This window comes from Salinibacterium sp. UTAS2018, from assembly GCF_004118935.1.
In the GTDB taxonomy this organism is placed as follows: domain Bacteria; phylum Actinomycetota; class Actinomycetes; order Actinomycetales; family Microbacteriaceae; genus Rhodoglobus.
The window spans coordinates 230,687-288,357 of the sequence record NZ_CP035375.1; the positions used below are offsets into that span (position 1 = coordinate 230,687).

A 57,671-nucleotide genomic window follows, 5' to 3' on the forward strand; every position below is an offset into this window, starting at 1 on the left:
AGGACTTCCAAGACCGCCTCGAGCGTGCTTTCGCCGAAACGCATGCCGCTCAGACCGGTTCGATGCCGATCCTCACCAAGGACGGCAGCGGAGTCTCTGACCTTGAGCGTCCCGGCTCTCAACGTGACGACGCCATCGGCGAGCCCATCACCACGGGAATCGACGAAAGCGTTGTTCAACTCATTGGCGACGCTCATGCCAACCCGCCAGCAAACTTCACCGTGCATAAGAAGCTTCAGGCGCTGCTCAAGAAGCGCACCGATATGAGCCGCAAGGGCGGAATCGACTGGGCCTTCGCCGAGTTGCTCGCGATCGGTTCTGTTCTCCTCGAGGGAACCCCGGTGCGTATGGCGGGTCAGGATGCTCGTCGAGGCACGTTTGTTCAGCGTCACGCCGTACTCCACGACCGCGAAAACGGTCAAGAGTGGCTGCCGCTGCAGAATCTCTCCGAGAACCAGTCACGCTTCTGGATCTACGATTCGCTGCTCAGCGAGTACGCGGCTCTCGGCTTCGAGTACGGCTACTCAGTAGAGCGTGCCGACGCTCTCGTGATGTGGGAAGCCCAGTTCGGTGACTTCGCCAACGGCGCACAAATCGTCGTGGATGAGTTCATCTCGAGCGCTGAGCAGAAGTGGGCACAACGCTCAAGTGTTGTCATGCTGCTGCCGCACGGCTACGAGGGTCAAGGCCCCGACCACTCCTCCGCCCGCATCGAGCGCTACCTTCAGATGTGTGCCGAGAACAACATGATCGTGGCTCGCCCGTCGACTCCGGCATCGTATTTCCACCTGCTGCGTCGTCAGGCTTACTCGCGTCCGCGCCGTCCCCTGATCGTGTTCACTCCCAAGGCGATGCTTCGCCTGCGCGGTGCCACGAGCGACGTTGCTGACTTCACGAGTGGCCGTTTCGAGCCCGTTCTTGACGACGTGCGTCTCGACGACAAGTCGGCCGTCACTCGGGTTATTGTCACATCGGGCAAGACGTACTACGACATCGTCGCCGAGCTCGACAAGCGCGAGATCAAGCACATCGCCGTCGTGCGCATGGAGCAGTTCTACCCGCTCCCCGTTACCGACATGACCACAGTGCTTGACCAGTACCCGAACGCTGACATCGTGTGGACTCAGGATGAGCCTGAGAACCAGGGCGCTTGGCCGTTCATCAGTCTGGAGCTGCAACGCCACATTCAGTCTCGTGACATCAAGCTCGCGTCACGTCCGGCATCCGCCTCACCGGCGACCGGTTCCTCGAAGCGCAGCGCTCTCGAGCAAGCTGAATTGATCGACCACGCGATTACCCAGCCGTAACCGCAACCGCGTTAACGAAAAGCGGGCATCTTCTTCGGAGGATGCCCGCTTTTCTGTGTCGTGATCACTGAACTCAGTGAACACGGTGCGCCGGGAGCACTAGGCGTGCTCGGCGTGCTCGGCGTTAGAGTTCTTACTTCGCGTCTGCCAGCTTCGACAGAATCGCGCTCCGCAAATCATCGGGCGCTGTTTCGCGACAGGCCTGTTTCACCTTGAGCTTCAACGCGAGAGCAACGAGGTGTTCGCTCGAGCACGACTCGCAGTTGTCCAGATGATCAGAGACATCCTGAAAATCCGCTTCGTTCAGTTCGCGGTCGAGGTATTCCTCGAGTTCAGCTTTTGCTTTTTCGCAACCGCAGTCGGTCATTTGGTGCTCCTTGATGCTGCAGGCGTGCCGGGGGTGCGGTCACGCGCATAGTCGGCCAGTAGTTCACGCAACATGCGACGGCCACGGTGCAGTCGACTCATTACGGTGCCTACGGGGGTTTTCATGATGTCGGCGATCTCTTGATACGAGAAGCCTTCGACGTCGGCAAAGTAGACCGCAAGGCGGAAGTCTTCGGGGATCGACTGCAGCGCATCCTTCACCGCACTATCGGGCAAGTGATCGATCGCTTCTGCTTCAGCCGAGCGCGTCGAGACGGATTGGGTGACCGACTCAGCGCCGCCCAATTGCCAATCTTCAAGTTCGTCAATAGTGCCCTGATAAGGGTTGCGCTGGTTCTTGCGATAAATATTGATGAACGTGTTGGTCTGGATGCGATACAGCCAGGCCTTCAGGTTCGTGCCTTGCTGAAATTGACCGAACGCCTGAAACGCTTTGATGAAGGTCTCTTGAACGAGATCTGCAGCGTCGGTGGGGTTGCGGGTCATGCGCATTGCGGCGCCGAAAAGCTGGTCCATAAAGGGCAGCGCCTGCTCTTCGAACTGTCGTCGCTTGTCGTCAGCGGCAGCTTCGGTGGCGCTGGGCTCAACTCTGTCGGTAGTCATTAGCGACAATTCTAGTTCGCTGATAACCACATCCTGCTGAGTACTCAGTACTGCTGTCATACGGGCGCCTCCTCCGTGGGGTCTTAAACGCCGATACTCTTAGTAACTGATGTTCGTATCTAAGTATTCCAACCCAGAGTTCAGCCCGTATGACGACGAGACGGTGCCAGACACCACGGTGCCCGGAAACTGGCCAGCACCGACCGTTACTCACGCCCTCTCGGCATCGCTGAGTTTGCCGGGCAGTAAGAGTCTCACGAACCGCGAATTGGTTCTGGCGGCTCTCTCCGATGGCCCCTCGCGCCTGCACTCTCCGCTGCACTCGCGCGACAGTGCCCTCATGATCCAGGCCTTGCGCGCTCTCGGCGTCGGGATCACAGAGATCCCCACCGGTAACGCCTTCGGTCCCGACCTGCAGGTCACCCCCGGTGAGCTTGAGGGGGGAACATCCATCGACTGCGGCCTTGCCGGCACAGTGATGCGCTTCCTTCCTCCCGTTGCCGCTCTCGCGCTTGGCCCTGTCGCGTTCGATGGCGATGAGGCAGCCCTTCGCCGCCCGATGCGCACCACAATTGACTCGCTGCGCGCTTTGGGCGTCGATGTCTCCGACGATGGCCGCGGAACCCTTCCCTTCAGCCTGTACGGCATGGGCACGGTTGCCGGTGGCGAAGTCAGTATCGATGCTTCGGCATCCAGCCAGTTCGTCTCGGGACTGCTGCTCGCAGCGGCGCGCTTCGATAACGGCTTGACGCTGCGTCACACCGGCGAGAAGCTGCCGAGCATGCCGCACATTGAGATGACGATCGAATGCCTCGCTGCTCGCGGCGTTGTTGTCGAGAGCCCCGAGCCCGGCGTCTGGATTGTGCCCGCAGGGCCGATCCGCGCCATCGATGTGGTTCTGGAACCCGACCTCTCTAACGCTGCACCGTTCTTGGCTGCCGCTGTTGTTGCGGGGGGTTCAGTCACGATCGAGGGATGGCCTGAGACCACCACGCAGGTCGGTGCCGACCTCGAGCAACTGCTCCCGCTGTTTGGCGCGACGGCCATTCGCAAGGATGGCGCGCTCACGATCGATGGCGGTGTTGGCGTCGTCGGCGGTCAGCGCTACCCCGGAGTCGAACTCGACCTCTCGACCGGTGGCGAACTCGCTCCCGCGATCGTCGCCCTCGCTGCTCTGGCATCCTCTGCCAGCACTATTACCGGGATCGGTCATTTGCGCGGTCATGAAACAGACCGCCTTGCTGCTCTGCGCACCGAGATCAACGCGCTCGGCGGATCCGTCACCGAACTCGATGACGGGCTTCACATCGAGCCCGCCGCCCTGCACGGCGGTATCTGGCACAGCTACGAAGATCACCGAATGTCGACCGCCGGCGCCATTATTGGCCTCGCGATCGAGGGCGTGGAGATCGAGGGCATCGAATCGACCGCTAAGACGCTCCCCCAGTTCCCCGAACTGTGGCGCACCCTCGTCGGCGATGCGCCCCTCACCACCAACACTCTCGGGCTGCTCTAACGATGAGCTGGCTCACCGGCGACGACGACGATGACGACCGCGCCTACAGCGAATACGACGAGAGTTCGGTGCGCATGCGCCCGAACCCGAAGGCCAATAAGCCCCGCAGCAAGATTCGCCCGCAGCATTCGGATGCCATCGAGGGTCGCGTGTTCAGCGTGGACCGTGGCCGCTACGGTGTGTGGGTAGCCGAGGGAACCCCTGAGGAGCGCCAAATCATCGCGGCACGCGCTCGCGAGCTCGGCCGCAACCAGCACGGCAAAGTTTCCGTCGTCACCGGCGACTGGGTTGACCTTGTGGGTGACACGAGTGGCACCGAAGGAACGCTGTCCCGCATCGTTCGCATCCGCGAACGCACCACACTGCTGCGCCGAAGCGCCGATGATACGGATGCCGTAGAACGCATCATTGTCGCCAACGCCGATCAGATGCTCATCGTTGTTGCCGCGGCTGACCCCGAGCCACGACCGCGACTCGTCGACCGCTATCTTGTTGCTGCCTACGATGCGGGAATCGATCCGATTCTGTGCATCACCAAAACTGACTTGCAGGATCCGGCTCCGTTCTTGCAGAATTTCGCCGGTCTTAATCTGAAGGTCATCGCAAGCCGCTCTGACGAGGTTCCTCTCGACGAGTTGAGGGCTGCCCTGGAAGGGCACACGACCGTTGCGGTTGGCCACTCGGGCGTTGGCAAGTCCACCCTTGTCAACGCTTTGGTGCCGGACGCTAACCGTGCCGTCGGACGCGTCAATTCGGTGACCGGCCGCGGTCGTCATACCTCATCGTCGACGATGTCGTACCGAGTGGGTTCCGGCTGGGTCGTCGATACTCCGGGCGTGCGCTCGTTTGGACTCGGGCACATCGATCCCAGCAAGATACTGTCGTCGTTCACTGATCTGGCAGAACTTGCTGAGGAGTGCCCCCGCGGCTGCACCCACTTACCGGATGCTCCCGACTGCGCTATTTCCGAGGCTGTTGCTGCTGGCGCTCTCGGCGAGGTCGGCCGGCTGCGTCTGGACTCATTCCAGCGGCTCATTACGACACTCGGTTCCGCTAGCGTGTAGCTGTGACCGAATACACTCTCGCCGACGATCTTTCCCTTGCCCTCGCTCTCGCGGGCGACGCTGACCTCATCTCCCTCGATCGCTTCACTGCGCTCGATCTCGAGGTCACGACGAAGCCTGACCGCACTCCGGTAACGGATGCTGACAAGGCTGTCGAGCGCAGCATTCGTGCGGGCATCGCCGCTGCACGACCGGGCGACTCGATTCTCGGTGAAGAGTACGGCGAGGCCGGTGACTCGAACCGCCAGTGGATCATCGACCCCATCGACGGCACCTCCAATTTTCTGCGCGGCGTCCCGATCTGGGGCACTCTCATTTCGCTCGTCATCGATGGCGTGCCGCAAGTTGGCGTCGTCAGCTCTCCGGCCCTCGGCAAACGCTGGTGGGCCGCGACCGGTCACGGCGCCTTCGCACAGGCCCGCGATGAAGAGCCCGAGCAGATTTTCGTGAGCAAAGTGGCCGCGTTAGACGCCGCATCCATCAGCTACAACAGCTTGTCGGGCTGGGATGGCGCTGGCCGCTTGGATGCCGCTGTCGCACTCACTCGCGCCACGTGGCGTTCGCGTGCGATCGGTGACATGTGGGCGTACATGTTGCTTGCCGAAGGGGCATTGGACCTCGTGGGCGAGTTTGATCTGCAGCCTTATGACATGGCGGCGCTCATCCCGATCGTGCAGGAGGCCGGTGGCCGCTTCACCTCGGTGGACGGTGAAGAGGGTCCATGGCACGGTAGTGCGCTCGCCACAAACGGCATTCTTCATAACGATTCGTTGAACTTTCTGCGATCTCATTAGCAGTTCACCCCATTTCGTTACCTGTGAAAAGGCTGTGTTCGCTAAGATTGTCGGGTACTAAGCGCGACACATTCACACGAAAGAGACCCACTTTTATGACGACTGAGACAATCTGGCGCCGCTCAATCGCGATCGCCGCGGTTGCCGCCGCCGCTGTAGTCCTGAGCGGATGCAGCATCCTCGACCAGGTCACTGACGAGATCAGTGACGCTGTCGATCCGGGCGCCGGCACCACTCAGGACATCTTCACTCTCGTCGTTGGCGACTGTGAAGTGGGCCACCAGGACGGTGGAGAGGTCTCCAGCACGAAAACCATCGACTGCGCCGAGCCTCACGACGCCGAGGTATACGCTGCTTCATACCTCGATGAAGGCGACTTCCCCGGTGACAGCGTCATCGAAGAGCAGGCCACGAATGATTGCTACGCCGGGTTCAGCAGCTTCATGGGCGTCGAGTACGAAGACTCGGTCTACGACTTCTCTTGGTACTACCCCACCGAGGGCAGCTGGTCAGAGGGCGATCGTGAGATCCTCTGCCTCGTCTATGACCCCGCGGGAAATGAGATCACCGGTTCGCTCGCGGACTCGGGTTTGTAACAGCTCTGTGGTGAATTAGTCACCTTGGAACGGTCGGCGGAGGAACTCTCCTCGCCGGCCGTTCTTTCGTTCCGGGAAGAACACCGTCGCCGCCAGCGTTGCATTGTGTGCCTCCATGCGAAACGCTGGAAGCACGACAGAACAGGGCGGTAACGAACCATGAAGATCGAATTCCCCGGCTCCACCGGCACCATGCTCGCCGCCCGCCTTGACCTTCCCGAGGGATCACCTTCGGCCTACGCACTCTTTGCCCACTGCTTCACGTGCTCCAAGGACTCCTTCGCCGCTTCGCGCATTTCACGCGCTCTCGTCGCTTATGGCATCGCCGTGTTGCGCTTCGACTTCACCGGTCTAGGCGGATCAGATGGAGACTTTTCGAACACCAACTTCAGTTCGAACATTGACGATGTCGTGGCCGCCACCGAGTATCTCCGCGACAACTACCGGGCACCCACCATTCTCATCGGACATTCCTTGGGCGGTGCCGCGGTACTCGCCGCCGCTCACCGCGTTCCCTCGACCCGCGCGGTCGCGACTCTCGGCAGCCCGAGCGATCCGGCCCACATCAGCAACCTATTCGCTGACGCGAGCGCCGAGATCGTCGCCGAGGGCGAAGCTAATGTGCAGTTGGGTGGGCGCCCTTTCCGCATCCGTAAACAACTACTCGATGACATCGCCGCCCAGCCCCAAGCGGCACGCCTGCGCAAGTTGAACGCAGCCCTGCTCGTACTGCACTCCCCGATCGACCAAACCGTCGGGGTTGATAACGCGCGCGAAATCTTCGACGCTGCACGGCATCCCAAGTCCTTCGTGGCTCTGGATGGGGCTGATCACCTTCTCAGCGACCGGGATGACGCCACCTTCGCAGCGAGCGTGATTGCCGCCTGGGCGGCGCGCTACGCTTTCGATCGCTCCGATGTTTCAGCTGGTGTTTCGGCCTCAGCCGCACAGCGCACCTCAGTCCCGGCGGAGCCCGCCCCCGCAACCGCAACCGGCGCAGCACCGAGTGTAAACCCCAGCGCAACCGTGACCGTCGATGGCAGCGCTGTCATTGTCACCGAGAGCGGTCCGGCGCGATACGAGCAGCGGGTCTTCGCTTCCGGCCACGAAATTATCGCCGATGAGCCGCAACCGCTCAGCGAGAACCACGGGGCCGCTCCCTACGATTTCATTCTGGCGGGTCTTGGTACCTGCACCTCGATAACTATCCGTATGTACGCGGACCGCAAGAAGATACCGCTCACCGGCGTCAGCGTGCGACTCATGCGGGAACGAATTGCTGCGGCAGACTGCGACCACTGCACGTCAACTGAGGGAATGGTTGAGCACTTCACGCGCGAACTCACCTTCGACGGCGAACTCACCGACGAGCAACGCGACTCGCTCCTCGTGATCGCCGATAAGTGCCCCGTTCACCGCTCTCTCGAGGGTGAAATCTCGATAACCACGACACTCACTGGCACTCAGTAGCCCAGACAGATACAGTAGTTAGGCAACCCTAACTTTTTAGCGAAATGAGCCGGCGCCCAGCGCCAACCGTTTATGACTTTTGAACGCGAAACCGTCAAGCACCCCTTCGCCTTGCGTCACCTCACCGTGAGTGCTGTGAGCCACCCCACGCCCTCAATCGCTCGCATCACCCTCACCGGAGATGAACTCGATGGATTCGTGAGCGGTGGCCCCACAGACCACGTCAAGGTGTTCTTCCCCGACCCCGCGACCGGCATCCTTACCCCGCCCACCGTGACCGCCGATGGCTTTAAGCGAGCCGGCGACAGCAAAGTTATTTACCGCGACTACACCCCGCTCGGCTTTCGCAGCGACGGGGTCCGTCACGAACTCGACCTTGACTTCGTCGCCCACGGTGACGAAGGAGTAGCCTCCGCCTGGGCTGCACACGCGAGCGTGGGCGACCCGATCATGATTGCCGGCCCGCGCGGTTCGCGCTTTCTGCCTCAGGGTGCAACCCACGTGATCCTGATCGCTGACGAAACAGCACTGCCCTCCGCATCGCGTTGGATAGATATGCTTCCGACGTCGGTCCGCATCACCGCGCTGTTCGATGTTGCCGATGAAAGCATGGAGGCTTACTTCAGCGACGAGCTCAAGGCCCGGATGACCGCGCAGTGGTTCTACCGTCGCGAGGGTCTCGGCCAGCTAGACGCAGCACTCCGCTCGTTGGGCGAGATTGGCGAATCGACCTTTGTCTTTATGGCCGGTGAGGCTGCAACCCTCGTTCCGTTGCGCCGCTATTTGCGTCGAGAACTCGGTCTGCCCAAAAAGCAGGTAACCGCTGACGGATACTGGCGCCGCGGAGTGGCGAACGCTGACCACCATGCGCCGCTCGATCCGACCGACCCCGACGAGTAGAGCCTTTCGTGAGCACGTGGGAGCGCGGCTGGTTACCTGCTCCACGTGCTCTACTGAGCACCTAACCCCCTCCATTTTTCCGGTCAGTGAATTGAGCCCGAGTGTATGCTGAGGGCACAAGTGAACAGCCGTCATTCCGCCGCGGGAGAGTCCTTCCGATCGTGGGTTGGCGCCGTAGGAGCAAACCCTCTCCGGGAATCTCTCAGGCCCCAGTACCGCAGTGGATAGGCAACTCTGAAAAGTAGTCGGCCCAGCCCGACTCGCCGACGGGGCAACGCAACGCCACAAGCGTGCGGAAACTCTCAGGCCCGATACAGAGCGGAGAGGACTCGACGACACCCGCACGACGTTGTGTGGTGAAGAAACGGAGTCACCGTGGCCATTCGCAATCTGACCCCCACCACCGAAGTCCCGACCCCCTCTCTCGAAGAAGTGCCCCTCAGCAGCTTCGATCTCTTCACTGTCGGCATCGGCCCTTCCAGCTCGCACACCGTCGGCCCGATGCGCGCAGCGGCATCATTTGCCGCCGATCTTGCTGAGCACGGGATGCTCGACTCCGTCGCCACAGTGAGCGTGCGCCTCTACGGCTCTCTTGCTGCAACCGGCGCCGGCCACGGCACGATGAGTGCCGTGCTCATAGGGCTCGAAGGCAACCTTCCCGACCAGGTCCTGCCTGCTGAGATGGAAAAGATTCTGGCAAGAATCGAAGAGTCGGGAATGCTCAGCTTGGCGGGGAGTCACGAAGTACCGTTGCGCGAGTCCGGGATTGCACTGCACCCGCTGACCGTTCTCGACGGGCATCCGAACGGTATGCGTTTTGCCGCATTCTCGGATGCCGGCGACCCCATTCTCGAGGCGACCTACTTCTCCATCGGTGGGGGTTTCATCTATCGGGAGGGAGACAACCGCGATGGCGCCAACGGCCTTGACCACATCGCGGACCCGCTCCCCTTCCGCACGGCAGCTCAGCTACTCGCGCACTGCCGCTCCGAGGGTCTTCCCTTCAGCGGCGTGATGCTGCGAAACGAGCTTGCGCGCCGCACTGAAGCCGATGTGCGCGCCGGTCTGCTGCACATCCGCGATGTCATGGACGAGTGCAAGAACAACAGCCTCGAGCGCACGGGTAATCTGCCCGGCACGCTCAAGGTTCGTCGCCGCGCTCCCGACTGGCACGCGCGACTGCGAAAGGAAGACCCACACCGCGACCCGGCATTTTGGCAGGAGTGGGTCAATCTCGTGGCTCTCGCTGTCAATGAAGAGAACGCCTCCGGTGGCCGTGTCGTCACAGCGCCTACCAACGGTGCCGCTGGCATTATCCCCGCCGTGCTCTTCTACGCGACGCATTACGCTCCCGGCATGAAAGACGCCGACCAGTCGATGAAGGATGACGCTACCGTGCGCTTCTTGCTTGCCAGCGCGGCCGTGGGCGTGCTCTACAAGCGCATGGCATCGATCTCGGGCGCTGAGGTCGGATGCCAGGGAGAAGTCGGCTCAGCATCGTCGATGGCCGCTGCCGGCCTGGCCGAGATTCTCGGCGGAACGCCCGAGCAGGTAGAAAATGCCGCAGAGATCGCGATGGAACACAACCTAGGGCTCACGTGTGATCCCATCGGCGGACTAGTGCAGATCCCCTGCATCGAACGCAATGCGATTGCGGCCGCCAAGGCCATCAATGCCGCAAAAATGGCACTGTGGGGCGACGGAACGCACCGAGTTTCTCTGGATGAGGTCATCATCACGATGGCCGAGACCGGAAAAGACATGAGCTCGCGCTACAAAGAGACGTCGTTGGGCGGTCTTGCCGTCAACGTAGTCGAGTGCTAGGAGCAAGTCACGCGCGACGAGCCTTAGCTGCCGTCGCGCCGGTCCACGCCCCGAGCGACTCGCGCGACCAGCGCGACCTGCGCGAACGAATCCGCGGCACACGCCGACGCTTCTAGGCGCGCGTGTACCTCAGAAGCAGTGTGCCATCCGCTGCACTGAACGCATGGGCCAGCATCATGTCTTGAGGCGTTGCCTCCGCGGCGTCAACGATCCGGCGCGCTGAGCCGCCTTCGAGTCGCGGGCTAATGGTCAGGCACAATTCGTCGACTACTCCCTGCGCGATCATCGTGGCGAATAAAGTCGGCCCACCCTCACTGTGCAATTGCGGATACCCACGCTCGGCCAGCGCATGCTTGAGCTCGACCGTGTCGACTTGGGAGTCTCCCGCGATAATCACGTCTGCCACTTCCTCGATCCGCTTCCGTTGCTCGGCCGAGGCCTGCTCAGTGGTAATCACGAACGGCCGCGTGGCGTATGACTCAAGGTCTTTCGGTTCCAGACGCAGTGATGCGGTCACGATGGCGAAGGGCGGCTGCGCGCTGAGGCCGTTTGCGGTTCGCCAGGCTACTGACTCCTCGTCGAGAGCGAGATTGCGGTAGCCCTCGTGACGCACGGTGCCAGCACCGACGACTATGACATCCGCAAGCCGGCGCAGCAGCGGAAACACTCGTCCGTCGGCCGGTGTGCCCAAGCCGCCCGAGACACCCTCGTGGGTAGCGGCTCCATCGATGCTCGAGACGAAGTTGGCACGCAGCCATGGCTTCGCACGCTCCGCCGCTGCGTAGCTCGCGAGCAACTGCTCATCGGTCAGAGCGACGCCTGCAGTAAGGGGATGGATGTCGGATGCAGCGGCCACGGTCTACCTTTCGTTGGCGTCGGACATATTGTGCTTGAGTTCCGCCGGCTGCCGGAGCCCAAGAATCGCTTCTGCCATTCGCACGGCATCCACGGTCTCCGTTACCTCATGAGCGCGCACGACGCGCGCGCCGTTGAGCACACAGGCAACGGCAGCGGCCAACGAGCCCGCCAGCCGCTCTCGCTTCGGTTTCTCCAGCACCTCACCGATGAAGTCCTTATTCGACAGCGCGACGAGTGTCGGCAGCCCCAAGTCGGCAATCACGTCGAGTCGGCGCGTGAGCTCAAGGCTATGAAGAGTGTTCTTGTTGAGGTCGTGACCAGGATCGACAAAGAGACGGTCGTCCGGAACTCCAGCGTCCATCGCTCGATCAACGCGGCTCTGGAGAAAGTCGCGCACCTCGATAGCAACATCGTCGTACTGTGGACGAGCAAATTGGGTTCGCGGTTGAGCCCGCGAATGCACCAACACCAGCGACGCTTCGCTATCGGCCACGACGCGAGCTAAATCGGGATCGCTGAGTCCCGTGGTGTCGTTGATCACGGTCGCCCCGGCGGCGATGCTGCGGCGCGCCACCTCCGCGTGGAAGGTATCGACTGAGATCACGACGTTGGATTCCTCTCGCAGTGCTTCCACGACCGGAACAACGCGATCACACTCATCCTCAACGCTCAGCGGATCGCCCGGAGCGAACGGCACTCCCCCGATATCGATCCAATCCGCGCCATCATGGACCGCACGCAGAGACGCCGAAACGGCGTCCTCGAGTGCGTAGTTGACGCCGGCATCATAGAAGGAGTCAGGCGTGCGGTTAACGATTGCCATCACCGCCACGCGCTGCGAAAAGTCGAAGGTTCGATCACCGATGGTGCGGCGCGGGTTTCGCAACGGGGGGAGCATAAAACTCATACTCCCTATACTGGGCGACGATACTGACAACTCCATTCGAATCATAGAATTCACAACGAGAAGCTGGCCACTGTCGCACCACGACAGGCCCACGCTCAGTGAGAAAGGGCTGAGGATGACCGACGTGACCATTGCCCGCATCTACGAGCAGCCGCGGGTCGTCGATGGTTTCCGCGTCCTAGTTGATCGCTTGTGGCCCCGCGGCGTGAGCAAGCTGGCGGCACAAGTCGACGAGTGGAACAAAGATCTCGCCCCCAGCACAGCGCTCCGCAACTGGTGGAACCACGACCCCGACTTGTTCGACGACTTCGCAGTTCGTTATCGAGCGGAGTTAGACAAGTGTCTGGAGGTCGCGGCTGCCATCGATCAACTGCGCACCCACCACACGGTGACTCTGCTCTATGCCGCGCGGGATCCCGAGATTAACCACGCGATCATTCTCCGCGACTATGTCTTACGCGCTCTCGCAGTCGAGTAGGCCTGAGCTAGGCGCCCTTCGCGGTGCGCTACGAGCGGGAGAGCAGCAACACGCCGGCGATAACGGATGCCGCAGCAATAGCGAGAGCGATGCCGAGGAGCACTGCGTGGACGCGGTAGAACGCGGTCGTTCCGCCCGCTGCATCCCGAGCTCGCGAGTCACTACTGACTCTCTTGAAGAAGCGAGGCCAGGCCACCACGTTGAACAGTGCACTAACAAAAAGAACGATTGCCGCAAACAACTCCATGCGCTCAAGCCTACGCCCACGCCCCGATTCCCCCGGGCGCGTTGGCTATGCGCGACAATGGTCGAATGCCTGAATTCACCCTTCGCGGAGGACCTGGAGCCAGCGTCCACGCTGAACTCGAGGTGAAGCGTTCCCGCTTCCTGTGCACAGTCGTGCGGGTCGCGACGGAGGACGACGCCCGCGATGTCATCGAACTCGCGCGCAAGACCCACTGGGACGCTCGCCATCACTGCTCAGCCTTCGTCCTTGGCTCCACAACGGAACCGTCACAGGTGCGGCGCTCCAATGACGACGGCGAGCCCTCTGGCACCGCGGGGAGGCCGATCCTCGACGCTCTCACCGGTCGCAATCTCATCGACTGTGTCGCAGTCGTGTCACGCTACTTCGGCGGAACCTTGCTGGGCACCGGAGGGCTCATTCGCGCCTACTCCGATGCTGCGGCGCGCGCTGTCGACGCCGCCCGTGATGCACACCGTCTTGTGGCGCGCGAACGCCGCGATATCTTTCAGTTGTCGCTTGGGCATTCGGATGCCGGACGCATCGAAGCAGAGCTCCGTCACCAGGGAATCACAGTGCTCGGCACGGACTACGGCGCGCGGGCCGTGCTCACGCTAGCGACGGATGCGGGGAGCACCGCTGACCTCGCTGCCCGCGTCGCGGCTGTCACAGCTGGCGCGTCCCGTCTTGAGCCCGCTGGCTCGGAATGGGTGGATGCTGAGCCCGAGTAAGAACTCGGGTCAATCGTCCTTTCTTCCGGAATGCCAGGCACCTACAACTCGGCGCTGTCACGTCCGGTTACCGTCGCGTCTGAAAAGGATCGTTAACGCAAGAAAGCCACCCGATAGAAGTACTTTTCAGTACCCCTACGGGTGGCTTTCTCACAATTTAGCGACACGCCCGGGATGCGCATCGTGTTGGTGGGGCACTCAGAATGCACGTATTGTTCTTTCTAGTCACCCCAAAGGTGCGGAAAACGAAGTCAGCTTTTGCTGCTGAGTTTCCGGCCTCAAGTGGGGGCGAACATCCTCCAGTTTCTTTATGAAACTGGTCGAGTCAAATGCTGGTTTACCTCTTGCAGGTTGTGGCATCAGATCTTAGGATGAGTACCCGCTTCATGCGTGTGTCGGTTGGTTGTTTTGGGCTGTTTTAGTCCGGGATTGCTGGTTTGACAAACAGTCTGAAGCTGGTAAGTTAGACAGGTTGCCTCCCGCAGTCAAGCGGGGGTTGCCAACACAGGTTTTGAAAGCCCTGGGGTGAAGCCGTTTGCGGTGGAGGTCAGGAGCGTCCGATCCTTGAGAACTCAACAGCGTGCACAATGTCAAATGCCAAAAACCCGACTGTGCTTAATATGATCGTCCCGTTCGGGTCGTGATTGTGGGTGCAGCGGATTCCTTTGGAAATAGATATAAACAAACAAAGCAAGTCAGTATTGATTTGTTCTGTCAGTTTCAAACTTGTCGCCTCGACGTCCTATTCCGGACGCGGGTGACGCAAGATGTGCATCGATTGCTTGTTGGTGCAATCAAACATTTATGGAGAGTTTGATCCTGGCTCAGGATGAACGCTGGCGGCGTGCTTAACACATGCAAGTCGAACGATGAAGCTGGAGCTTGCTCTGGTGGATTAGTGGCGAACGGGTGAGTAACACGTGAGTAACCTGCCCTTGACTCTGGAATAAGCGTTGGAAACGACGTCTAATACCGGATACGAGCTTCCGCCGCATGGTGAGGAGCTGGAAAGAATTTCGGTCAAGGATGGACTCGCGGCCTATCAGGTAGTTGGTGAGGTAATGGCTCACCAAGCCTACGACGGGTAGCCGGCCTGAGAGGGTGACCGGCCACACTGGAACTGAGACACGGTCCAGACTCCTACGGGAGGCAGCAGTGGGGAATATTGCACAATGGGCGCAAGCCTGATGCAGCAACGCCGCGTGAGGGACGACGGCCTTCGGGTTGTAAACCTCTTTTAGTAGGGAAGAAGCGAAAGTGACGGTACCTGCAGAAAAAGCACCGGCTAACTACGTGCCAGCAGCCGCGGTAATACGTAGGGTGCAAGCGTTATCCGGAATTATTGGGCGTAAAGAGCTCGTAGGCGGTTTGTCGCGTCTGCTGTGAAAACTGGGGGCTCAACCCCCAGCCTGCAGTGGGTACGGGCAGACTAGAGTGCGGTAGGGGAGATTGGAATTCCTGGTGTAGCGGTGGAATGCGCAGATATCAGGAGGAACACCAATGGCGAAGGCAGATCTCTGGGCCGTTACTGACGCTGAGGAGCGAAAGCATGGGGAGCGAACAGGATTAGATACCCTGGTAGTCCATGCCGTAAACGTTGGGAACTAGATGTAGGGGCCATTCCACGGTTTCTGTGTCGCAGCTAACGCATTAAGTTCCCCGCCTGGGGAGTACGGCCGCAAGGCTAAAACTCAAAGGAATTGACGGGGGCCCGCACAAGCGGCGGAGCATGCGGATTAATTCGATGCAACGCGAAGAACCTTACCAAGACTTGACATATACGAGAACGGGCTAGAAATAGTTCACTCTTTGGACACTCGTAAACAGGTGGTGCATGGTTGTCGTCAGCTCGTGTCGTGAGATGTTGGGTTAAGTCCCGCAACGAGCGCAACCCTCGTTCTTTGTTGCCAGCACGTAATGGTGGGAACTCAAAGGAGACTGCCGGGGTCAACTCGGAGGAAGGTGGGGATGACGTCAAATCATCATGCCCCTTATGTCTTGGGCTTCACGCATGCTACAATGGCCGATACAAAGGGCTGCAATACCGCGAGGTGGAGCGAATCCCAAAAAGTCGGTCTCAGTTCGGATTGAGGTCTGCAACTCGACCTCATGAAGTCGGAGTCGCTAGTAATCGCAGATCAGCAACGCTGCGGTGAATACGTTCCCGGGCCTTGTACACACCGCCCGTCAAGTCATGAAAGTCGGTAACACCCGAAGCCAGTGGCCTAACCCGCAAGGGGAGGAGCTGTCGAAGGTGGGATTGGTAATTAGGACTAAGTCGTAACAAGGTAGCCGTACCGGAAGGTGCGGCTGGATCACCTCCTTTCTAAGGAGCATGTGCAACTCGGTTTTCGTCTCTGCGGTATACACAGAGTCAAAGATTGCCGAATTTATGTTGCATAAGTCGTACTGCCCTGTTCGGGGTAGACGGCGCTCATGGGTGGAACATTGACATTGTGATCAGAGGAACTGTTGTTTCTTTAGTACGCCAGCTTTTGTTGGTTGGAACGAGGGGTTTCAGGGGTGCTGGTCTTTGCACGTTGTTGGGTCCTGAGGGACCGGCCATGAACCTTTGGGTTCGTGTTCGTACCTTAGGGCCGGAACATCCGTAAGGGTGTTTGGGTCTAACGGATCCTGGTGCCATCTCCGACTTGTTGGGGGTGGTGGAGGATACCGCCCGTATTTTGAGAACTACACAGTGGACGCGAGCATCTTAGATTCGACCGAAAGGTCGAATCACAAGAAATAACAATTGCTGTCATGCCTTTGGGTGTGGCAGTTCATTGGTCAATCTCAACACTTTGGTGTTGCGATCGATTCTTATACTCATGTGATATCAATTTTCTAAGAGCAAACGGTGGATGCCTTGGCATCTGGAGCCGAAGAAGGACGTATAAATCTGCGATAAGCCTCGGGGAGCTGATAATAGAGCTTTGATCCGAGGATTTCCGAATGGGGAAACCCCGCTGGGCGTTGCAAGACGACTCAGTGACTCCCGCCTGAATATATAGGGCGGGTAGAGGGAACGTGGGGAAGTGAAACATCTCAGTACCCACAGGAAGAGAAAACAACCGTGATTCCGTTAGTAGTGGCGAGCGAAACCGGACGAGGCCAAACCGATCATGTGTGATAGCCGGCAGGCGTTGCATGGTCGGGGTAGTGGGACTTTTCAGCTGTTACTGCCGTACAGCAAGGATTACAACGATATATAGACGAATGGGATTGAAAGCCCAGCCATAGACGGTGCCAGCCCGGTAGTCGAAATGTGTCAATGGTCCGAAGAGTATCCCAAGTAGCACGGGGCCCGAGAAATCCCGTGTGAATCTGTCAGGACCACCTGATAAGCCTAAATACTTCCAGATGACCGATAGCGGACAAGTACCGTGAGGGAAAGGTGAAAAGTACCCCGGGAGGGGAGTGAAATAGTACCTGAAACCGTTTGCTTACAAACCGTTGGAGCAGCCTTAGTAGCTGTGACAGCGTGCCTTTTGAAGAATGAGCCTGCGAGTTAGTGATCAGTGGCGAGGTTAACCCGTGTGGGGCAGCCGTAGCGAAAGCGAGTCTTAATAGGGCGTTTTAGTCGCTGGTTCTAGACCCGAAGCGAAGTGATCTATCCATGGCCAGGTTGAAGCGCGTGTAAGAGCGCGTGGAGGACCGAACCCACTTAGGTTGAAAACTGAGGGGATGAGCTGTGGATAGGGGTGAAAGGCCAATCAAACTTCGTGATAGCTGGTTCTCTCCGAAATGCATTTAGGTGCAGCGTTGCGTGTTTCTTGCCGGAGGTAGAGCTACTGGATAGCTGATGGGCCCTAAAAGGTTACTGACGTTAGCCAAACTCCGAATGCCGGTAAGTGAGAGCGCAGCAGTGAGACGGTGGGGGATAAGCTTCATCGTCGAGAGGGTAACAGCCCAGACTACCAACTAAGGTCCCCAAGCGTGTGCTAAGTGGGAAAGGATGTGGAGTTGCATAGACAACCAGGAGGTTGGCTTAGAAGCAGCCACCCTTGAAAGAGTGCGTAATAGCTCACTGGTCAAGTGATTCCGCGCCGACAATGTAACGGGGCTCAAGCACACCACCGAAGTTGTAGATTTCGTATTTTAGGTAAGCCTTCGTGGTTCAGCCGTACGGAGTGGTAGGAGAGCGTCGTGTGGGCAGTGAAGCGGCGGTGTAAACCAGCCGTGGAGCCTACACGAGTGAGAATGCAGGCATGAGTAGCGAAAGACGGGCGAGAAACCCGTCCTCCGAATGATCAAGGGTTCCAGGGCCAGGCTAATCCGCCCTGGGTAAGTCGGGACCTAAGGCGAGGCCGACAGGCGTAGTCGATGGACAACGGGTTGATATTCCCGTACTGACGAAGAACCGCCCAAACTAATCCAGTGATGCTAAGTATCTGAATCCCCTAGATGGATCCCTTCGGGGTGAAGCGTGGGGCCTAGCGTACGACCCTATGCTGGTGCGGTTAGCGTATTAACAGGTGTGACGCAGGAAGGTAGCTGAGCCGGGCGATGGTTGTCCCGGTCTAAGAATGTAGGCCGAGAGATAGGCAAATCCGTCTCTCATTAAGGCTGAGACTCGATGGGTAGTCCTCACGGACGAAATCAGTGATCCTATGCTGCCAAGAAAAGCATCGACGCGAGGTTCAAGTTACCCGTACCCCAAACCGACTCAGGTGATCAGGTAGAGAATACTAAGGAGATCGAGAGAATCGTGGTTAAGGAACTCGGCAAAATGCCCCCGTAACTTCGGGATAAGGGGGGCCTAAGGCGTGAACGGACTTGCTCCGGGAGCGCTGCAGGGCCGCAGAGACCAGTGGGAAGCGACTGTTTACTAAAAACACAGGTCCGTGCTAAGTCGCAAGACGATGTATACGGACTGACGCCTGCCCGGTGCTGGAAGGTTAAGAGGAACGGTTAGCCGTAAGGCGAAGCTGTGAATTTAAGCCCCAGTAAACGGCGGTGGTAACTATAACCATCCTAAGGTAGCGAAATTCCTTGTCGGGTAAGTTCCGACCTGCACGAATGGCGTAACGACTTCCCAGCTGTCTCAACCGCGAACTCGGCGAAATTGCACTACGAGTAAAGATGCTCGTTACGCGCAGAAGGACGGAAAGACCCCGTGACCTTTACTATAGCTTTGTATTGGTGTTCGGTGTGGCCTGTGTAGGATAGGTGGGAGACTGTGAAGCTTGGACGCTAGTTCAGGTGGAGTCATTGTTGAAATACCACTCTGGTCATATTGGATATCTAACTTCGGACCGTAATCCGGTTCAGGGACAGTGCATGGTGGGTAGTTTAACTGGGGCGGTTGCCTCCCAAAAAGTAACGGAGGCGCCCAAAGGTTCCCTCAACCTGGTTGGTAATCAGGTGTCGAGTGTAAGTGCACAAGGGAGCTTGACTGTGAGACTGACAAGTCGAGCAGGGACGAAAGTCGGGACTAGTGATCCGGCAGTGGCTTGTGGAAGCGCTGTCGCTCAACGGATAAAAGGTACCTCGGGGATAACAGGCTGATCTTGCCCAAGAGTCCATATCGACGGCATGGTTTGGCACCTCGATGTCGGCTCGTCGCATCCTGGGGCTGGAGTAGGTCCCAAGGGTTGGGCTGTTCGCCCATTAAAGCGGTACGCGAGCTGGGTTTAGAACGTCGTGAGACAGTTCGGTCCCTATCCTCTGCGCGCGCAGGAAATTTGAGAAGATCTATCCCTAGTACGAGAGGACCGGGATGGACGAACCTCTGGTGTGTCAGTTGTTCCGCCAGGAGCACCGCTGATTAGCTACGTTCGGAATGGATAACCGCTGAAAGCATCTAAGCGGGAAGCCAGCTTCAAGATGAGATTTCCATGGCCTTAGGGCTGAGAGACTCGCAGCTAGACTACTGCGTTGATAGGCTGGATGTGGAAGCAGGGACTAAAGACCTGTGGAGCTGACCAGTACTAATATGTCGACAAATTGATAACACCCCACCTCACTGGGCGACCTTAGGGTTGTCGAATGGTGACTGAGAAGAATTCTCGCGTCCACTTTGTGGTTCCCGATTTACGGTCGGGAACTGCGCCCAGCACACACTGCTGAGCACCCACCTTGGTGGAATGCTCTGTGATGTGAACTGGCCCAGACTGATACATAAATCAATAGTGTTTCGGCGGCCATAGCGAGAGGGAAACGCCCGGTTACATTCCGAACCCGGAAGCTAAGACTCTCTGCGCCGATGGTACTGCAAGGGGGACCTTGTGGGAGAGTAGGACACCGCCGGACTTAAATTGTGAAATGGCCACCACTGTGTTTAATAGACACAGAGGTGGCTATTTTGCGTTAAGTTCCACCCATATTCAGGAGCAATTTGTGAGCGATTCGTCAGGTAACGACGGCCGGCGCGACAGCCGTCCCCACGGAAGCCGTTCAGGCGCGCCTCGATCCGGTGGACGACCCACCGGCGGACGCCCCGGCGAAGGACGCCCGAGCGATGGAAGGCCACGCCGCGACAACGCTGCTGGCGGACCCGCTCGCGGTAAGCCCGCATCCAATTCAGACCGCCCGTGGCGCGACAAGCCAGCGGGCGAAGACCGTCGCCCCCGCCGTGACGGCGACAGCAGTGACCGTTCACCTCGCCGTGATTCCTCGGCAAGCGACGACCGCCGCCCGCCGCGCAGCAACGACAGCGATTCCCGGCCACAGCGTTCGGGAGATCGTGACTCGCGTCCACCACGTTCCGGCGATCGTCCCGATAGGGGAGACCGGCCGGCACGCCCGTTCCGTTCCGATGGCTCCGGGCGCCCCGAGCGCGGCGGACGTCCTGACCGCGGATCCGATCGCCGCGGTGGCCCCGACGAAAAACGACTCTGGACCAAGGGCGGTGCGCCCGCACGAGGAGACCGTAACGCCAGCGAACGCGAGCCTGAAGAGGATCGCGATCCTTTCGGCATCCGCTCGGTTCGTGCGTTCCACCAGGCACCCGAGATTCCCGATGGAATCACGCCGAAAATGCTCGACCGTGTTGCCTCCAACGAGTTGAAGACCCTCAGCAAGGAGAATGCGGAAGGCGTCGCGCTTCACCTCGTGATGGTGTCGCAGCTCATTGAAGAAGACCCTGAGCTGGCTCATCAGCATGCTATTTCGGCCGCCCGCCGTGCCGGCCGTATCGGCGTAGTTCGCGAGACTCTCGCGATCACTGCCTACGCCACTGGTGACTACGCGCTCGCTCTTCGCGAGCTGCGCACATACCGCCGTATTACGGGTCGCGATGACCAACTGCCCATGATGGTGGATAGCGAGCGTGGCCTCGAGCGCCCTGAGCGCGCTCTTGAACTCGGACGTTCGGTGAAGCGCGGCACTCTGTCGGTGCCCGTGCAGGTCGAACTGGCTATCGCGATGTCCGGTGCACGCCTCGACCTCGGTCAGGCCGAAGAAGCGCTCATTGAATTGCAAATCCCGCAGTTGGACCCTACGACGGCGTTCACTTACAGCCCAGCACTCTTCGGCGCTTACGGAACTGTTCTTGAGGAACTGGGCCGTGATGATGAAGCTGCGACGTGGTTCGGCCGAGCGGATGTTGCGGCTGAGGCTCTCGGCGACGATGACGACGACATGATCGAGGTTATCGAAGAAGATATTGAATTTGACGACGAAGAAGTAGATGCGGCTGTCGTTTCTGACGAATCTAACTCCGAAACTGAGGGTACCGATGGGGCTGTGGACATCGCTGAAGAAGCGGACGGGAACGACAGCAAAAGCACCTCAGATGAGCAGTAAAACTCCTCTGACGGGCATCGATCTCGTACTCGCTGATCTGGATGGCGTGATCTACCGCGGCGCTGACGCGATTCCTCATGCCGTTGAGAGTATGAACGCGATTGAGGGCGCCCAGGTCGCTTACATCACGAACAATGCCTCGCGCACCGATGCATCCGTCGCTGAGCACTTGAGCGAGCTCGGTCTTACCGTGGTTCCGCACGACGTTGTGACGTCGCCGCAAGCCGCCATGGGGTTGCTCCGTGACCTCGTACCCGCCGGCTCGACCATCATGGTTGTTGGTGGCGACGGTCTCACTGACGAGCTTGAGAAGTCGGGTTTTGTCGTCACGCGATCAGCGGATGACTCGCCGGCGGCTGTTGTGCAGGGATTCGCTCCGCATGTGGGCTGGAAAGATCTCGCCGAAGCGTCGTTCGCTCTCAAGGGTGGCGACGACGGCATCCCGTGGATCGCGACCAACACTGACTGGACGATTCCGCAGGCTCGGGGCACCGCTCCCGGCAACGGAACGCTCGTCTCGGCCGTGCACTCTGCGGTGGGCCGTTTGCCAATCGTTGCTGGCAAGCCAGAGGTCGCTATTTTTGAAGAAGCATTCCGCCGTTACGAGTCGCGTTCGGCGCTCATGATTGGCGACCGCCTTGACACCGATATTCTCGGAGCCAATCGTGCCGGCATCCCGTCGCTGCTCGTGCTGACCGGAATCGACCAGGCCAAGCAAGTGCTGGCGTGCATTCCGGATGAGCGTCCGACGATGATCGTCGACGACCTGCGCGGACTGCTTGAGCCCTACCCTGAAACTGTGGTCACGCACGACGGCGCTGCCGTAGTGACGACCGTCGGAACCGCGACTGTGCGCCTTGAGGCTCAGCGTTTGACAGTAACGGAGACCGGAACAGCGATCGACCGCTTGCGTGCCGGCGCTGCAGCAATTTGGAACTCGGGGAGCGCCATCTACGCCCTCGAAGTGCCCGCGGAGCTATATTCGTGAGCATGGATGACGAATCGCCCGTTGACGGATTGATGTCACGGCTGAGCCTGATCGAGGATCAGCCGCTCGAAAGCCGCGCCGCCGCGTTCACTCAGATTCATGACCAGTTACAGCAGCAGCTCGAGGGCAAGGACGCGTTCTCGCGCAATGGCTAGTATGCGGCTCGATGCAGCACTGGCTGCCCGCGGACTCGCTCGTTCGCGCACCCACGCGGCGAAGCTGATTGCGGATAACCTCGTGACGGTTTCCGGTGTCGCCCTACCCAAAGCGTCCACGCCGGTCACTGACGAGCATGCGATTGACGTCGCCGAAACTGATCACTATGTGAGTCGCGCGGCGCACAAGCTTGTAGCGGGCCTTGACGCCTTCGGCATTGACGCGACTGACAAGCTCGCGCTCGATGTTGGCGCCTCGACGGGGGGATTCACCCAGGTTTTGCTCGAACGGGGTGCTCGCGAGGTTATTGCGCTCGATGTCGGGCACGGGCAGCTCGTCGACCTGATCCGCTCGGATGCCCGAGTGCGAGTGGTTGAGCGAGAGAACGCCCGCTATCTCACCGCTGAGTCGCTTGCAGAATTGAGCGGGACATCCGAAACTCCCACGCTCGTGGTCTCCGACCTCTCGTTCATTTCGCTGCGCACTGTTCTGCCCGCGTTTTATGCTGCGGTGGGGGAGAGCGCTGACTACGTGTTGCTCGTGAAGCCGCAGTTCGAGGTGGGGCGCACGAATATTCGCGAGGGAATTGTTCACGGCTCAGCCCTGCGCGATGAAGCGATCATGGGTGTCTTATGGGCCGCGTGGGACGTGGGGCTCGGTACTGCCGGTGTCATCTCCTCACCAATCGCCGGTAACGCGGGAAACCGTGAATATCTTGTGTGGTTGAGCGCGCGGTCAGGGAGCAATCCGACAGAATGGTTAACGCAGGTTTCTGCGATCGCTTAAAGCCGTCACCGCGCGGTGGCGTAAAGATCAATCACTACGAATGAGAGGTGCACGGTGCAGTCCGAGAACTCTCATGCTTCTGAGCGTCACATTTTGGTCATCGCTCACACGGGACGCGCCGAGTCCCTGACCGCCGCGATCTCGGTGTGCCGTCAACTCATTAGTGCGGGCATCGTTGTGGTCTTGGCCCCCGATAGCTACGAAACTATTTTGCACGCGGAGCCCGATCTCTCGCCCGTGCGCCGCCTCGGAAACGAGGTCGAAACCGGCGAACTCGAACTCGTCATCGTGCTCGGTGGCGATGGAACCATCCTTCGCGCCGCGGAACTGACGCGTGGCTGCAGCGCCCCGTTGCTCGGCGTGAATCTCGGCCACGTTGGATTCTTGGCCGAGAGCGAGCGAGAAGAGCTCACGTCGACAGTCGAACGTGCGCTGGCTCGTGATTACCTCGTTGAAGAGCGCATGACTCTTTCGGTGCGGGTGAAGGTCGACTCCGAGGTTGTCTACGAATCCTGGGCGCTCAACGAAGCGACGGTCGAAAAGGCCAGTCGCGAGCGGATGCTCGAAGTAGTCATCGAAGTCGATGGTCGCCCCCTTTCATCGTTTGGCTGCGACGGCGTAGTGATGTCGACGCCCACCGGCTCCACCGCCTATGCGTTTTCGGCGGGAGGCCCGGTTGTGTGGCCGAGTCTCGACGCTTTGCTGCTCGTGCCGCTGAGCGCTCACGCCCTTTTTGCTCGTCCGCTCGTTGTCGGCCCGGATTCTGCACTGGCCGTCGAAGTGCTCGGACGCAATATGGGCATTGGGGTTTTGTGGTGCGATGGTCGCCGTGCTTTCGACCTGCCTCGCGGTGCCCGCGTAGTTGTGCGTCGTTCCCCGGTGCCAGTGCGTCTTGCCCGCCTCTCACAGGGCCCGTTCACTGATCGTCTCGTGAAAAAATTTAACCTGCCTGTCAACGGTTGGCGTGGGCCAGCATCGGAGGAAGGAACCCACTCGTGATCGAAGAGATTTCCATCCGCGACCTCGGTGTTATCGCCTCGGCTCGACTGCCTTTGAGTCCGGGTTTCACCGCGCTCACGGGGGAGACCGGTGCCGGTAAGACAATGGTTGTGACGGCGCTCGGGCTGCTCCTGGGGGAGCGTGCCGACCCCACCTCGATTCGGGCGGAAAGCAACCAAGCTTCTGTCGAGGGCCGCTGGGTTATTGATCCGGCATCGGCTGTTGCCGACCGCGTGCGCGACGCCGGTGGTGACCTCGACGAAGGCGAACTTCTTCTCGTGCGCACGGTGGCTCGCGAAGGCCGCAGTCGCGCCGTGGTCGGTGGCCGCAGCGCCCCGGTTGGCGTGCTCACCGAACTTGGTGACCAGCTAGTTGTCGTGCACGGGCAGTCGGAACAAATTCGTCTCAAATCATCGACTGCGCAACGCAATGCGCTCGATCGCTTTGCTGGTGCGGAATTGGCGACTGTGCTCGAGCAGTATCAGGCCACGTTCCATCGGTGGCAGGCCGCTCAGGGCGAGCTCGACGTATTGATCGCGGAGAGCGACCTCCGCAGTCGTGAAGCGGACGAACTTCGTGTGGCTATCCAAGAAATCGAAGCGGCCGACGTGCGCCGTGGAGAAGACGTCGAACTTACCGAACGTGCCGATCGGCTCTCTAACCTCGAAGGCCTCCGGCTCGCGGCTGAAGGCGCTCACGCGGTGCTGTCGGCGGATGCGGCGGACGAGGGCTCCGATGTGGTGGCGTTGCTTGCCAGTGCCCAGCGAGGGCTCGAGCGAGTTGCTGAGCACGACGCGCAACTGGGGTCTATCGCCGAAGCGCTAGCGGCAGCATCCATTACTCTCGGCGAGATTTCGACCGATCTTTCGGGCTACCTTGCCGGTCTGGATGCCGATGGCAGCCGTGAACTGGAGCAGGTTGAAGAACGCCGCAGCCAGCTTTCTGCTCTCATCCGCAAGCACGGCGTGAGTCTCGACGATGTCGTCGATGTTCTTGATACCGGTAGCCAACGCCTTCTGGAGCTCGACAACGACTCCACCCGAATCGATGAATTGCGCGCGCAAGTTGAGGCCGATCAGAGCGAGCTCATCCAGCTCGCTTCAGGCGTCAGCGACGTGCGTACGACGAGTGCTGCGCGCCTCGCCTCCGAGGTGAGCAACGAACTTACGCATCTGGCAATGGCGAATGCCGAAATCGTTGTGACCGTCGAAGACCGCAGTGACTATTCGCTCAGCGGTAAGGACGAAGTCGCGATTCTGCTGCGCCCCCACCCCGGCGCACCTCCACGGCCACTCGGTAAGGGCGCCTCGGGGGGAGAGCTCTCGCGCGTCATGCTGGCGATCGAAGTTGTTATCGCCGGCAACGACCCCGTGCCCACCTTCATCTTCGATGAGGTGGATGCCGGCGTCGGCGGTGCTGCCGCCATCGAAATCGGCAAGCGACTGGCTCAGCTCAGCCGCACCGCCCAAGTGATTGTTGTCACCCACTTGGCACAGGTGGCCGCGTTTGCCGATAACCACCTCAGCGTCATTAAGGGCGATGATGGCTCGGTCACGGCATCCAGCGTTCACAAACTCGAAGGCGAGGCGCGCATCGCTGAGATGGCGCGGTTGCTCTCGGGGCTTCCTGATTCAGAATCCGGCCTCGCTCATGCGCGCGAACTGATTGAGACGGCACGCGAACTTGAGAATGCTGCGCCGTAGTCGCTGATTACTTCGCGGCACGGCGGCGAGGAACGGGCCCGCTTCGGGTGTGGATAACCTCAGCACGTTCGGCTCAAGCTGTTAAGCCGATAACGAAACGCCCTGAAGCGGCGACAAGATCGTCAGTCGTGGCATACGATAGAACCCCGTGGTGGACAATCAAAACGCGGTCGTAACAAAGCACATCTTCGTCACCGGAGGAGTCGTCTCTTCTCTCGGTAAAGGCCTCACGGCGGCGAGTCTCGGTAACCTGCTGACAGCACGCGGGCTCCGCGTCGTCATGCAGAAGCTGGATCCCTATCTGAACGTGGATCCCGGCACGATGAACCCCTTCCAGCACGGTGAAGTTTTCGTCACCGATGATGGTGCCGAAACCGACCTCGACATCGGTCACTACGAGCGCTTTCTCGACATCAAGCTCAACCAGGCAGCCAATGTCACGACGGGCCAGATCTACTCCGAAGTGATCGCCAAAGAGCGCCGCGGTGAGTACCTCGGTGATACCGTGCAGGTCATCCCGCACATCACCGACGAAATCAAGCGCCGCATGCGCCTGCAGGCCGCTGGCCCGTTCGACGACTCGAACCCGCAGCCTGACGTGATTATCACCGAAATCGGTGGAACCGTCGGCGACATTGAGAGCCTTCCGTTCATCGAGTCGGCTCGCCAAGTGCGCCACGAACTGGGTCGCAAAAACGTATTCTTCGTTCACGTGTCGCTCGTGCCTTTCATGGCTGCGTCCGGTGAGCAGAAAACCAAGCCCACGCAGCACTCCGTGGCAGCCCTGCGCTCGATCGGCATCCAGCCCGATGCTCTCGTACTGCGCAGCGACCGCCCCGTCTCCGAGTCGAACAAGCGCAAGATCGCGCTCATGTGTGACGTTGAAGAAGACGCCGTCGTCAACGCCACCGATGCGGCCAGCATCTACGACATCCCCGAAATGCTGCACAGCCAGGGACTCGACGCTTACATCATCGATCAACTCGGGCTCGAAGCCGACTCGGTCAACTGGGATGGCTGGAGCGAACTTCTCGAAGCCGTTCACCACCCCAAGCACGAGACCACGATCGGTCTCGTCGGTAAGTACATCGACCTGCCCGACGCCTACCTCTCGGTCACCGAAGCACTGCGTGCCGGAGGCTTCGCGAACAGCGCCAAGGTCAACATCCGCTGGGTTCCCTCCGACGAATGTGAAACGCCCGAAGGTGCAGCCAAGCACCTAGGCGATCTCGACGGCATCATCGTTCCCGGTGGTTTCGGCGTGCGCGGAATCGAGGGCAAGCTTGGCGCCCTCAAGTTCGTTCGTGAGAACGGCATCCCGGCCCTCGGCATTTGCCTTGGCCTGCAGTGCATGGTGATCGAATACGCTCGCGACATGGCCGGCCTCGAAGGCGCGTCATCCACCGAGTTCGATACCGACACGAAGTACCCCGTTATCGCCACCATGGCCGAGCAGGTGGACATCATCGCTGGGGGAGACATGGGCGGCACGATGCGCCTCGGCCTCTACAACGCTGATCTCGAACCCGGTTCGATCGTCGAAGAGATCTATGGCGCACCGACCGCGGCCGAGCGCCACCGTCACCGCTACGAAGTAAACAACGAATACCGCCAGCAGATTGCGGATGCGGGACTGAAGTTCTCCGGAATCTCGCCCGACCGCACCCTGGTTGAGTTCGTCGAGCTGCCGCGCGAAGTTCACCCCTACTACGTGGGAACTCAGGCACACCCTGAACTTCTCTCGCGCCCCAACCACGCGCATCCGCTCTTCCGCGGCCTCATTGCCGCAGCGATTGAGCGCCAAAAGTCCAACCGCCTCTTCGAGGTGACCGAGCAGGATGATGCATAACGACCCCAGCAATGAGCTGAGCGACGACCGCGTCACTCCCGAGCTTCTCGGCAGCGAAACGGTGTTCGCGGGGCGGGTGTGGAACGTGGACCGCGAGCGTTTTCAGCTCGACGGCTCCGCGATCACGCGCGAGTTTGTGAACCACACCGGCGCCGTTGCGGTGCTGGCCATGGATGAGCGTGACCGCGTTTTGCTGATCAAGCAGTACCGGCATCCGGTGCGCTTGCGTGATTGGGAACTGCCCGCAGGCTTGCTCGACGTGTTCAACGAGTCGCCGCTCATTGCGGCTCAACGCGAGCTGGCTGAGGAAACTGACCTGCAGGCTGAGTCGTGGCACGTGCTCAGCGAAATGCTGACCTCGCCGGGCGGCAGCAATGAGGCGGTGCGCATCTACCTCGCGCGCGGAGTGAGTGCGACCGGCGACGTGTTTGAGCGCTACGCCGAAGAGGCCGGCATTGAGCTTCGCTGGGTGCCGCTCGATGAGGCCGTGGAAGCGGTGCTGCAGCGTCGCGTGCAGAACTCGATCCTGTGCGTCGGGGTCATGGCGGCGCAATTGGGGCGCGACCGGGGCTGGAACACGCTCGGCGACGCCAACGCGCCGTGGCCGCGGCATCCGCGTAACTACGCTGAATAGCCCCTCGCGGTAGGTTGAGCGACATGACCGAGCCGACGCCTCCCGTAGCGAAGAGCGCGATTGCCGTGGCCGCAGAGCGCTATCTGCGGCATCTTGCGATTGAGCGCGGGCTCTCGGCGAACACTCTCGCGGCCTATCGTCGCGACCTCGACACCTATCTCGGATTCTTGAGCGCTCGGGGCCTTGTCACGCCCGCTGCTGTGGGGGCGGATGACGTCACCGCTTTCGCGCACAGCTTGCGAGCCGACACCGAGCGACCGCTCGCGGCGTCGTCGGTCGCGCGCATGCTGTCGACAGTGCGCGGGCTGCATACCTTTTTTGTCGATGAATCGCTTGCCGTGGAGGATGTCGCTCACACGGTCGCGATTCCGAAGCAGCCGATGCGGTTGCCCAAGGCCATCACCATTGAACAAATGACGGCGGTGCTGGGGGCATTTCCCGGCGACGAGATCATCTCGCTGCGCAACACCGCGCTACTGGAGCTGCTGTACGCCACGGGAGCGCGTGTCTCGGAGGTCACCGCGCTCAACGTCGACGACATGATCGATGGCGACATTGTGCGCCTGCTGGGTAAGGGCAACAAGCAGCGCATCGTTCCGGTCGGCAGCTTTGCGCAAGCGGCGATCGAGAAGTATCTTGTGCGCGCTCGTCCCGTGCTGTCAGCCAAGGGCGCATCCACGCCCGCGTTGTTTTTGGGAGCGCGCGGCGCCCGGCTATCGCGTCAGAACGTGTGGTTGATCATCCAGTCCGCGGCAGAACGAGCCGAGCTGGGAATCGACATCTCTCCGCACACTTTCCGACACTCGTTTGCAACGCACTTGCTGTCGGGAGGAGCCGACGTGCGGGTAGTGCAGGAGTTGCTGGGGCACTCCTCGGTCGCCACCACGCAGATTTACACGATGGTCACCGCTGACACCTTGCGCGACATGTACACGACCGCGCACCCACGCGCCCGGTAGCGGGGTAGCGAGGCGGCGGAGTAGCGGCGAGCCCGGTGTGTTGGTTGGGCGTGTCGCGCTCTCAAACCTTCAACCTTTGGTAGAGGCGACCCTGTCGTGTCCGCGCGTGGGAGAACCGGCTGCAACGAAAGCGCGACGTAAACTTTTAGCATGACAAAACAGCGTGAGAACGAATCGACGCTGGCAGGGTTGGATGTTCCGGCAATGGGCCCAACCGGCCGCCCGATCACCAACTTTCCGGAACCCCCGCCGCTCGACGGCCACGGGCCCGCACGCATCATTTCTCTGTGCAACCAGAAGGGTGGCGTCGGCAAAACAACGACCACTATCAACCTCGGCGCTTCATTCGCTGAGTATGGTCGCCGCGTTCTCGCCATCGACTTTGACCCGCAGGGTGCGCTCTCTGCTGGCCTCGGTGTTCCGACGCACGATGTGCCCACGATTTACGACCTGTTGCTCGGCTCCATCAAGAATCCGGCCGAAGCGATTGTTCACACGAACGTTCCCGGCCTCGACGTCATCCCGGCCAACATCGACCTCTCGGCCGCTGAGGTGCACCTCGTCAATGAGGTCGCTCGCGAAACTATCTTGGCCCGCGTTCTTCGCAAGGTTAGTGACGACTACGACGTCATCCTGATCGACTGCCAGCCCTCACTCGGCTTGCTCACTGTCAACGCGCTTACGGCCGCCCACGGCGTGCTTATCCCGCTGGAGTGCGAGTTCTTCGCCCTGCGCGGTGTCGCTCTGCTCGTGGAGACGATCGAAAAGGTTCAGGATCGGCTCAACCCGGCGATCAAGCTCGACGGCATCTTGGCCACCATGTTCGACGCTCGCACCCTCCACTCGCGTGAAGTACTCGAGCGCGTTGTCGAAAACTTCGGTGACGATGTTCTTGAGACCGTCATTGGTCGCACGGTGAAGTTCCCGGATGCCAGCGTTGCCGGAGCCCCCATCACAACTTTCGCCCCCGACCACTCAGCGGCACACTCGTACCGCCAAGTGGCGCGAGAGCTGATTGCCCGTGGCGCCGTCGCCTAGCGGCGTCGAGGCGCCTTCGGCACACGGCGCCGACGAAATCGAGACTCCCGCAGAAGGATTCTCGGTTTCTCTCAGCAACTTCAACGGTCCTTTCGACCTGCTGCTCTCGCTCATCACCAAACACGAACTCGACATCACCGAGGTCTCGCTCTCGAGGATCACTGACGAGTTCATCGCGTACCTCCGTAATTTTCAGTCGCCCGATGGCTCGGATGACATCGACGAACTCGATCAGGCCAGCGAATTCTTGGTGGTTGCTGCCACGCTGCTCGACCTGAAGGTGGCGGGACTCCTGCCTCAGGGGGAGCTCGTAGACGCCGAAGACTTTGCCCTTCTTGAAGCGCGTGACCTGCTTTTCGCTCGCCTGTTGCAGTACCGCGCCTTCAAGCAGGCCAGTGACTGGTTTGGCTCGCACTTTGAGGTTGAAGCCACGCGGACGGTTCGGTCAGTTCGTTTGGAGGAGAAGTACCGCACTCAAACTCCCGAGCTCGTGTGGACCCTCAGCCTCGATGATTTTGCTGCCCTCGCGACGCTGGCGTTCACGCCGCGAGAGATTCCGAGCGTGGGGCTCGACCATTTGCACGCCCCGCTCATCAGCATCCGAGAGCAGGCGGCGCACGTCGTCGCGCTGTTGCGCGCGGGGGAGCCGATGACGTTCCGTCAGCTCATCGCCGGCGCCGAGCTCAAGGGCGTGGTCATTGCCCGCTTCTTGGCGGTGCTGGAGCTGTATCGCGGCTCGAACGTGGCGTTCGAGCAGATCGAACCCTTGGGCGAACTCACCGTCCGTTGGACAGCGGAACACTGGTCAGACGATAGCCTCGCTAATCTGGGAGCTGATTATGGAAACTGACACCGCGACGACTGAAAATCTGCCCACCGAGCAGCCCGACACCGAGCCGACAGCAGAAGAACTCGCCGCCGGCCCCGTTGTTGATCTCGCTCGCGGCCTTGAAGCGATCTTTATGGTGGCCGATCAGCCGCAAAGCATCGTGAGCCTGGCGACCGCGCTGAACGCTCCCGTGGCCGCGATCCGCCAGACGATCACCGCGCTGCGGGCTGATTTTGACGGCGAAGGCGCGGGCCCCCGTCGTGGTTTTGAGCTTCGCGAAGTGGGCGGTGGCTGGCGCATCTACGTGCGCGCCGACTACGACGCGGCGGTGCGAGACTTCGTTTATACGCAGAATCCGTCGCGCTTGAGTCAGGCCGCGTTGGAGACTCTCGCAGTGATTGCGTACAAGCAACCGATCAGTCGTGGGGCAATTGCTGCCGTGCGCGCGGTGAATGTTGACTCAGTAGTGCGTACACTGCTGAGCCGAGGACTTATTACGGAGGCGTTTACCGACAACGAGACGGGCGCCATCCATTACGAAACAACGGAGCTCATGCTCGTGCAATTGGGGATCAACTCCATTGCCGAATTGCCTCCCATCTCGCCACTTTTATCTGATGGTTCGGACGGTTTTGATGAACAACGCTAATGGCGCAGGCGCCACTCACCCCGAGGGCGAACGCCTTCAAAAAGTAATGGCCGCGGCAGGAGTTGCCTCCCGCCGGGTGTCAGAAGATTTGATCTACCAGGGCCGTGTTGCGGTCAATGGCAAGGTTGTCGAAGAAGCTGGTCGCCGCGTCAAGCCGACCGACCGCGTCACGGTGGATGGCTCAGCCATTCAGCTCGACACCACCAAGCGCTACGTCATGCTCAATAAGCCTGTTGGCGTCGTGAGCTCTATGGCAGACGAGGGCGGTCGCGCCGACCTGCAGCAGTTCACCGGCAACTACGACGAGCGACTCTTCAACGTGGGCCGTCTCGACGTGCAGACGTCTGGACTCATCGTGCTTACCAACGACGGCGAACTCGCGCACGTGCTCGCGCATCCCTCGTTCGGTGTTACGAAGACCTACATTGCCAAGGTTGAAGGTGTAGTGAGCGCTCAAACAGTCTCGCAACTCACCAAGGGCATCGAGCTCGAAGACGGAGTGATCGCCGCCGACAAGGCTCGCGTCATCGGCCGCGCCGTGAACGACGAGTCCATGATTGAGCTCACCCTTCACTCGGGCCGCAACCGCATCGTGCGACGGATGATGGAGGCCGCTGGCCACCCCGTTGTCGAACTCGTTCGTCGCCAGTTCGGTCCGCTCAACCTCGGAAGTCTTGGAGTGGGCAAGACTCGTAACCTCACCAAGGTGGAGCTGGGTGCGGTTTTGACGATCGCCCGTGACGCCGAGGAGCGCTCGTGAATCTAGGCCGCATCACCGGGCAAGTTCGCATCGTTGGTGCGGGGCTGCTCGGTGCCAGCATCGGCCACGGCTTGCGGGCCAAGGGTGTAGACGTGATTCTGCACGATGCGTCGCGCAGTAACGCGACGCTCGCCATCGACTACGGCGCTGGTCGTGCACCGCAGGCGGACGATAAGCCCACGCTCGTGATCGTGGCGGTTCCGCCCGACGTCACGGCAGAGGTTGTCGCGCGCGAACTCATGGCGTGGCCGCAAGCCACGGTGACGGATGTCGCGAGCGTCGCGGTATCCGTGTTGGACGAGCTCATCGCCCTCGGTGTCGATCTTGATCGTTTTGTTGGTTCTCATCCGCTAGCGGGACGCGAACGTGGTGGCGCTATTTCGGCGCGCGCCGACCTGTTTATTGGTCGCCCCTGGGTGATTGGCCGTGGGACGCCATTTAACCGTCGAGCGGTCGAAGATCTCGTGATCGAGCTGGGCGCGATTCCGGTGCTGATGTCGGCATCGGAGCACGATGATGCGGTGGCTTTGGTCTCGCATGTGCCGCAGATCGTCTCCAGTCTGCTTGCTCACCGTTTGGCCGACGCTTCCGACGAGGCTGTAGGCCTCGCCGGTCAGGGGCTGCGCGACACAACTCGCATTGCTTCAAGTGCCCCGGAACTGTGGGTTCAGATTTTGAGCGCGAATGCTGGCCCCGTCGCAGAGATTCTTCGGGAACTGCAGAGCGAACTCAGCGGCGCGATCACCGCCCTTGAAAATCCGGATGCACCGGGTTCACGCCGCGCTCTCGCCGAAGTGCTGGCAGGTGGTAATGCTGGAGTGGCACGAATTCCCGGCAAGCACGGAACGAGCAAGAGCTTTAGCCAACTCGTCGTGATGGTGGATGACAAGCCCGGTGAGCTTGCCCGCCTACTCACCGAAATCGGCGAGGCCGATGTCAACATGGAAGACTTGAGGCTGGAACACTCACCCGGCGCACAATTTGGTCTGGCTGAGATCTCGGTACTGCCGGAGAAAAAAAGCACATTGGCCCGCGAGCTCTCGTCTCGCGGTTGGAAGATTGCAGGGGCTTTCGCGTGAATAAGAATCCGTCGTTTGTTGTTGTGGCTGTGGATGGCCCCGCTGGCAGCGGAAAGTCGAGTGTGTCTAAGGCCACCGCTCGCGAACTTGGTTTTGACTATCTCGACACCGGTGCCGCGTACCGCGGTTTCGCGCTGCACTGCCTCGAGCGCGGTGTAGACACCCTGGGCCCCAGTGACGTAATCGAAACGCTCCCGCGGTTCGAGTACTCCATCGGTATCGACCCCGACAACTACTTTGTGAAGGTCGACTCGGAGATCGTGACCAACGACATCCGCGAACCTCGTATCACCGGGGTTGTCTCGAACATCGCCCGGGTTCCCGAGGTGCGTCAGTACATGGTCGACCTGTTCCGCAGCATCATTGCCGGCAGCGAAAAACCCGGAATTGTGGTCGAAGGACGAGACATCACGACGGTGGTGGCACCGGATGCTCAAGCGCGAATTCTGCTCACAGCCAGCGAAGAAGCTAGGATGGAACGTCGTGCGGCTGAACTCTCCGGAGAATCGAGCGCGACAACGGCGCAACAACTCAGTTATCGAGATGCGCAGGACTCCAAAGTCGTGGACTTCATGAACGCCGCCGATGGAGTCATCACCATTGACTCCACCAATCTTGACTTCGATCAAACCGTGACGGCCGTCGCGAGTTTCGTTCGCTCCAGTATGTAAACAAAGGACTACCCATGGCCGATCATTCGCCCGCCGCAGACGATTTTCCCGAGCTGAACCCGGATCTCGTCGAGCGACTTTCCGGCATGGACGAAGAAGAGGCTGCCCAGCGCACCTCCGCCCTTCGCGCCGGATTGAGCGACTACGACCTCGACGACGATGACATTCAGGTTCTGGATTCTGCATCCGACGACCCGGATGCCATCTACTACCTTCCCGCTTTGCCCGTTCTCGCGATCGTTGGTCGCCCGAACGTCGGCAAGTCGGCTCTCGTTAACCGAATCATCGGTCGTCGTGAAGCCGTTGTCGAGGACACCCCCGGTGTTACTCGCGACCGCGTGAACTACAAGGCCGAGTGGAACAACCGTCACTTCACGATCGTGGACACCGGTGGGTGGGAGCCCGACGCTAAGGGCATCGACGCTTCGGTTGCTGCCCAGGCTGAGATCGCTATCGACCTCGCCGACGCTGTTCTCTTCGTAGTGGATGCCACGGTTGGCCCCACCTCGACCGACGAGCACGTTGTGCGCATGCTTCGCGCCACTAACAAGCCCGTGATTTTGGTTGCCAACAAGGTTGACGACGTTCATCAGGAATCGGATGCCGCGTCGCTCTGGAGCCTCGGCCTCGGTCAGCCGTGGCCGTCATCCGCCGTTCACGGCCGCGGTGTTGCTGACCTTCTCGACCACGTGCTCACGGTGCTGCCGAAGATCTCGAATGTAGCCAAGGAAGAAGTGGGTGGCCCGCGCCGCGTTGCTATCCTCGGTCGCCCGAACGTGGGCAAGTCGAGCCTTCTCAACAAGACCGCCGGTGAAGAGCGCGTTGTTGTCAACGAACTCGCGGGCACGACTCGCGACCCGGTCGACGAGCAGATCGAGCTCGGCGGAAAGTTCTGGCGCTTCGTCGACACCGCCGGCATCCGCCGTCGTGTTGCTCTTGCCCAGGGTGCAGATTTCTACGCCACGCTGCGCACGAGTGCCGCACTGGAAAAGGCTGAAGTTGCCGTTGTGATCTTCGACGTGAGCCAGCCGCTCAGCGTTCAAGACCTCAAGATTGTTGACCTCGTGCTCGAATCGGGCCGTGCGCTCGTTCTGGCCTTCAACAAGTGGGACCTTCTCGACGACGAACGTCGCGACCTGCTCGAGCGTGAAATCGACAAGGACCTCGCGCACGTTGCGTGGGCTCCTCGCGTAAACATCTCGGCCAAGACCGGTCGTCACATGGAGAAGCTGGTTCCGGCTCTCGAGCTGGCGTTGGAGTCGTGGGATACCCGCATTGCGACCGGTAAGTTCAACGCGCTTCTGGCTGAACTCACGCAGGAGCACCCTCACCCGCTTCGTGGTGGCAAGCAGCCGCGCATCCTCTTTGGTACGCAGGCATCGAGCCGCCCGCCAACGTTCGTGCTCTTCACGACCGGATTCTTGGACCCGCAGTACCGTCGATTCATTACGCGTCGACTGCGCGAGATCTTCGGCTTCGATGGCAGCCCCATCCAGGTCAACATGCGTGTGCGTGAGAAGCGCAAGCGCAAGTAGGTTCGGCGTAACGACTAAACGGCGAGTCATTCTCCTGGGAGAGTGACTCGCCGTTTGGCGTTAACCAGCGCGTGAGCGGATGCCGGTGGGCTGCCGCTCACGCTCGAGCGTTAGTGTGCGACCGGTGCGACGTTCGCGTCGGCATCCGCCTCGGCGTCAACCTCGGCGTCGTTGCGCTTGACGAAGAACGTGGCGACGATCGCGAACAGCGAGATGATTCCGCCGGCCATGAAGGCGAGACGAACGCCCCCGGCGAGAGCCTCGGTATCGGGTGCCCCTTCGGCGGCCAGCGCGACGGACTGCACGGTGAGCAGCGCGATGAACAGCGCGGTACCGGCGGCGCCCGCGAGCTGCTGCACAGTGCCGATGGTGGCGCTTCCGTGTGAGTACAGATGCGGCTTGAGGCTGCCCAGTGCCGACGTGAAGAGCGGCGTGAACATGAAGGCCAGGCCAATGCTCATGGGAACGTGAATGGCGACGACCATGAACGGCGAGCTGTTCTCCGAGAGCATCGTGAAGCTCCAGAGGGCGGCGCTCACGACGATGGCACCGGGGATCATGAGCGGGCGCGGGCCAACTTTGTCGTAGAGGCGGCCCACAATCGGTCCGAGAATTCCCATCATGAGGCTACCGGGCAGCACGAGAAGGCCACTCTGGATGGGCTCGAGGCCGAGCACGTCTTGAGTGAACATGGGGAGCAGGATGATGGTGCCGAACAGGGCGGCCATCATGACCATCATGAGGCCGATCGAGATCGCGAACCCGGGGGCGGCGAAAGTGCGAAGGTCGAGCAGTGCACTGTCGGTCTTCTGCAGCGTGAGCTGGCGCATGATGAATAGCGCGAGGCTGATGGCTCCGGCAGCGATGGGGATAGCGGGGGCAACCAGCACCTCTCCGCTGGCTGATTCGCCGAGGCTGGAGAGGCCGTAGATGAGTCCCGCAAAGGCGACGGCGGAGAGGATGACCGAGGGTACATCGATCGACACCTTGCGGGGATCCGTGACGTTGCGCACCTTGGTGATGCCGAGGATGAGTGCGGTGACCGAGATGGGGATCATGACGATGAAAACCCAGCGCCAGTCGAAGACGGCCAGGACGAGACCGGCGACGGTCGGGCCGACGGCGGGAGCCATCGACATGACGATCGAGACGTTACCCATCGTCTTACCGCGGGTGGCCGGGGGGACGAGAGTCATGACGGTGGTCATGAGAAGCGGCAGCATGATGGCCGTACCCGAGGCTTGAACGACGCGACCGACGATGAGGATCGCGAAGGTGGGGGCGATCGCGCCCAGAAGTGTGCCCGCGGTGAAGAGCGTCATGGCAGCGATGAAGATGCTGCGGGTCGTGAAGCGTTGGATAAGGAATCCGGTAATCGGAATCACTACCGCCATCGTAAGCATGAACGACGTTGACAACCACTGCGCGGTGCTCGGCTCGATCTTGAGGTCTTCCATGATGCGGGGGATGGCAACGACGAGCGACGTCTCGTTGAGGAACACCACGAAGGTTGCCGCGAGCATGAGCGCGATGACGAGACGGTTGCGACCGCTGTTGTCGACGGCGCCCGCCGCAGAGCTCGACGATGAGCTCGCTCCGGGTGGGGCGAGGGGAATACTGCCGGTAATCGGCGCGGTGCTGGTCATGAAAATCCTGTCGTGTCTCAAGCGGTAGGACGAAGCAGCAGCCGGGGTCGAAAGGGCGCACAAATCAGTCGTCATCTTTATTCTTGCTCAGTGCAACGACATCCGACAGCAAAATAATCCCGATTGCGTGGAGTCGGCGGCAAACCGGCTCACGGCGCGGCGGATGCGGGGCATAAGCAGGCGGTATGCGGGTGGGAAGTGGTCCAGGAGTGGGCTACTGAGGTGGGCGCAGTACCACTGCCCGAGGATCCGCGTGAACCGCTATCGTGGAGGCACAACTTGTGACACGGGGTGCCCTGCGGGGCTGAGAACACACCCGTCGAACCTGATCTAGTTAGAACTAGCGAAGGGATGTCGTGCATGTCGCGTACGCCACCAAACTTTTTGACCGCCACCCAAGACGCGCTCGAGGCGGTGAGATCGACATCGCCGCTCGTGCAGTGCATCACCAATAGTGTGGTGGTGGGCTTCACCGCTAACGCTCTGCTCGCTGTCGGAGCGGCGCCGGCCATGGTGGATATTCCGGAAGAAGCCGGTATGTTCGCGGGGGTGGCGTCCGGAGTGCTCATCAATCTCGGTACCTGTCGTGAAGAGCAGCGCGCCGCGGCGCTGGAGGCAGCACCGGCCGCCAACGCTGCGGGAACGCCGTGGGTTCTCGACCCCGTGGCTATCGGTGCTCTGCCCGTGCGGACTCCGTTGGCGTATCGACTGCGTGATCTGGGGCCGTCGATTGTGCGGGGCAATGCCTCCGAGATTTTGGCGCTCGCCGAGCTTGGTGCCGGCGGCCGGGGTGTCGACAGCACGAGCAGTGTGGATGCCGCACTCACCGCCGCGCAGATGCTCGCGCGGGTGACCGGCGGCGCTGTCGCGGTATCGGGAGCGACTGACCTCGTGACCGATGGCGTGAGTGTTGTGCGACTGACCAACGGGCATCCGGTGCTGACGAAGGTGACGGGTGGCGGCTGTGCTCTTGGAGCGATCATGGCGGCGTTTGCGGCGGTGACTCCGGATGCGTTGACCGCGGCAGTAGCGGCGACGAGCGTGTACACGGTAGCGGCTGATCTCGCGGCAGAGCGTTCGGCATTGCCGGGAAGCTTCGCTGTGGCTCTGCTGGACGCACTGAGCGAAGTGTCAGTAGACGACATTGCAGAACGGGCGGTGATCGCGTGAGCGGCGTGCGAGAGAACGGGAGAGCGGTAGGCAACGGTTTTCGCGAGAGCTTCGACCTCTCGACCTATCTCGTGACGGACTCAGCCCAGGCCCGCGCGGCCGGACATGACCTTGTCGACCTCGTCTATGAGGCCGTCGCCGGGGGAGTCACCGTCGTGCAGATTCGCGAGAAGGACACTCCCGCCCACGAATTTCTCGACATCGTCCTGAGGGTTTCCACTGCTGTGGCCCGAAAGGTGCCCGTGCTCGTCAATGACCGTGTCGACGTGTACCTGGCGGCCCGCGAGATGGGTGCCAAAGTGGCCGGAGTGCATGTGGGGCAGAACGACTTGCCCGTGTCATCAGTTCGAGCCCTTGTCGGGCCGGATGCCATTGTCGGATTGAGCGCTTCTACCGAGGACCAGCTGTTTGCGGCGGGGGTGCGCTCGGCCGGGGTGGACTACGTCGGCATTGGTGCGCTGAACCCGACGACGACCAAGAAGGATGCTCCGGATGCTCTGGGACATGCCCGCATGGCCGAGCTCGTCGCAGTCAGCAAACTGCCGACTGTTGCTATTGGCGGTATTGGGCTTGAGGATCTTCCGTTGTTACGGGCCGCTGGTGCTGACGGTGCTGCGGTGGTGTCCGCTATTTGTGGGGCGGCCGATCCGCGAGAAGCAGCACGGGCGCTCGCCGCAGCGTGGGCTGGAGTTCGAGCGGGGGAGACGGCGTGAGTGACGTTGCGGGTATGGGAGAGAACGTGAGTGTGAGTTCAGGCGTTGGTGCGGGTGCAGGTGCTGATACGAGTGGCGTGCGCGTACCGCGAGTACTGAGCATCGCCGGAAGCGATCCTTCGGGTGGGGCCGGCATCCAGGCTGACCTCAAGTCGATCGCGGCCAATGGCGGCTACGGCATGGCGGCGATCACGGCGCTGACGGCCCAGAACACGCAGGGCGTGAGTGGCGTGCATGTGCCGCCGGCCTCGTTTCTGAAAGAGCAGTTGGATGCCGTCAGTGACGACGTCACGATCGATGCGGTGAAGATTGGGATGCTTGGCACTCCCGAGGTCGTCGCTGTCGTGCAGCAGTGGCTGGCGCGGGTGAAGCCACCGCTCATTGTGCTCGACCCAGTGATGGTCGCCACGAGTGGGGATCGCCTGCTGGATACCGAAGCTGAGCTGGCGCTGCGCGAACTCGTGCGGGTCAGCGATCTGGTGACGCCGAACATTCCCGAGCTCGCGATTATTGCGGGAGAGCCTGCCGCCGAGACCTGGGACGAGGTGCTGGCGCAGGCGGGGCGAGTCTCTGCCTCCTACGGGGTGCGCGTACTAGCCAAGGGTGGTCACTTGAGCGGAGCTGAGGCTCCGGATGCGCTCGTGGATGCTCGTTTCGGGAACGAACCGGTCGTGACTGAGTTTGCCGGCATCCGTCTAGAGACCACGAACACGCACGGAACGGGCTGTTCGCTCTCGAGTGCGCTCGCGACGCGCATTGCGGCGACCGGCGATTGGGCTGCCGCGGTGGGGGAATCGAAGCGGTGGTTGAGCGAGAGCATCCGTGCCGGTGCAGCGCTACAGGTGGGCGGTGGGCATGGGCCCGTCAACCACTTTGCGGGGCTGTGGGCTCGCGGGGGCGTAGAGACGGCGCCAACGGCGGCAGAGGTGCGGGAGCACTGGTGGGCTGAGATTGCGGGCATCCGCGCTCAGATCGACAACGGTGACTTTGTGCGGGCGCTGGGGGATGGTTCCCTCGAGCGGGGCGACTTTGTCTGGTACCTGGCTCAGGATGCGCTTTACCTGCGCGACTATGCGCGGGCGCTCGCCGAAGCCGCCCGGCTGGCACCTACCGCTGCGGAGCAAGCCTTCTGGGCATCGAGTGCCGAGGGCTGCATCGTGACGGAACTGCAGTTGCACGAGTCATGGTCTCCTTCCGGTGAGGTATTTGCTGCTTCGCCCAGTGCGACCACCACCGGGTACCTCAACCACCTGCTGGCGACAGCTGCCCGCGGTGACTACGCCGTGCTCGCTGCCGCCCTTCTGCCCTGTTTCTGGGTGTACCACGACGTCGGTTCGCGCCTGCACCCGCTCGCGCACGCCGAGCACCCCTACGCCGACTGGTTGACCACCTATGCCGATGACGCGTTCACGGATGCCACGGAGCAGGCCATCACGATAGTGACGGCGCTCGCCGCAGACGCCACCCCGCCAGTTCGGGATGCGATGCTGGGCGCTTTCGTGGCGTCAACGGAGCATGAACGCGAGTTCTTCGCTGCCGCGCACGGGGTTACCGCGAATTGATTTCGCGCTCGTCGGCGCTTTGACCCCCAATGTGAACACGAGCCCTCAAATTCCGCGTTAGGATAGTGGAGTTGTCGCGGGCTGTAGCGCAGCTTGGTAGCGCACCTGACTGGGGGTTAAGTGGTTTACCACTCTTCGGTCGGCACAAACAACTGAAAATCAACGTCGCGGGCTGTAGCGCAGCTTGGTAGCGCACCTGACTGGGGGTCAGGGGGTCGCAGGTTCAAATCCTGTCAGCCCGACGGAAAATCCCTGATGAGAAGCAATTTTCATCAGGGATTTGTTGTTTCTGTGGACGGTTTTCGCTGGTCCCCCTCTGGTCCCCTTCGGTCGGTGTGCGTGGTCGACCTGTGTAGAACAGAATCCGCCGGGATGCCCTGTCTGTGGATAAGGGGACCAAAAAGGGACCAGAACGATGAAAACCCACGGCGGAGCCGGTCACAGTCCGCGTCCGGTGCCTTGCCGTGGCCGTCCTGAAGTGTTCGGGCGGGTGTCTCTGCTGAGGAAGGCGTTGGCTTGTTCTGCGGCGGATGCGAGGTGGCGGTCATCGGGGTGAAGGTAGCCGCGAGTGGTCTCGATCGAGGCGTGTCCGAGGATCTCTTGGAGGACGTGGAGGGGAACTCCGGCGTCGGCGAGCCAGGTGGCACCGGTGTGTCGGAGGCCGTGTCGGGTGAGGTTGGGCAGGCCGAGGTCAGCAACGACCAGGTCCCAGCTGGTGGCGTCGCGAACGGTGGCTGTCGTGAGGAAGCCGCCACGCGGACCGACGAGTAGTGGCGCTTCCGGCTGCTTGAACGCGCAGAGTCGTGTCAGGACCGGCCGGAGTGGGTCGAGAATCGGCACGCGACGCTCTTTGCGGCTTTTGGTCGGCTTAGTGATGAGGCCGCCCCTGCCGGGGAAGACCTGTCTTCGGATGATGACGAGGTTTTTGTTGAAGTCCACGTCGCCAACTTGAAGTCCGGAGACTTCTGAAGAGCGTGCTGCCAGCAGAGCTGCGAGCATCACGAAGTCTGAATAGGACTGATGGACGGCGCCGCAGGCGGAGGCGAGCTGGTTCAGTTTCTGCAGGTCAGGGATCGCGTGCGCGCGCGGGGCAGCATCTTCGGCGGGTTGGGTTCGGAAGGCGTTTCGGTGGAGACTCCGCTTCGCTCGGTGCTTGGCGGGGTTGATTGTGATCAGGCCATCGCGAACGGCTTCGTCGAGCACCCGCACGAGTGGCGCGATGGTGTTCTTGATCGTCGATGCGCCGTATTGCTTCTCCCAGTCATCGATCGTGCGGTCGATCATTCCCGCGGTGATTTGCGCGACGGGCAGATGGCCGAGCGCCGGAAGCACGCGTAGCCGAAGACCGTAGCGGTAGTTGTCTCCGGTGGAGGTCATATCGAGGCCGCGTGCCCATCGATCGCCGATCGAGGTGAAGAACTCCAGGAGCGTCATGGAGACGTCCATTCCCTTGACCGAAGAATTCCGGAGCCTTTCGAAGAATGCCCGTGCGGTTGCCTCGTCCTTCACAATCTCGGTACGGATCACGCGCTGCTTGGTGAGCGGATCGGTCCAGCGTGCCCGCGCTCGAATTCCGTAGGAACGTCGTTCCATGTCGGTGGAGATCCTCACCCCGATCGGGGGCACCGGACGGGGTGAGGACTCTGGCATCGGCTCAGCTGGGCGAGCCATGGTGCGGCTCCAAGTTCTGCAGCCACTCGTTGATCGCTTCGAGTCTGTATCGGGCGATACCGCCGAGCTTGATGAATGGTGGTCCGGTCTCCGCGGAGCGCCATCGAGACAAAGTCGACTCGGAGACCTTCAGATACGAGGCGACCTCTCGGCTATCCAGCAATGGCGAGACTGACGCGGTCGCTTCGGCTGTGTCGCTCATGACTCGTCCAGAGGAGGGTTTCCGAGTGAACGGTAGAACTCGTCTTCAGCTGCCTGACGTCGCTGAACGTCATCAACGACGAACTCGACGAAGTCGGCTTCCCGGTCGGTGATCATCGCTTCTTCGGAGGGAATGGACGGCTCTTCCCCAGGCCAGGTGGCTTGCCGTGTGGGGCGATCACGATCGAGTCGGGTCCCGGAAGTAGTCACTGAGTCCCGGAGGCGGAGGCGAGCATCCGCAAAGTCGCGATGCCACCCCAACGGTGCGGATCCATTTTGGTTTGGGTCGTAGGCGCACAGCCAGTGCAGGTGCAGCGCGGACAGCTCCCACACGAGTTCGGGGTGACGATGCCAGTACGGCGGGATCACTGCGGCTGGGAGTCCGTAAGTGCGGCGGAGCCAGTCGACCCAGCGATTCAGCTCCAGCCACTCAACCTCCGCGTCATTCGCGGTGAGGAGATTCCAGTTGATCGGATGCGGTGGTTCAGCGACGAAAGATTCGTCGTCGTCATCCGCATCGCGCCCTTCGTGTGCTTCAGCTGTGGGAACGAAGTCAGTCACGATGACCGCTCCTACTCAGATGCTGACCGCAGGAGCGGCATTTGACTGCGCTCGCGCTCGGGCAGGTGCTTCAAAAGGGGAGGCATCACTACCGGTCGCCTCACGCAGGTTGCTGTCGCGATGAGGTCCGCGATCGACCTCGTATTGGGTGCGTGCTATGTCGTGACCGAAGCGGGAGACGATGAACTCCTCGGCTGCGACAGTCTGGCCGTCCTTCTCGTAGCTGTACTCGCGTACGCGCCCAGTGGCGATGAACTTGTCGCCCTTGTGGAATCGCGCGATTCCTTCTTCGGCTGCGCGCCGGAAGGCACTCATGTCGTGGAAGGACGGGTCGAGCTGCGTGAAACTTCCGTCTGGGGTCTGCTGCGAATGCTCTATGCCGATCCGCGCGTAGAACCGGGCGGTGCCGTCCTCGGTGTGGGTCAGACGGGGCTCGGTCGCGATGAATCCTGTGATGGCTTGCTGGGTGTCGATGGACATGACGACTCCTTTATCTGTCGGGGTGGCCATCGGATGTGATGGCCGCTGCAACAGACAGGTGCGCGCTGCGCCCCAGCGCGGTTCATGGCGTCGCAGGGCGTTCCAAGAGCGATTCAACCGCCGCACGATCTGCTTTGAGCTGTTCACCGTCGGAGCGCTTGGGCCAGGGATGGAGGTCAGTGATGATCGGTGGCGCCGACCGGAGCAAGATGACCCCGGTGCCAAACGGCAACGTACGAATGCGGTCGGGCGGCAGGATCGGTACGCGACGGATGGAACGCTGGTTGGAGCGCGAGCCATGGTCCCCGAGAGTGATGGAGTCGGTGAACTCGTCTCGTTCGCCGATCAGTGTCGAGAGGTCTTGGAGATCGCGTGAGTTCGAGGCGCCGCCAAGGATAATCTTTGCGATACTGGCGTCCCAGATCGCTGCCGCTTTGTGCTCTGACCATTTGTCCCGCGCCTGGGCAAGGGATTGAAGCACCGGCATCGTTGTGATGCCGGTGCCGCCACCTTCCGCCATGAGTGTGGGCAGCGAGGGTAGTGGCGCGAGGTTTCCGATTTCGTCGAGCGCAAAAAGCAGCGGTGGGTCGAGCCGTGCGCCGGGTGATCGAGCGGCCATTCGGCGGGCGGTCTCGACAAGGTCTTCGACGAATGCTGCGACGAGAGCTGCACTGTTCCCGGCCCCAACGCCGGTCGCCAGAAGATACAGCGTGCCACGGTCGCGGATGAAGCTCTCGGGATCGAACTGCTCGCCTTCTTCAGGGCTGACGGCATCAAGCACTCTGGGGTCGGCCAGCGCTGACAGTGCGAGCGAAACGCCCTGCCAGATGCTGTCGCGTGTGCGCGGGTCGGCGTCGAGCGTTGCCTCCAGCGAATCTGCCCAGCCTGTGGCAGCCAACGGTGAGCCCGTCAGGATGGCGACCGCCTCTGCTGCCGCCGATGGGTCGAGAGTCCACCGGAACAGCTCAGCCGGACTTCGATGATCGAGCGCGGCCGCGTGAAGGAGCACCTGCAGAGCGATGCGTGTCTTTCCCTCCCAGAACCCTCCGCCCTCGACGCCGCCAGCGGATAGCTCGGTGGCCGCTGCAAGACCAGTGGCTCGGATCATTGCGGTCAACGGGTCCTCGCAGCCCCGAATAGGCGACCACCGCAGCCCAGCGGGGACCCCTTCAGCAAGATGCTGTGGATCGAATACAGCGACGGGACCGACCCGCTCACGTACCCGCATTGTTGCCGTCAAATTGTCGGGCCGGGTCGACGTCGTCACCACTGAACCCGGCGCGTCGAGAATCGCTGGGATCACAATGTGCAAACCCTTACCCGAACGCGGCGGACCGATGAGAAGGATCGAGTCTTCGACGCTGGCCCATACCTGCTTGCCGTGCGAGCGCCCGAGCAGGTAGCCCACGTCCTCGGGCTTTGGCTGATCCAGCGAAGGGCGCAGCGTCACAGCCCGGCGCAGGAGCGCCTTCGTGGATGCACTGGTCACCACCTCGTGACTGCTGGCAGTTCCCGCGAGGCGCCGTGGATCGGCATCGACGTTGTGCGAGTGCCCACGCCAGAGTACCCAAGCCCACCCGATAGCGCTGCCGAGCATGAGGAGAAGCAGTATTGCAATTGACCAGTAGAGGATCGTGTTTAGCCCTTGCGCCTCTAACACCTCGGCCGGGTGTGCCGGATTGAACAGCAAGGCAACTCCGCCTGCAATTCCCACTTGAGGCTGGCCAGAGCCAGAGAGGAATGCCGCAACGGCCCCCGCAACTCGCAAGACGACGGAGACCCCGAAGACTGCGATCAACGCGATCATTAGGAAGTTGGTCAGCTCATCGCCGAAGCCCCGACCCTCACCGTGTGGGGTGCTCACGATGGAAAAGTTTTGGTGACGATGACGCCGGAGACGCGTCCGATGAGCAATATCTCCAATCGGTGGTCGACGAGTTGGCTCACATCGATGACCGCACGGGCGCTCCCGCCAGCAGATCTTTGAGCACTGGAGAGTGACATCGCGACCGTGACATCTTCGCCGGGGATAAAACCGGACCCGGTGACCTCGATGAGCTGAGGCGTGGGGCCGTGCCGCGCTCGCCGCGTCGTGCTGAGCGACTGAACGTCGGCGATGGCTTGTTCTCGCCGCACCGCATGCAAGATGTCGGTGAACACGGAGCCATCGAACTCGTGCACTTCGACTCGGACGGTGTGCGTGCGGTGGTCGGAGATTGCGTCGAGAAGATCTCCAAAGAGCGCCCGATTCCAAGAGGCATCCGGCGTTGAAGGCGGGAAGTCGCGCCCGTTGTAGATGACGCGCATCACGCCGCGCTCGTCGACATTGATGCGGGCAAGTGGAAGGTCGACGGGTGGTTCGGATGGAGTCTCTCCGGCCTTGCGATTGATCATGCCAGGCAGGTGCGCGACACCCATCCCGTTCGGTCTTACGTCAGTTTGGCACTCGTTCACACTTGAGCCTAGGAATCGCTATCGCAAATACGACACTTACGGTACAGTTGCAGCAGTTAGCTACAATTGCAGCGATGGAGGTGACATGTCTGAGTACGAAGAGAACTCGACCGACGCGCTGCGCAGAGCGCTTCAAGGGTCTAGCGATCCCGTGGCTGTAACGCTCACGATCTCGCGCACAACCGCTGAGAATGTACTGCGGCTCCTTGAGGCAGAGCACGGCGCCGGTGCCGTGGTCGTTCCTGTCAAAGAGCTCTACACAACTACAGAAGCCTCGACCATGCTCGGCATCTCTCGTGCGACGCTGATGAAACTGATTGATTCAGGCAACATCGAAGCGGTGAAAGTCGGTACACATAGCCGCATACCTGCTGATGAACTGGTTGCCTTTCAGCGTGCTCGCCAGGTGAGCCAGGCGCGGGCGGCAGAACTACTCACCGAGTTCTCCTCTCGTTCGGCCGCCAGTTTCCATAGCAACGTTACTTTCCGCGCGAGCGGTGAAGGGGAGGACTGAAGTGGCGAATCCGCGGGTCCACGAGATTGCCTACGAGCTTGGCGTTGACGCGAGTGTCGCGCTCACGAGGCTCAAGGAAATGGGTGAGTTTGTGAAGGGGCCGTCTTCATCGATCAGTCCACCTGTGGCGCGAAGGCTGCGCATGGTTCTGGCTGCTGAGGGCAGCGCGTCAGCTGCTCCAGCGCCACGCACGCCAAAAGCTCCCGGGGCAGGACCTGCGCCAACAGTGCGCCCGCCGATCGGCGCAACTCCGACTCTGCGCTCCGTAGATCCCCTCGGCGCAACCGTCCTGGCGCCCGAAGACTTCGTCGCGACTGGCCATCGGCTCTTCATCGATACGAACGTCTTCATGGACACCGATACTGAACGCTCAGCAGGTCTTAAGAAGCTTTTCGAGCGTTGCAAGGATGTAGCCATCGGAAACGGCAACGGGATCGTCGTCCCGTCCAAGGTGGTCGATGAGCTTTATAAGCAAAGCAGTCTGGATGTCACTCTGTTCACTGAGGAGCGTGCGGCCGCAGTGCATCGTGCTGGCCAGTGGCTCACGGCGTTGGAGTCTGGCGCCGCCCACGGGCTCATCCGCAAGGATCTTGGCGACGGATCGAACCGTTACGCAGACGACTTGTTCGTCGATCTCTTCACCCATTTCAGCGACCGATACGACATGTGCTTGTTGACCAACGACATCACGCTGCGCCTACGCATCAGGTTGCTCGCGTCCGAAGCGAAGCATCAGCTTGTGGCGGGCACCATAGGTGCTGATGGCCGGATCGCAGTGGACACCGATCAGGACTTGTACGAACGCGCCGCTAGGAAACTCGCCCGGATCACCCGGCACGTCGAGGAGGGGCTCGCAAAACCCAAGGACTACGCCGAAGTGGAGATGCTCGCGCCCCTGTTGAGGAATTTCAGACACACATTCGGTGTCGCCGATACCGCCCCGAAGCTTGGTGACCGGCGCGACACGAGGGTGGCGACGGGTTCCGCTCCACAACAAGCGGCCGGGGCCTTCAAGCGTGTCATGACGCTCAAGCCGAAGGACCAGTTGCTTGGAGCTGCTTTCATCCCCAGCGCCGGTGACAGAGTAATTGCAGAGTCACCACACTCCCGAACCGCGCTCGTCTTGGGTGACCTGCTCGGCGAGGGCGGCGAGGGGTCTGTCTATGCCGTCCAGGACGACCAAAGCCAGGTCGTCAAGATCTTCGACAAGGACCATCGAACCGAACATCGAAAGGCGAAGCTCGATCTCCTAATCTCCCACGAACTTGAATTGCAAGGCATCGGGTTCCCGACGGACATTATCACGAACAGCGACGGCGACTTCGTAGGATACGCAATGCCGCGGGCCTCCGGGAAAGAGCTCCAGGCGACAATCATGCGTCCAGCTCGATTCAGACGGGTGTACCCAACCTGGACCAAAGCGGATCTCGTGGATGTCTGTGTTTCTTTTCTGGAGAAGGTCGCCTACCTTCACTCGTTGAACATCCTGCTCGGAGACATCAACCCGAAGAATCTCATGGTCGATGAGCACAAGAACGTCTGGATCATTGACGCCGACTCGTGGCAAGTAGAGGGGTATCCCTGCCCCGTGGGGACGGCCATGTTTACGGCATCCTCAATCACGGGAGACTACGCAGAGGCACTGCGCACCGTCGAAGAGGAACGGTTCGCGGTCGCAACGATGCTCTTCATGATTCTCATCACGGGCCAGTTCCCTTACGCACGTGCTGGAGCAGATGGCGGCGACTTCGTGGCCTTGATCAAGGAAGGAAAGTTCGCATTTCAGTTCCAGGGAGCGTCCGACCAGGACCAGCCCGAGGGGAACTGGAAGTTCATGTGGAGCCACCTCCCTTTTCAGGTCAAGCGATTGTTCTGGAACACGTTCCAGCGTCAGGGTGGTTCACGCTACGATCGGCGCCCAACAGCGATTGAGTGGCTCGCAGCATTTCACGACTACCGCAACTTTTTTGGTGGCAACGACGACTTCGACCTGATGTCGAACGACGTTTACCCGTTCCGATTCCGTGCGTTCCGTCCGGACACACCTATCCGCGACTGCCAGCAGTGTCAGCGGCCGAACGCAATCGTCGGTAGGTGGGACGAAGAGAGCCACTCATACTACGAACCCAGCGTTTGCTATGACTGCAACCAGAGTAAATCGAGATGCGCGGACTGCGGCAAGCCGAAACCTGCCGACGCGCTCAAGGACGGCCGTTGCTACGACTGCAACCGCACACGCAACTACGCGACGTGCGATACCTGCAAAAGGGAAGTTGCCCGGACCTACCTAGTCAACGGCCAATGCTCAAACTGTCAGCCAGTTCCGTGTAAGGACTGCAAGACGCTGACCGCGAAAACCGAACTCACATATGGGCGCTGCGCTGCGTGCGTCAAGAAGGCCGCGGAGCTCAACCCCAAGAGACTCTGCATCGAGTGTCACCAGCCGTTCATCACTTTCGATCATGAGCGGTGGTTCATCTCCAAAGGGCTCGATATCCCGAAGTCTCACCAAGCTGCGACAAAGAAGCCTTGTCCGCCGCGACAGACTGCCTCGCGCCCATCGCGCACTACCACGAGGTCTGCGACCGCTCCCACGACCTCATCTGCAGCGTCCAAGACGAGCCTCTGGCAGCGCTTCGTCGCGTGGCTGAATTCTTGATCAACACGAAAAATCCAACATCAACAGGAAGGTAAACCCATGGCACTCAATATTGGCGCCGACGACCTCGTCGAGAACCCAACTCCGCGTGTCCCCGTAGCTCTCTGCCTCGACACGAGCGGATCAATGATGGGAGACAAAATTCGCGAACTCGTCCAGGGCGTCAACCTGTTCTATGACGCGATTGACGAAGATGACGATGCTCACGATGCCGCCGAGGTAAGCATTGTCGAGTTCAACTCTGCTGCAAATCTCATTCAGGAGTTCGCCAGCATCGAGCGGCTCAGCCGGATTGATGCCATCGACGCTACGGGAGGTACGGCGCTTGGAGAGGGAGTAAATCTTGCACTAGACACGCTTGAGAAGCGCAAATCTACATACTCCAATGCGGGCGTCCTGTACTACCAGCCCTGGCTTGTTCTGATGACCGACGGCCAGCCGAACGGGCGTTCCGACGAGCTCGAACGCGCAGTCCAGCGCGTAACCGAACTCGTCGCCCAGAAGAAGCTCACCGTCTTCCCGATCGGAATCGGCGCGGACGCCGACATGGATGTGCTGGCACGATTCAGCCCGAACCGACCGCCGCTCCGACTCCGAGGGCTTAGCTTCAAAGAGTTCTTCGAGTGGCTGTCAAAGTCTGTTTCTCGCGTCTCGCGGTCCACGCCGGGTGACACGGTCAAGCTTGACCTTGAGGGCTTGGCAGGCTGGGCGGAGTTGTAAATGTTCAACGAGTTCCATCATCAAGCTCGTGGTCGAGGACACGCGCTCGACGGCACGCGGGGACAGGATCGGACGCAGTATCTTTCGCGGGGCGGCGTCCAAGCGATCTGTCTCGCTGACGGTGCCGGGTCTGCCTCGCACTCCGAATTTGGTGCGCAAGCAGTGGTAGATGAAGGATGCGTCGCGCTGGTCGAGCAGTTCGACCGACTTGTGGCCAGCACCGATGGCGGACAAGTCAAGATCGAGCTTCTAGCGCGGCTCCTCGCCAAGGTCACCACGGTCGCCGAGCGTCACGGCCATGACGTGCACGACTTCGCCTCCACCTTTCTCGGCGTTGCGGTTTCTGGTGATCAGTTCCTCGGCGCGCATGTGGGCGATGGGGTTATTGGATACCTCAAGGACGGGGAACTGCATGTCATCTCCGCTCCAGACAACAGCGAGTTCGCCAATCAAACGACCTTCGTGACCTCTTCGGGAGCCGCAGTGTCGATGCGACTCTTTCGCGGCTCGCTGCAAGGGGTGACCGGGTTCATCCTTATGAGTGACGGCGCTGGGGAGAGCCTGTTCAACGCTCGCACGCGTCAGCTGGCGGACGCGTGTACCAAGATCATCGTGGCCGTTGGGAATACGCCCGCAAGGCTGAGCAAGAACTCGAAGCCGAAGAAGCAGTTACGGAAGCTCGTAGACGTTAGAGTGCGCAACGCGACCAAGGATGACTGTGCCATAGGCGTCCTGGGCCGACCGGAACTCGTATAAGCCCGAGCGATCAAGACTTCCGAAGCTGTCAATCCTCGTGGAGAGCACGGCGACCTCCAATCATGCGGCTAGTGGTATCGAAGAGTTCCAGCTCCCCGGGGTGGAGCTGGTGCTGGCAAACGAAGGAACGATCCTTGATTCGCCAGAGCCCCTGTCCGACACCGAGACCCGGCAGCAGCTTCTGTTCGGTCCCTGTCAGGCCGAGCGCTCTTGCAGTGGCGCCGAGCTGATCGGATTCCTGCCGATAGATGATTCGCGTTTCGGCGTTGGCGAGAAGGCTGCTTGCCAGGGCTCGCATCGCGGAGCCCTGGTCGCCGACATTCTCCAAGTCGGTCAGCTTGTGGAAGATCAGCATGTTCGCGATCCCGTAGTGGCGAGCGAGCCGCCAGTGCGCATCCATACGGCGCAACAACGCCGGATGCGACATGAGGCGCCATGCCTCATCGTAGATGCACCAACGCTGGCCACCGTTTGGGTCGAGCAGGGCGGATTCCATCCACGCCGACGAACAGGTCATGAGCACTGAGGTCAGAGTCGAGTTCTCTGTCACTCTCGATAGGTCAAGGGAGATCATCGGTAGCGTCGGATCGAATCTCACCGTCGACGGGCCGTCGAAGAGCCCGGCGAGGTCACCGGCGACAAGGCGCCGCAGGGCATGCCCGACGAGACGCCCGTCTTCGGCGAGGCGTCCGTTCGGATCTGCCTGTGCTGTCGGGGCAAGGATGTGTTCAACGATCATTGGAAGGATCGGTACGTCGTTGCTGCGCACGACTTCGGTCAGGGCAGTGTCAATCGCCGTGTGCTCCAAAGGCGTGAGCGGTCGAGTGAGGACTGTTTCGGCGAGCGCGCCGATCAGGTCGCGTCGTCGTGAGCTGACCGTGGATGCCCAGCTTTCATCGCTCATTCCTGCCGGTCGATAGCCTTCGTCCAGCGGATTCAGCCGAGCGGCAAGCCCATGACCGAGCACGATCGCCCGACCGCCCACAGCCTCAGCGACCGCAGTGTGCTCGCCCTTGGGGTCGCCGGGGACGTAGACGCGACGACCGAACGGAATGGATCGCGTGTAGAGGCTCTTGGCCAAGCTGGATTTTCCGGATCCGACAATGCCCGCGAGCACGACATTCGGCGCGGTGATGATGCCGCGCGCGTAGAGCACCCATGGGTCATAGACGAAGGAGCCGCCGGAGTACAGGTCTTGGCCGACGAAGACTCCGTCGGATCCGAGTCCACCTTCGGCCAGGAATGGATACGCGCCAGCAAGAGTTGCCGACGTGTCTTGATGCCGTGGCAGGCGAAGTCGTCCGGGTGAACGCAGCTGCGCTGGTCCTGGTTCGCCTGCTGGCGCAATGTAGGTGGTTGCCCGACGCTCAGCCAGATCGGCGGCGCACTTTGCGCGGGATGCCTGATGCTCCGCTCTCGTCTGTTCCGCTTGCAACTTCGAGGCAGCCTGCCTGCGCTGCTTACGCACTCTCCGCTTTTCGGATGCTGGAGCGACGAGAACCGAAGTATGCAAGCGCTCAGCATCATCGTGGCTCATATTCCCAGACCCCGCTGCCTCTTGACCGCAGTAATGCTGGCAGGCTCAAACCAAGATGCTCGCTGTGCACCGTGAGTGCGGCTCGGTGCCGACCGAGCAGAGAAGCTTCGAACGTCATCGGGCAGTTGATCTACCGTGTCCACCGTGTGGATCCGGTAAAGCGCGACGTGCGCGAAGGCGTGACTGTAGACGAGGTGGTAATCGTCGTCGTGTAGTTCACGCTCAAGTGGGCCGCTCGGCGGAACGTCGTAGACGTATCCGTTCTCCATCGCTGCGCTGGTGGTCTCGTCACCGAAGTCCCAGCGCTTCAGATGGTCGAGCCCGGCGAGAGCACCGTCGGCGTCGATCATGTTCAGCACCGCGTCCGCCTCTTGACCTTGCATGAAGACGACATTGATCCAACGAGCGACAGTCGGTGCTTCGCTGGCTGGAACTTCGCGCCAAACAACGCGACTCGCCGCACCCGCTGCGGCGTCGAGCCGTTCCTCTGCCTGGTCGATCAGGGTCGCCGCCTGATGGAGTTCAGCAGCGGCTGCCAGCGCATCCTTGGATCCGATGGCGTGGTCACCGTGGTCGTCAAACGCGCGCGGGCGATTCTCGATGTGGGCTGCAGCGAGCTGATCGAGAACCTGCTTGAGTGATCGCACTCCTGACAGCAGGTCGCCGAGAACGGCGTACAGATCCTGCGGACTTTCGAACGTGCGCGTTGCGTGCGCGAGCCCGCGTGGTGCCCCGGATGCTTCCCCGGCGTCAGCGCCGGGATCGTAGAACGTGGGCATGATGGCCTCCCAAGGCAGTGGAGTGATACCCAGGAGGTGCACGCACCGATCCCTTACCGTGGAGGCCCTAGCGCGGTTGGTCAATCGAGCGGTACGAGAACGATCAACATCAGGTTGGCTACTTGTATCGGTGCGCTTGCGCCGACGTGCCACGATGATCGTGCTTGCTCACCGGCTCGGTTCTCACTACGGCGCGGTAGGCACAAGAACCACTAGAACGCCACCGTCAAACATGCTGTCTGGAGATCATCGCCTGCGGGCAATTACTAGAGTTCTATGACTTTCCCACTCTTTAGAAACTCCTGGACGACCAGACTCGGGCTCTTCAGATCCTTGAACGGACTTGTCTGAGCCAGCTCCGTGATCGCGGCAAGTAGCTCAGATACCTGCGCACCCGAGTCTTCCTGATCCGATACGAGAGCGGAGTCCAGGTTGTCGAACAAGCGACGGAAGTTCTCACGCCGTTCGTCGAAGGTTCGGTCTAGCGCTGTGAGTAAAAAATCTCGCTGCACGTGGATGATTTCGAGTTGGCTCTGTTCCCAAGCGCGAATTTCCTCGCGACGAGTCTTCTCCTGGGCAATAACCTGGACCCACTCGGTTGCCGAGGAGATAACAAGGTTGAAAGTGTCCACCACCATCGCTGGACCAGGTTTGGGTAACATCGCTGCCACAGCTTTTGATGCGCTCATGCGTACTTCCTCAGTATTTTGATCGATGCCTCGGTGAGTTCCCCGGAGCTGGGGTCGAGGACGGGCGTGTTTAGGATCTCCTTGACCGCAGTCACCAACTGGAAAGCACGCAAGAATTCACTTGCGTGCTGATCCGAGTCAAAATCGACTGATTCCAACGTGACGAGTGCAGCGCTGGCGCGATCGGCCAGCCTTCCTAGGAGGTCACGCAGTTCCTCAATGCGTTCCTGGACTGCCCCGAGAAGTTCTTGCGCAAGCGCGATCCGCTCAACCTCAAGAGCGACCAAGGCAGCGAATTTTCTGGACTTTGTCTTTGCCTTGGACCCGACAATGCCCATGGTAAATCCGCCGATAAGGAGCACTGGAACGGCCGCGGTGAGGCTGAGAACGGCGGCTCCAGCTGCCATTCCACCTCCACCAGCGGCGATCGTGCCGCCACCAATCGCGGCCAAGGTAGCGTTTTGAGCTGCAACACCGCTTAGCGACGCGATGGCAGTGCCAGTGCCCGCCGACGCAAATGTCGAGACACCCCAGAGGGCAGCAGCTGGTGCAGCAGCCCCAGCGCCAACCGCACTCACCACGCCGGTGACGCCTGTGGTGATGTTCTGAGCGCCCGACACGTACTTCGGGATATTTGGAATGCGAATGCGCACGCCGTCAACCTTCTTGAAGTTGAGTCGCTTCACCCGTGCTTCGTTTCGCTCTAGCCAGTCAGCGAATCGGCCAATATTTTCTCGATGGACCATGATCTGGAATTCGCCGTAGCTACGCGCAGCTGCTTCCGTGTCGAGGCGAACAATCTCACAGTCAGCCAAAGCAGAGTCGAGCTTTTTAGCAGCTTCCTTTCGCACACCCCGACCCTGGGACAGGTCGACGGCGCCCTTGGCTGCCGCAGCGATGGCTGCCGCAGCACCGACACCGAGTGGTACCAGAACCTTCGGCCCCGCCTTAAGGAGTCTGGGAGCGCCTTTCAGTGCTAGCTCGACGAATCCCATCACGCTCCTTATTTTTGAGTCTGCTCAATGCTACTGGGCACGTTGGTGCCCCAGAGTTGCCGGAGAATTGCGTCGCCGGGCACGGTAGATCGAACCATGGCGGCTCTTCGCAATCGAGGGTGTAGTTCGCGGGCTCCTCTGCTTGCGCTTGCTCCCTCAAGCTAGAGGTGAGGTCCGACATCGAGCGCTACGTCCGAAGCAGCTCAGCCAGCCTGAACGCCGCGATGGGGCCGCAGTGAAGAAGGCACGGTCCGCAATGGGAGGATTGGAGCATGCGCATCATGGACTCACTCGAAACGGGAACGTTGAATGCTGCGCGGCGGATGAAGGCGCTCGCCCGCAATGGCTACGAGCAGGAGGATCTCGGGTCTGTTGCGCGCGATGTAGCCGCATTGTGGGAGCGGTCACTCAAGGCCGCAGATCTGAACTGGACCGGAAAGCACCTCTTTGCGATTACGCAATTGATTCAGGCGGCCGACTGGCAAGGCGCAGCGTCTTTAGACGTTATTCGGCAAGCGGCGAACGCCGACAAGCATGACGCGAGCCCCAACCATGAGTATGACGAACTCCTGAGCGCGTTGAACGCTCTCGGCAGCAGCCTCGATACGCTCGCCGAAGTTACACCGGGCCTCCTGAACGAGCTTCCTGCGACTCTCCGCGTGCGCAGGTTGGTCTGTGCCGTGTACGAGGTCTTTCACGCGGGCGAAACGATCTACTCGTTTCTTGCCGCCGACGAGACAGACTCTTGGCGCACGGCGGACGGGCTCGACGAGTTCCAAGTGGAGAACCGGCACACAAGTGAAATCGAGACCCAGCTCGCTGCTCTCTCGTCATACACGCTGAACCCAGCCGGGCTTGACGACCTCAAGAAGTCGCTGCTCGAGTCAGATAGTGAACTCTGGCAGATCATGCGCATGGATGCCAGCTACCAACAGATCCACGACATCTTGGCCCCGTACCAGCACAAACTACCGTTGCTTCCGGGTCTCCACCGTGAGGACGAGGAAGGCAATGTTGTCGCAACAATTGCTCAAGCCCTCATTGCCGGAGCCTCGCCGGTAGTCGGTCCGCGTAGTCCGGTACACATCACCTCCGTTCGCGCCGCGCTCCTTGCGGTATTCGCACAAGTGCCATCACGACTGAAACCACTTCGCGTCGACCGATGTACGCCACAGGAGTACAGAAGTCTTGCGCGCAACTGCGTGGCGTTCGATGATGCCCTCGGCGTTATGGTCACCGATCGCGGCGTGCTTCTCATCCGCACTGGTCGGTAGCAAGCACACTGACCGAAGTGAGTTCCGGTACGACCTTCGATCCGGACGCCTCCCGCATAGTCACTTGGCCAAGCAACTGATTCGTCATTCGCAGGCGCGGGCGTAGGCCGCTATTTGCATGCTCTGTGCAAGGTTCACACCACACGACAGAGCGGCAGCGCCGCAGCAGTGAACCCTTGGGCCTGTTGTCCAACAAGGAGTCGCGTTTCGCAAGAAGCCTGAATCGCGGCCTGCTCGATCGCGGCGACTGCGGCATCCAGGTCGTCGGCTGTTCGTGCTGAGACCGAGATGAGTCCGGTGTAACGCAGGACGCCGTGCCCGGCGGTGAGGTCAGCTTCCTGCTGGAGAACGTCCTGAAACTCAGCGGTCTGCGAGGCATCCTCTATCTGCCCGATGCGCTGTCGTTGGGCTGCGTCCGAGATGTACTCCGTCTTCTTTTTTCGAATGTCGCGTGACGCCTGGTCGGAGCGCATCGGTGTGCATAGCAGCGAGAAGGACCGCTGTATCCCGGTCGACAGGAGCACTGGTGCCAAGAAGCCTGGATAGACCATCGACCTCGGCCACTCTGAGATCCACAAAACCGCGTGGAAGGCCGAGTCTGTGCGTAGCCGAGACCAGGATTCGTTCACTGCGACCGGACCCGCGGTGGCGAGCGACTGGCCGAGTTCGCCGTGCCGTTCAAGCGTCGCGGCGACTGCCGGGTCGTATGCCGAACGCAGGATGACGGCGATCTCGCCACACGTCAACCACGATGAGGGCGCGAGGTCTGCTGAGCGCAGCGCGGCGACCAACGTAGACATCTCCTGGCGAAGAACAGCCGCAGCGCCACGGATGCCGCCACCGGCAGTGCGGATCTGTCGTGCCGATACCTGCATATCGAGCGCGAGGGAGAGCGTGGTGGCGTGGCGTTCTCCAGCGGGTCCTGCACGGTCGATGAGTTCGGCGTACGTCGTCGAGGCCCAGGAGTCATCTGCGCTGCCGTGCGATGCCCACCATTCGGCGAGCCCCGTGCCGGAGTCAGGGAGGGTGCGCTCAAGAACTTGCAGCATTGAGAGGCGCCCGGATCTGCACACGGTCGCGAGCACACGACCCCAAGAAGAGACACGCCGTTCCTGCTCACCGGGATCGAGGAGCGCGAACGCTGGGTGCGAGACCACAATGATGGCCGTGAGAGTGCCGGCGGTGGGGTCATGAATCATTCCGGCACCAGTGATCGGGTCGTCGTACTCG

The 57,671-nt window shown here is 60.9% G+C and carries 51 protein-coding genes, 1 tRNA gene, 3 rRNA genes and 2 riboswitches (2 of these 57 running past the window's edge); of the genes, 38 read left to right on the forward strand and 17 right to left on the reverse strand.

The window, feature by feature from the left end; genetic code table 11:
* Positions 1–1,307, forward strand: partial view of a multifunctional oxoglutarate decarboxylase/oxoglutarate dehydrogenase thiamine pyrophosphate-binding subunit/dihydrolipoyllysine-residue succinyltransferase subunit gene (locus ESZ53_RS01110; protein WP_129071151.1) — the final stretch only. 2,548 nt of this gene lie to the left of the window's left edge; only the last 1,307 of its 3,855 coding nucleotides appear in the window; its start codon lies off the left edge, out of view; its stop codon occupies positions 1,305–1,307.
* A 133-nt stretch (positions 1,308–1,440) separates the two neighbouring features.
* Here ESZ53_RS01110 and ESZ53_RS01115 read toward each other — a convergent pair whose 3' ends face one another.
* Together ESZ53_RS01115 and ESZ53_RS01120 are read right to left on the reverse strand one after the other, a co-directional pair.
* Positions 1,441–1,674 carry an anti-sigma factor gene (locus ESZ53_RS01115; protein ID WP_129071152.1) on the reverse strand — a complete coding sequence of 78 codons (234 nt, stop codon included), beginning with the start codon at positions 1,672–1,674 and terminating at the stop codon, positions 1,441–1,443.
* Positions 1,671–2,297, reverse strand: a complete 627-nt coding sequence (locus ESZ53_RS01120) for a sigma-70 family RNA polymerase sigma factor (protein WP_231595736.1) — start codon at positions 2,295–2,297, stop codon at positions 1,671–1,673. The genes ESZ53_RS01115 and ESZ53_RS01120 overlap by 4 nt, the downstream gene beginning before the upstream one ends.
* A 109-nt stretch (positions 2,298–2,406) precedes the next feature.
* Here ESZ53_RS01120 and aroA point away from each other — a divergent pair, with 109 nt between their 5' ends.
* The 7 genes from aroA (at position 2,407) to ESZ53_RS01155 (ending at position 10,461) form a co-directional block, all read left to right on the forward strand.
* Complete coding sequence (gene aroA, locus ESZ53_RS01125; RefSeq protein ID WP_129071154.1) at positions 2,407–3,813, forward strand: 3-phosphoshikimate 1-carboxyvinyltransferase; 1,407 nt, start codon at positions 2,407–2,409, stop codon at positions 3,811–3,813.
* A 2-nt stretch (positions 3,814–3,815) separates the two neighbouring features.
* A complete protein-coding gene (gene rsgA, locus ESZ53_RS01130; RefSeq protein ID WP_129071155.1) occupies positions 3,816–4,877 on the forward strand; it encodes a ribosome small subunit-dependent GTPase A in 1,062 nt (353 codons plus the stop codon).
* A 2-nt stretch (positions 4,878–4,879) separates the two neighbouring features.
* Entirely contained in the window at positions 4,880–5,671 is a 792-nt protein-coding gene (locus ESZ53_RS01135) for an inositol monophosphatase family protein (RefSeq protein WP_129071156.1), read from the forward strand.
* A 95-nt stretch (positions 5,672–5,766) separates the two neighbouring features.
* Positions 5,767–6,267 carry a septum formation family protein gene (locus ESZ53_RS01140; protein WP_129071157.1) on the forward strand — a complete coding sequence of 167 codons (501 nt, stop codon included), beginning with the start codon at positions 5,767–5,769 and terminating at the stop codon, positions 6,265–6,267.
* A gap of 159 nt (positions 6,268–6,426) precedes the next feature.
* Positions 6,427–7,737: a bifunctional alpha/beta hydrolase/OsmC family protein gene (locus tag ESZ53_RS01145; protein ID WP_129071158.1), complete on the forward strand. Its 1,311-nt coding sequence runs from the start codon at positions 6,427–6,429 to the stop codon at positions 7,735–7,737.
* A 72-nt stretch (positions 7,738–7,809) separates the two neighbouring features.
* Positions 7,810–8,637, forward strand: coding sequence for a siderophore-interacting protein (locus tag ESZ53_RS01150; RefSeq protein ID WP_129071159.1), 828 nt, complete (start codon positions 7,810–7,812; stop codon positions 8,635–8,637).
* A gap of 132 nt (positions 8,638–8,769) precedes the next feature.
* Positions 8,770–8,865, forward strand: a riboswitch (glycine riboswitch).
* Between the two features lie 204 nt (positions 8,866–9,069).
* Entirely contained in the window at positions 9,070–10,461 is a 1,392-nt protein-coding gene (locus ESZ53_RS01155) for an L-serine ammonia-lyase (RefSeq protein ID WP_210403848.1), read from the forward strand.
* A gap of 112 nt (positions 10,462–10,573) precedes the next feature.
* On the opposite strand, the gene ESZ53_RS01160 is transcribed toward ESZ53_RS01155, so the two are convergent.
* Both ESZ53_RS01160 and folP read right to left on the reverse strand, forming a co-directional pair.
* Positions 10,574–11,317 (reverse strand): pyrimidine reductase family protein, encoded by a 744-nt coding sequence (locus tag ESZ53_RS01160; RefSeq protein WP_129071161.1) that lies wholly within the window; start codon positions 11,315–11,317, stop codon positions 10,574–10,576.
* 3 nt (positions 11,318–11,320) lie between these two features.
* Positions 11,321–12,226, reverse strand: coding sequence for a dihydropteroate synthase (folP, locus tag ESZ53_RS01165; protein ID WP_129071162.1), 906 nt, complete (start codon positions 12,224–12,226; stop codon positions 11,321–11,323).
* Between the two features lie 115 nt (positions 12,227–12,341).
* On the opposite strand from folP, the gene ESZ53_RS01170 reads away from it, so the two are divergent.
* The gene (locus tag ESZ53_RS01170; protein WP_129071163.1) at positions 12,342–12,704 is read left to right on the forward strand and encodes a DUF488 domain-containing protein; all 363 of its coding nucleotides are present in this window, start codon (positions 12,342–12,344) and stop codon (positions 12,702–12,704) included.
* A 28-nt stretch (positions 12,705–12,732) separates the two neighbouring features.
* On the opposite strand, the gene ESZ53_RS01175 is transcribed toward ESZ53_RS01170, so the two are convergent.
* Complete coding sequence (locus tag ESZ53_RS01175) at positions 12,733–12,951, reverse strand: SCO4848 family membrane protein (RefSeq protein WP_129071164.1); 219 nt, start codon at positions 12,949–12,951, stop codon at positions 12,733–12,735.
* A 65-nt stretch (positions 12,952–13,016) separates the two neighbouring features.
* Here ESZ53_RS01175 and ESZ53_RS01180 point away from each other — a divergent pair, with 65 nt between their 5' ends.
* From ESZ53_RS01180 to der, 20 genes are all read left to right on the forward strand, one after another.
* The gene (locus ESZ53_RS01180; RefSeq protein ID WP_129071165.1) at positions 13,017–13,679 is read left to right on the forward strand and encodes a YigZ family protein; all 663 of its coding nucleotides are present in this window, start codon (positions 13,017–13,019) and stop codon (positions 13,677–13,679) included.
* 801 nt (positions 13,680–14,480) lie between these two features.
* Positions 14,481–16,005 (forward strand): 16S ribosomal RNA (locus ESZ53_RS01185).
* Between the two features lie 508 nt (positions 16,006–16,513).
* A 23S ribosomal RNA gene (locus ESZ53_RS01190) occupies positions 16,514–19,633 on the forward strand.
* 181 nt (positions 19,634–19,814) lie between these two features.
* Positions 19,815–19,931 (forward strand): 5S ribosomal RNA (gene rrf / locus ESZ53_RS01195).
* Together the 16S, 23S and 5S rRNA genes form the textbook arrangement of a ribosomal RNA operon.
* A gap of 87 nt (positions 19,932–20,018) precedes the next feature.
* Positions 20,019–21,425 (forward strand): hypothetical protein, encoded by a 1,407-nt coding sequence (locus ESZ53_RS14380; protein ID WP_210403820.1) that lies wholly within the window; start codon positions 20,019–20,021, stop codon positions 21,423–21,425.
* Positions 21,415–22,413, forward strand: coding sequence for an HAD-IIA family hydrolase (locus ESZ53_RS01205; protein ID WP_129071166.1), 999 nt, complete (start codon positions 21,415–21,417; stop codon positions 22,411–22,413). Before ESZ53_RS14380 ends, ESZ53_RS01205 begins: the two co-directional genes overlap by 11 nt.
* A 2-nt stretch (positions 22,414–22,415) precedes the next feature.
* A complete protein-coding gene (locus ESZ53_RS14260) occupies positions 22,416–22,568 on the forward strand; it encodes a hypothetical protein (RefSeq protein WP_168187157.1) in 153 nt (50 codons plus the stop codon).
* Positions 22,561–23,355, forward strand: coding sequence for a TlyA family RNA methyltransferase (locus ESZ53_RS01210; RefSeq protein ID WP_129071167.1), 795 nt, complete (start codon positions 22,561–22,563; stop codon positions 23,353–23,355). The genes ESZ53_RS14260 and ESZ53_RS01210 overlap by 8 nt, the downstream gene beginning before the upstream one ends.
* Before the next feature lie 54 nt (positions 23,356–23,409).
* Positions 23,410–24,354, forward strand: coding sequence for an NAD kinase (locus ESZ53_RS01215; protein WP_129071168.1), 945 nt, complete (start codon positions 23,410–23,412; stop codon positions 24,352–24,354).
* Positions 24,351–26,057 (forward strand): DNA repair protein RecN, encoded by a 1,707-nt coding sequence (recN, locus tag ESZ53_RS01220; protein WP_129071169.1) that lies wholly within the window; start codon positions 24,351–24,353, stop codon positions 26,055–26,057. Before ESZ53_RS01215 ends, recN begins: the two co-directional genes overlap by 4 nt.
* Positions 26,058–26,205: 148 nt before the next feature.
* Positions 26,206–27,906: a CTP synthase gene (locus tag ESZ53_RS01225; RefSeq protein WP_197132696.1), complete on the forward strand. Its 1,701-nt coding sequence runs from the start codon at positions 26,206–26,208 to the stop codon at positions 27,904–27,906.
* Positions 27,896–28,540 (forward strand): NUDIX hydrolase, encoded by a 645-nt coding sequence (locus tag ESZ53_RS01230; RefSeq protein ID WP_129071170.1) that lies wholly within the window; start codon positions 27,896–27,898, stop codon positions 28,538–28,540. The genes ESZ53_RS01225 and ESZ53_RS01230 overlap by 11 nt, the downstream gene beginning before the upstream one ends.
* Positions 28,541–28,563: 23 nt before the next feature.
* Entirely contained in the window at positions 28,564–29,499 is a 936-nt protein-coding gene (locus ESZ53_RS01235; protein ID WP_129071171.1) for a site-specific tyrosine recombinase XerD, read from the forward strand.
* 150 nt (positions 29,500–29,649) lie between these two features.
* On the forward strand, positions 29,650–30,537 hold the full coding sequence (locus ESZ53_RS01240) for a ParA family protein (protein ID WP_129071172.1): 888 nt from the start codon (positions 29,650–29,652) through the stop codon (positions 30,535–30,537).
* Complete coding sequence (locus tag ESZ53_RS01245) at positions 30,521–31,387, forward strand: ScpA family protein (RefSeq protein ID WP_129071173.1); 867 nt, start codon at positions 30,521–30,523, stop codon at positions 31,385–31,387. Before ESZ53_RS01240 ends, ESZ53_RS01245 begins: the two co-directional genes overlap by 17 nt.
* On the forward strand, positions 31,377–32,015 hold the full coding sequence (locus ESZ53_RS01250) for an SMC-Scp complex subunit ScpB (protein ID WP_129071174.1): 639 nt from the start codon (positions 31,377–31,379) through the stop codon (positions 32,013–32,015). Before ESZ53_RS01245 ends, ESZ53_RS01250 begins: the two co-directional genes overlap by 11 nt.
* Positions 32,002–32,775, forward strand: a complete 774-nt coding sequence (locus ESZ53_RS01255) for a pseudouridine synthase (RefSeq protein WP_129071175.1) — start codon at positions 32,002–32,004, stop codon at positions 32,773–32,775. Before ESZ53_RS01250 ends, ESZ53_RS01255 begins: the two co-directional genes overlap by 14 nt.
* Positions 32,772–33,854, forward strand: a complete 1,083-nt coding sequence (locus tag ESZ53_RS01260; RefSeq protein WP_129071176.1) for a prephenate dehydrogenase — start codon at positions 32,772–32,774, stop codon at positions 33,852–33,854. Before ESZ53_RS01255 ends, ESZ53_RS01260 begins: the two co-directional genes overlap by 4 nt.
* The gene (gene cmk / locus ESZ53_RS01265) at positions 33,851–34,525 is read left to right on the forward strand and encodes a (d)CMP kinase (RefSeq protein ID WP_129071177.1); all 675 of its coding nucleotides are present in this window, start codon (positions 33,851–33,853) and stop codon (positions 34,523–34,525) included. The genes ESZ53_RS01260 and cmk overlap by 4 nt, the downstream gene beginning before the upstream one ends.
* Positions 34,526–34,539: 14 nt before the next feature.
* Entirely contained in the window at positions 34,540–36,060 is a 1,521-nt protein-coding gene (gene der, locus ESZ53_RS01270) for a ribosome biogenesis GTPase Der (RefSeq protein WP_129071178.1), read from the forward strand.
* A 110-nt stretch (positions 36,061–36,170) separates the two neighbouring features.
* Here the strand turns inward: der and ESZ53_RS01275 are convergent, their stop codons facing one another.
* A complete protein-coding gene (locus tag ESZ53_RS01275) occupies positions 36,171–37,706 on the reverse strand; it encodes an MDR family MFS transporter (RefSeq protein ID WP_129071179.1) in 1,536 nt (511 codons plus the stop codon).
* A gap of 277 nt (positions 37,707–37,983) precedes the next feature.
* Positions 37,984–38,075, forward strand: a riboswitch (TPP riboswitch).
* On the opposite strand from ESZ53_RS01275, the gene thiM reads away from it, so the two are divergent.
* From thiM to ESZ53_RS01295, 4 genes are all read left to right on the forward strand, one after another.
* On the forward strand, positions 38,067–38,876 hold the full coding sequence (gene thiM, locus ESZ53_RS01280; protein ID WP_129071180.1) for a hydroxyethylthiazole kinase: 810 nt from the start codon (positions 38,067–38,069) through the stop codon (positions 38,874–38,876). Its footprint overlaps the riboswitch before it by 9 nt.
* Complete coding sequence (thiE, locus tag ESZ53_RS01285) at positions 38,873–39,589, forward strand: thiamine phosphate synthase (protein WP_129071181.1); 717 nt, start codon at positions 38,873–38,875, stop codon at positions 39,587–39,589. Before thiM ends, thiE begins: the two co-directional genes overlap by 4 nt.
* On the forward strand, positions 39,586–41,151 hold the full coding sequence (locus ESZ53_RS01290; RefSeq protein WP_129071182.1) for a bifunctional hydroxymethylpyrimidine kinase/phosphomethylpyrimidine kinase: 1,566 nt from the start codon (positions 39,586–39,588) through the stop codon (positions 41,149–41,151). The genes thiE and ESZ53_RS01290 overlap by 4 nt, the downstream gene beginning before the upstream one ends.
* 168 nt (positions 41,152–41,319) lie before the next feature.
* A tRNA-Pro gene (locus ESZ53_RS01295) sits at positions 41,320–41,393 on the forward strand.
* Between the two features lie 196 nt (positions 41,394–41,589).
* Here the strand turns inward: ESZ53_RS01295 and ESZ53_RS01300 are convergent.
* The 6 genes from ESZ53_RS01300 to ESZ53_RS01325 form a co-directional block, all read right to left on the reverse strand.
* Positions 41,590–42,744: a site-specific integrase gene (locus ESZ53_RS01300; protein ID WP_246837344.1), complete on the reverse strand. Its 1,155-nt coding sequence runs from the start codon at positions 42,742–42,744 to the stop codon at positions 41,590–41,592.
* A gap of 61 nt (positions 42,745–42,805) precedes the next feature.
* Entirely contained in the window at positions 42,806–43,024 is a 219-nt protein-coding gene (locus tag ESZ53_RS01305; RefSeq protein ID WP_129071184.1) for an AlpA family transcriptional regulator, read from the reverse strand.
* Complete coding sequence (locus ESZ53_RS01310) at positions 43,021–43,584, reverse strand: hypothetical protein (protein ID WP_210403821.1); 564 nt, start codon at positions 43,582–43,584, stop codon at positions 43,021–43,023. The genes ESZ53_RS01305 and ESZ53_RS01310 overlap by 4 nt, the downstream gene beginning before the upstream one ends.
* 15 nt (positions 43,585–43,599) lie before the next feature.
* The gene (locus ESZ53_RS01315; RefSeq protein ID WP_129071185.1) at positions 43,600–44,064 is read right to left on the reverse strand and encodes a single-stranded DNA-binding protein; all 465 of its coding nucleotides are present in this window, start codon (positions 44,062–44,064) and stop codon (positions 43,600–43,602) included.
* An 82-nt stretch (positions 44,065–44,146) separates the two neighbouring features.
* A complete protein-coding gene (locus ESZ53_RS01320) occupies positions 44,147–45,928 on the reverse strand; it encodes a type IV secretory system conjugative DNA transfer family protein (RefSeq protein WP_129071186.1) in 1,782 nt (593 codons plus the stop codon).
* Positions 45,925–46,458 (reverse strand): hypothetical protein, encoded by a 534-nt coding sequence (locus ESZ53_RS01325; RefSeq protein ID WP_129071187.1) that lies wholly within the window; start codon positions 46,456–46,458, stop codon positions 45,925–45,927. Before ESZ53_RS01325 ends, ESZ53_RS01320 begins: the two co-directional genes overlap by 4 nt.
* A 145-nt stretch (positions 46,459–46,603) precedes the next feature.
* Here ESZ53_RS01325 and ESZ53_RS01330 point away from each other — a divergent pair, with 145 nt between their 5' ends.
* The 4 genes from ESZ53_RS01330 (at position 46,604) to ESZ53_RS01345 (ending at position 51,167) form a co-directional block, all read left to right on the forward strand.
* Entirely contained in the window at positions 46,604–47,032 is a 429-nt protein-coding gene (locus tag ESZ53_RS01330) for a helix-turn-helix domain-containing protein (protein WP_129071188.1), read from the forward strand.
* Positions 47,033–47,381: 349 nt separating this feature from the next.
* The gene (locus ESZ53_RS14265) at positions 47,382–49,691 is read left to right on the forward strand and encodes a hypothetical protein (protein ID WP_246837415.1); all 2,310 of its coding nucleotides are present in this window, start codon (positions 47,382–47,384) and stop codon (positions 49,689–49,691) included.
* Positions 49,692–49,730: 39 nt separating this feature from the next.
* On the forward strand, positions 49,731–50,411 hold the full coding sequence (locus ESZ53_RS01340) for a VWA domain-containing protein (RefSeq protein WP_129071189.1): 681 nt from the start codon (positions 49,731–49,733) through the stop codon (positions 50,409–50,411).
* Positions 50,412–51,167, forward strand: coding sequence for a PP2C family serine/threonine-protein phosphatase (locus ESZ53_RS01345; protein WP_129071190.1), 756 nt, complete (start codon positions 50,412–50,414; stop codon positions 51,165–51,167).
* 28 nt (positions 51,168–51,195) lie between these two features.
* On the opposite strand, the gene ESZ53_RS01350 is transcribed toward ESZ53_RS01345, so the two are convergent.
* The 4 genes from ESZ53_RS01350 to ESZ53_RS01365 form a co-directional block, all read right to left on the reverse strand.
* Complete coding sequence (locus tag ESZ53_RS01350; RefSeq protein ID WP_129071191.1) at positions 51,196–52,704, reverse strand: ATP-binding protein; 1,509 nt, start codon at positions 52,702–52,704, stop codon at positions 51,196–51,198.
* Complete coding sequence (locus ESZ53_RS01355) at positions 52,701–53,483, reverse strand: hypothetical protein (RefSeq protein WP_129071192.1); 783 nt, start codon at positions 53,481–53,483, stop codon at positions 52,701–52,703. The genes ESZ53_RS01350 and ESZ53_RS01355 overlap by 4 nt, the downstream gene beginning before the upstream one ends.
* Before the next feature lie 266 nt (positions 53,484–53,749).
* Complete coding sequence (locus ESZ53_RS01360) at positions 53,750–54,172, reverse strand: hypothetical protein (protein ID WP_129071193.1); 423 nt, start codon at positions 54,170–54,172, stop codon at positions 53,750–53,752.
* On the reverse strand, positions 54,169–55,167 hold the full coding sequence (locus tag ESZ53_RS01365) for a hypothetical protein (RefSeq protein WP_129071194.1): 999 nt from the start codon (positions 55,165–55,167) through the stop codon (positions 54,169–54,171). Before ESZ53_RS01365 ends, ESZ53_RS01360 begins: the two co-directional genes overlap by 4 nt.
* Positions 55,168–55,439: 272 nt before the next feature.
* On the opposite strand from ESZ53_RS01365, the gene ESZ53_RS01370 reads away from it, so the two are divergent.
* Positions 55,440–56,441, forward strand: a complete 1,002-nt coding sequence (locus ESZ53_RS01370; protein WP_145963167.1) for a hypothetical protein — start codon at positions 55,440–55,442, stop codon at positions 56,439–56,441.
* A 134-nt stretch (positions 56,442–56,575) separates the two neighbouring features.
* On the opposite strand, the gene ESZ53_RS01375 is transcribed toward ESZ53_RS01370, so the two are convergent.
* A protein-coding gene (locus tag ESZ53_RS01375; RefSeq protein WP_129071196.1) for an SCO6880 family protein crosses the window boundary here: on the reverse strand, positions 56,576–57,671 show its 3' portion. It continues 371 nt past the right edge of the window; 1,096 of the gene's 1,467 nt are visible here — the last part of the coding sequence; the start codon falls outside the window, past its right edge — the gene reads right to left on this strand; the stop codon is at positions 56,576–56,578.

Excerpts from the sequence above, each read along its gene's own strand:
- ESZ53_RS01115 (WP_129071152.1), bottom strand. The coding sequence starts at position 1,674 with ATGACCGACTGCGGTTGCGAAAAAGCAAAAGCTGAACTCGAGGAATAC.
- ESZ53_RS01120 (WP_231595736.1), bottom strand. The coding sequence starts at position 2,297 with ATGACTACCGACAGAGTTGAGCCCAGCGCCACCGAAGCTGCCGCTGAC.
- aroA (WP_129071154.1), top strand. The coding sequence starts at position 2,407 with ATGTTCGTATCTAAGTATTCCAACCCAGAGTTCAGCCCGTATGACGAC.
- rsgA (WP_129071155.1), top strand. The coding sequence starts at position 3,816 with ATGAGCTGGCTCACCGGCGACGACGACGATGACGACCGCGCCTACAGC.
- ESZ53_RS01140 (WP_129071157.1), top strand. The coding sequence starts at position 5,767 with ATGACGACTGAGACAATCTGGCGCCGCTCAATCGCGATCGCCGCGGTT.
- ESZ53_RS01145 (WP_129071158.1), top strand. The coding sequence starts at position 6,427 with ATGAAGATCGAATTCCCCGGCTCCACCGGCACCATGCTCGCCGCCCGC.
- ESZ53_RS01150 (WP_129071159.1), top strand. The coding sequence starts at position 7,810 with ATGACTTTTGAACGCGAAACCGTCAAGCACCCCTTCGCCTTGCGTCAC.
- folP (WP_129071162.1), bottom strand. The coding sequence starts at position 12,226 with ATGAGTTTTATGCTCCCCCCGTTGCGAAACCCGCGCCGCACCATCGGT.
- ESZ53_RS01170 (WP_129071163.1), top strand. The coding sequence starts at position 12,342 with ATGACCGACGTGACCATTGCCCGCATCTACGAGCAGCCGCGGGTCGTC.
- ESZ53_RS01175 (WP_129071164.1), bottom strand. The coding sequence starts at position 12,951 with ATGGAGTTGTTTGCGGCAATCGTTCTTTTTGTTAGTGCACTGTTCAAC.
- ESZ53_RS01180 (WP_129071165.1), top strand. The coding sequence starts at position 13,017 with ATGCCTGAATTCACCCTTCGCGGAGGACCTGGAGCCAGCGTCCACGCT.
- ESZ53_RS01205 (WP_129071166.1), top strand. The coding sequence starts at position 21,415 with ATGAGCAGTAAAACTCCTCTGACGGGCATCGATCTCGTACTCGCTGAT.
- ESZ53_RS14260 (WP_168187157.1), top strand. The coding sequence starts at position 22,416 with ATGGATGACGAATCGCCCGTTGACGGATTGATGTCACGGCTGAGCCTG.
- ESZ53_RS01210 (WP_129071167.1), top strand. The coding sequence starts at position 22,561 with ATGGCTAGTATGCGGCTCGATGCAGCACTGGCTGCCCGCGGACTCGCT.
- ESZ53_RS01230 (WP_129071170.1), top strand. The coding sequence starts at position 27,896 with ATGATGCATAACGACCCCAGCAATGAGCTGAGCGACGACCGCGTCACT.
- ESZ53_RS01235 (WP_129071171.1), top strand. The coding sequence starts at position 28,564 with ATGACCGAGCCGACGCCTCCCGTAGCGAAGAGCGCGATTGCCGTGGCC.
- ESZ53_RS01240 (WP_129071172.1), top strand. The coding sequence starts at position 29,650 with ATGACAAAACAGCGTGAGAACGAATCGACGCTGGCAGGGTTGGATGTT.
- ESZ53_RS01250 (WP_129071174.1), top strand. The coding sequence starts at position 31,377 with ATGGAAACTGACACCGCGACGACTGAAAATCTGCCCACCGAGCAGCCC.
- ESZ53_RS01255 (WP_129071175.1), top strand. The coding sequence starts at position 32,002 with ATGAACAACGCTAATGGCGCAGGCGCCACTCACCCCGAGGGCGAACGC.
- der (WP_129071178.1), top strand. The coding sequence starts at position 34,540 with ATGGCCGATCATTCGCCCGCCGCAGACGATTTTCCCGAGCTGAACCCG.
- ESZ53_RS01275 (WP_129071179.1), bottom strand. The coding sequence starts at position 37,706 with ATGACCAGCACCGCGCCGATTACCGGCAGTATTCCCCTCGCCCCACCC.
- thiM (WP_129071180.1), top strand. The coding sequence starts at position 38,067 with ATGTCGCGTACGCCACCAAACTTTTTGACCGCCACCCAAGACGCGCTC.
- ESZ53_RS01300 (WP_246837344.1), bottom strand. The coding sequence starts at position 42,744 with ATGGAACGACGTTCCTACGGAATTCGAGCGCGGGCACGCTGGACCGAT.
- ESZ53_RS01305 (WP_129071184.1), bottom strand. The coding sequence starts at position 43,024 with ATGAGCGACACAGCCGAAGCGACCGCGTCAGTCTCGCCATTGCTGGAT.
- ESZ53_RS01315 (WP_129071185.1), bottom strand. The coding sequence starts at position 44,064 with ATGTCCATCGACACCCAGCAAGCCATCACAGGATTCATCGCGACCGAG.
- ESZ53_RS01325 (WP_129071187.1), bottom strand. The coding sequence starts at position 46,458 with ATGATCAATCGCAAGGCCGGAGAGACTCCATCCGAACCACCCGTCGAC.
- ESZ53_RS01330 (WP_129071188.1), top strand. The coding sequence starts at position 46,604 with ATGTCTGAGTACGAAGAGAACTCGACCGACGCGCTGCGCAGAGCGCTT.
- ESZ53_RS14265 (WP_246837415.1), top strand. The coding sequence starts at position 47,382 with ATGGACACCGATACTGAACGCTCAGCAGGTCTTAAGAAGCTTTTCGAG.
- ESZ53_RS01340 (WP_129071189.1), top strand. The coding sequence starts at position 49,731 with ATGGCACTCAATATTGGCGCCGACGACCTCGTCGAGAACCCAACTCCG.
- ESZ53_RS01345 (WP_129071190.1), top strand. The coding sequence starts at position 50,412 with ATGTTCAACGAGTTCCATCATCAAGCTCGTGGTCGAGGACACGCGCTC.
- ESZ53_RS01350 (WP_129071191.1), bottom strand. The coding sequence starts at position 52,704 with ATGAGCCACGATGATGCTGAGCGCTTGCATACTTCGGTTCTCGTCGCT.
- ESZ53_RS01355 (WP_129071192.1), bottom strand. The coding sequence starts at position 53,483 with ATGCCCACGTTCTACGATCCCGGCGCTGACGCCGGGGAAGCATCCGGG.
- ESZ53_RS01360 (WP_129071193.1), bottom strand. The coding sequence starts at position 54,172 with ATGAGCGCATCAAAAGCTGTGGCAGCGATGTTACCCAAACCTGGTCCA.
- ESZ53_RS01365 (WP_129071194.1), bottom strand. The coding sequence starts at position 55,167 with ATGGGATTCGTCGAGCTAGCACTGAAAGGCGCTCCCAGACTCCTTAAG.
- ESZ53_RS01370 (WP_145963167.1), top strand. The coding sequence starts at position 55,440 with ATGCGCATCATGGACTCACTCGAAACGGGAACGTTGAATGCTGCGCGG.